Here is a 56,995-nt window from a genome sequence, read left to right as displayed (position 1 = left end):
TACACCATTTTCCGCAAAAGAGCAACCGGGCAGCAGCGCAAAAAAGTTTGCCGAAATCGAAAATTGGGGCTTGCAAATCCTCCAAGGCTGTGCTATAATCTCCTTGTTCCGATTCGGAGGATTAGCTCAGCTGGTTAGAGCACCTGCATCACACGCAGGGGGTCTGGGGTTCGAGTCCCTAATTCTCCACCATACAGTTCGTACTCGAACCCGATTCTCTATGAGAAAGGGTTCGGGTACGTTTTTTGTTTACAGGAGGTTTTGAGAAAGGGCTACTCGGCCCATAAGCCGGAATGTGAAAGGATGAGAAGATGACCTTTTTAGAAACAAATCGGCTCAGACTAAGAAATGTAAGTCCTAAAGATGCGATTCAGATGGTTGATTATCGAAATAACGAGCGATGCTCGAAATATCAACGAGGCCAGACGAAAGATTATAAGGATATTGTTACTTTGATCGAGCGTAATAAAGACAATGCCCTGAATATCGCATCGCCGACTATGATTAGTGTTGCATTAAGAGAAACGGATGTCATGATTGGCGAAATCGTCGTTATGCCTAACGAGGGCACAATTTCTTTAGGGTACACATTTTCTTATAAAGTTCACCGAAACGGTTACGCCTATGAAGCCTTGTCCTCTTTAATTGAGTATTTACACAAGCACTATCCTCAGTGGGATTTTATCTGTTTTACTGAAAGAGAGAACATTCCAAGTATGAGCCTTTTGAAGAAGCTGGGATATACGAATTTGGGTTATCTGCCGTCAAAGAATTCTCAAGTATTTGGAAAGTGGCTTCGCCAGGACACATTAGAAGAAATCACAAGTGCGGTTCGATAACTCCTGGTTTGTCGCAACCTCAACAGCAGGGTTTGGGGCACCGCACGCCCCAACAAGAAGCTGTCCCAAAGGGGCAAGAATTTTCGAGAATTGAAAATTTGTGGCCACGGGACGATTCTTGCTCTCACCGTCAGAATCATCCGCCTTGCACTCGTAGTCATTTTGTGATACAATTATCCCGATAGGAGGTGTCTCGTATGATGCAGACATTCGTTCGCCCTTCCCGGGATCTGCGCAACCATTACGCCGAAATTTCGGAGATGCTCAAAGACCACGACCATGTGATCATCACGAATCATGGCCGTGGAGAATCAGTTCTCATCAGCATTGAGGACTACGCCAAGTACGAGGAGTTTTTGCACCAGCGGTATGTTGCCGAGGCACTTGCCAAGGCAAAGCAGCAGGCGGCAGACCCCGACACGCAGTGGGCAGACCACGAGAGCGTATGGGAGACGCTAGGCAAGCAGTATGACGTATAAAATTAAATATCTGCCCCTTGCTGTGCAAGATTTGAACGAGATCGCCCGGTATCTGTCTGGCTTTTACCCTAAAACGGCCCGCCGCGTACTGAAAGAGCTGCGGGAGAAGATCACAAAATTAGGCGATACTCCAAAAATGTGCGAGGTCTACCGCCTTGACCCTGCTTATCGCAGGATGGTCGTTGACCAGTATCTGGTATTCTACTGCGTCAACGATGAAAACAAGATTGTGGAGATTCACCGTGTGCTGCGAGGTGCTTGGAATCTGCCGCAGTATCTGGAATAAATTCAGGTTCGAGTGCTGTGGACAATGCTCCACCAAACGAAAGCCTCTAACGAAAGTTAGGGGCTTTTTTGTTGCGTCTGCCGCTGTCTCATGTCAGAGCAGGACGGTACAGGACTCGAACAGGGCGGCTCTGACGACGCCAGTCGGCAAAGTAAACGAGCAAAGGCAGGGTATCATCGTGGTGGTGCCCTGCCTTTTGTTTTACAAAATCAAGTTCGCTTTGTGCGAACTTGGTCGCCCCCTATATGGCGGCATGGGGCAATCGCTGCGTACGCAGGAAAAAGGGCAAGCTCTGACATATAGGGGTGTTCTTTCCTTGGCGGGTGTGATATACTCGGCTTAGTTCAACAAATCGGAATTTAGCGAGGTAAAGATATATGCTTCATTTAGAAAAAGTAAATGGTAATAATGTCTGGGATATCCTGAAACTGACGGTATCGGAATCGCAGAAGAACTTCGTTGCCACCAATGAGATCAGCATCATTGAAGCGTATACTGCAATTACGGGAAACGGTCATGCATTCCCGTTTGGTATATATGATGAGGATAAGCCTGTAGGCTTCCTGATGATTGGTTTTGATGTTGATGATTATTGGACGGATGCACCTGAAATTGCAAAGGGAAACTATAATCTGTGGCGTCTTATGATCGATAAGGCATATCAAAACAGAGGGTACGGGAAAGAAGCGGTCAGCCTTGCATTAGAGTTTATAAAATCTATGCCTTGTGGAGAAGCGGAATACTGTTGGCTATCATATGAACCCGATAATGCAGTTGCCCGTCAGATGTATCGCTCTTTCGGTTTCGAAGAAACCGGTGAAATGGACGGCGAAGAACTGATCGCTGTTCTGAGACTGTAATTAACAACTTCCAGTTTGCCATACTCGTTCCTAGCAGGGTTTGGGGCACCGCACGCCCCAACAAGAAGCTGTCCCAAAGGGGGCAGAAAATTTTCAAGAATTGAAAATTTGTGGCCACGGGACAGTTCTTGTCCTCTACGTTTTCCTGAAAGGATTGAAAGAGCTAAGATGATTCAAAAACACGAACTGCCTATTTTAGAGTACGATTCCAACTCGGAAGAAGTCATAAGGCCAAATCATGGTGCAGAACAGCTGAAACTTCCCGAAAAATGCGTCTATGCCTTTCTTGGAGAAGTGGTTGATGATTATGCTTTCGAGGCAGAAGCCACCGTTGCTGAAACTTTTGAAACCATAACCCGGAACTATCCTGTTTACATCGTAAAGCAGGATGGCATGGAATTTTGCCTTTGCGCTGCCCCGCTGGGCGCACCTGCGGCAGCACAACTGATGGACTTCCTCATCTCCTGCGGTTGTAAGAAAATCATTTCGACTGGTTCTTGCGGTGTTCTGACCGATTTGGCCGAAAACGAATTTCTCATTCCGGTAAAGGCGTTACGAGACGAGGGAACCTCTTATCATTATCTTCCGGCATCCCGCTATATAGAGCTTAACAAAAATATCCGGGATGCCATCGAGCATACTCTTCATGTGCAGAACATTCCGTTCCAGGAGTGTGTTACATGGACAACGGATGGTTTTTTTCGAGAAACACGAGATATGGTAGAATATCGCAAATCCGAGGGCTGTTCCACAGTTGAAATGGAGTGTGCTGCATTGGCTGCCTGTGCCCAGAAACGTGGTGCTTCTTTCGGACAGATTCTCTACACTGCCGACTCTCTTGCGAATATTTATGCTCACGATGAGAGAGATTGGGGAAAGGGTTCTTTGCGGAAAGCGCTGGAACTCTGTATTGCTGTGCTGCAAACGATTTGAAGGTTCGGCTGCCGTGGACGGTACAGGACCCGAAAGCACAGCCTGCCGGAGTATCTTCCCCCGCCAGTGCAAGTCCGAACGGTCGTACAACAACAAAGGCAGGGGATCACCATGATGGTGGTATCCTGCCTTTTACGATTGTATCGGATTGCTCGCGCGCCCTGTTCTCGTCCTGTGCCTCTCCCCCCACAAAACAAAAAATCCCCAGACAAATGTCTGAGGATTTTTATGTGGTGGAGCATTCTCCACAGCACTCGAACCCAACACCTCTTCACGGGAGATGGTTTTGGAATCGTCCGTGAAGTTGAAATTGAGCACGACCCGGTCGTCAAAGACGTAGACCGAGTTGACAAAGGTATCAATGATCTGCCGCTGGTGCTCCATGTCTCTCATGTCACCCTTGCGGAATTTTTCAAACCAGAACCGCATCCACTCGCGGGTCAGGACGGGCTTTTTCAGCTCTTCTTCCAGAATGCTGGTGTTCAGAGCTTCTTTCCGGGCTTCCAGTTCGTCCAGCCGCTGCTTGGTGGTCGGGGTCAGGATGCCCTGTTCAATGGCTTCCAGAAGGTTTGCCAGCCGCTTCTCTGTATCCCGGAGCTGGTCTTTCAAAACAGGCAGTCGGGTGTTCTCCTGCTGCTGGGCTTCCATAATCAAATCTATCAGCTGTTCGATGATTTCATCGCTGAAAATCACCTTAATGGCAGTCTCCACCACGAACCGTTCCAACGGCTCTTTGCGGATAGCTTTCAGGTCGCAGTGCGCCTTGCCGTGGCGTTTGGCGTTGCCGCACTTGTAGTAATAGTAGGTGTTTCCCATGTGGCTGGTGCCGCTCTCGCCGCCCATCAGGGTGCCGCACTTGCCGCAGAACAGCTTGGTGGTCAGCAGATAGCTCACATCCTCTTTTGCGGGTCGACCATGGGCAATCCTATTTTGCTCGAAACGCTGCTGCACCCGGTCGAACAAGTCCTCGTCCACGATGGCTGGAATGCCGCCCGGTGTCACGATGTCCTTATATCGGTATTCACCTATGTAACGGCGGTTCCGGAAAATCTGGAAGAAGCTGTTCTTGACAAAAGGCTTGCCGGTACGGGTGCGCAGCCCTCGCTCGTTCAGGGATGCTGCGATTTTCTCGGCAGGCTCGCCGTTGGCGTACCGGGTAAAAATCTCCTGCACAATGGGAGCCGTCTCCGGGTCGATATGGTACAGTCTGTCCTCCTTGCCAATGGTGAAGCCCAGCGGAACGATACCGCCGTTGTACTTGCACTGGAGGGCATTTTCGCGCTCACCGCGCGCTACTTTCAGGGCAAGTTCGGCGGAATAGTATTCCGCCATGCCGATAAGCATACTCTCCACCATAATGCCTTCAGGCCCCTGCGAAATGGGTTCCATGGCAGACACCAGATGGACGCCGTTCTTTTCCAGCTGGTACTTGTAGTTCACGGCATCGAACCGATTCCGGGCAAAGCGGTCGAGCTTCCAGACCAGAACTACATCGAAGATTTTCTTTGCGCTGTCCTTAATCATCCTCTGGAAGTCCGGGCGGTCATCCGTCTTGGCGGAGTAGGCACGGTCGATGTAGGTGCCGACCACGGTGATACCGTTCTTCTCGGCGTAGTCCTTGCAGTCGCGCAGCTGCCCTTCAATGGACGCTTCGCGCTGGCTGTCGGAAGAATAGCGGGCGTAGATTACGGCGGTCATGGTTGCACCTCCTTGGCAGTATGTTCGGGTTGCCTTTATAGTATCGAGTTAAGCGCAGCTTGTCAGCAATCTGCGAGCAGATTGAAATGTGAAAATTACGAAACGCAGCGAAAAAGGGGAGAGAAAAAGGGGAGAGCAAGAATCGTCCCGTGGCCACAAATTTTCAATTCTTGAAAATGTTGTGCCCTTCCGGGACTGCACTTCTGCAACGCTCCCGCGTTTTGAAGTGTTCTTGTTGGGGCGTGCCTGCCCCAGACCCTGCTGGAAACGAGTACAGCAAACTGGAGGTTATCGTTTGTTTTTCATATTGCTAAAAGTAAGAACAACGCAAACAGCTATAACTACTGCTGCGACGATTAAAAGCATATCGTTATGAAAATACAGACTCAATAACAACAAAACCAAATCTATGATTTGCAAAATTGGTAATAATTTTCTCATCTACTTTTCCTCCTCAAATTCTTATTTGTTGAACTAAGCCGAGTATACCATACTCTCCAATGAAAGAACACCCCCGATATAGTGAAATTTTGCCATTTTCCTGCGTACGTGCGTACACGCTCCGCAGGGATTCTAAGGGGCTTGACCCCTTAGCACACAGACTTTGGCACAAAGTCTAGTGTGTTACACCTTGCCAGAGGTGTACAGGCTCTCCCCGGTACGCACGTATGCAGCGATTGCCCCCAATGCGTCATATAGGGTGACGACCAAGTTCGCACAAAGCGAACTTGATTCCTCAAAGCAAAAGGCAGGATACCACCGTCATAGTGATACCCTGCCTTTGCTCGTTTAACGCTCTGTGTAGTCCTTCCGCAGAACTTCCGATAAACAAAAAACGTACCCGAACCCTTTTTCATAAAGAATCGGGTTCGAGTACGAACTGTATGGTGGACGGTACAGGACTCGAACCTGTGACCTCCTGCACGTCAAGCAGATGCTCTACCAGCTGAGCTAACCGTCCATATTGGCTGTGCCGCAATCGGCTTGATTATGTTATCATATTCTCTGCAAAAAAGCAAGTCTTTTTTGAAATTTTCTGCAAACTTTTTTGCAGCAAGGCGGGAGGTGCCGAAATTTCTGCGGCCTGGCGTGGAACTTGGCCGACGCAGGGCGGCAGGGGGAGCCGTTTTACCAAACGCGCTGCGGGACTGCGCAAAAAAGCCCGGCCGGAGGCTATACGGGCAGCGCTCCGGCCGGGCGGAAAACGGAAATGAGAGATCAGGCAGGGAGAGGCTTACAGGGCGAAGTAGCGCTTTGCGTTGTCGAAGCAGATGCCCTTGACGATCTTCTCCAGAGCCTTCTCGTCGTTGGGATACTCGCCATCCTCGACCCACTGGCCGATGATGTTGCACAGGATGCGGCGGAAGTAGTCGTGGCGGGTGTAGCTCAGGAAGCTGCGGCTGTCGGTCAGCATACCGACGAAGTTGCCCAGCAGGCCCAGGCTGGCCAGACGGGTCATCTGCTCTTCCATGCCGATCTTGTGGTCGTTGAACCACCAGGCAGAACCGTGCTGGATCTTGCCCGGAACCTCGCTGTTCTGGAAGCAGCCCAGGATGGTGCCGATCTGTGCGTCATCGCCGGGGTTCAGGCTGTAGATGATGGTCTTGGGGCACTCGTCGGTGTCGTTCAGAGCGCTCAGCAGGCTTGCGATCTCGCCGCCGCAGGTGGCAGTGTTGATCATGTCGAAGCCGGTGTCGGGGCCCAGCAGGCTGTTCATCTTGCGGTTGACGCCGCGCAGGCAGTTGTAGTGGATCTGCATGGCAACGTTCAGGCGGTGATACTGCTTGCCCAGGTGGATCAGGATGTAGGTCTGATACTTCTCAGCCTCTTCCACAGTCACAGCCTCGCCGGCCATGGCCTTCTGGTAGATGGCGTTGACCTCTTCCTTGGTGGCCTCACGATAAGGCACGTAGTCCAGGCCGTGGTCGGTAGCGCGGCAGCCCATCTCGACGAAGAACTCAATGCGCTTGGTCAGAGCATCGCAGACGCAGTCGATGCAGGCCAGCTTCTCCTTGCCGACGACCTCAGCCAGCTTGCCCATGTACTCGACGAAGCCGGGCTTCTGGATGTTGATGGCCTTGTCGGGGCGGAAGGAAGGAGCCACGGTGAACTTGATGGTGGGGTCTTCCTTGATCTTCTTGTGCCACTCCAGATCGTCGATGGGGTCATCGGTGGTGCCGATGAAAGCGACGTTGGACTGCTCGATCAGGCCGCGGACGGTCAGCTTGGGGTCGTGCTGCAGCTTGTCGTTGCACAGGTTCCAGACTTCCTCAGCGGTATCGCCGTTCAGGACGCCTTCATAGCCGAAGAAGTGGTGCAGCTCCAGGTTGGTCCAGTGGTACATCGGGTTGCCGATGGCCATGGGCAGAGCCTCTGCGAACTTCTGGAAGCGCTCGCGGTCGGGCTTGTCCCCGGTGATGTACTCTTCCGGCACACCGTTGGAGCGCATCACGCGCCACTTGTAGTGGTCGCCGAAGTAGCTGCCGTCCGGGTTGCGGCCGCCCAGCCAGACCTGAGCGATGTTGTCGAAGCGGCGGTTCTCGTAGATCTCGCGGGGCGGGATGTGGCAGTGATAGTCGCAGATGGGCATATCCTCTGCATAGTCGTGATACAGATGCTGAGCCGTGGCAGACTGGAGCATGAATTCCTTATCCATAAATGCTTTCATGGGTCGAACTCCTTTTCTGATTCGTTCATCGGATAGATAAAACAGTCGGGTTTGCGCCTGCCTGTGCGGGCAAGCTGCGCCTGCTTTTAGTATACCGAAAAAAGCCGATGTATACAACTGAAAAACTGCCAAATTTTCAGACTTTTCCTTGTGAAAACCGCTGGAAATTATAAAAATGACCTGTTTTTGGGCAAAAATCTAGCAAAAAGTACTTGACTTATTTGTATACAACAGCATAAAATAGAGAAGAGAAGGGGAGGGCACACGGCCCTCTCAGGCGAAGCAAAGCAACCGCAAAGCAAACTTAAAAGGAGAACACAGACATGGAAACTTTGAATTACAAGGTTCTTGAGCAGACGGGCTATCACGGCTACATCCTGAAGGATGCACCGGTCAAGGTCATGCAGTTCGGCGAGGGCAACTTCCTGCGCGCATTCGTGGACTACTTCTATGATATCGCGAACGAAAAAGCAGGCTACAACGGCAAAGTCAAGCTGGTGCAGCCCATCGGCAACTTCCCCCAGATGGCCGACTGGATCAACGAGCAGGAGGGTCTGTACACCCTGTATCTGCGCGGCAGTGAAAAGGGCCAGAAGGTCGATGCCAAGCGTGTGATCTCCTGCGTGTCCGACTGCGTCTGCCCCTATGTGGACAACAAGTGGGACGAAGTGCTGGCTCTGGCCCGTTCGGAAGAGCTGGAGACTGTTGTATCCAACACCACTGAGGCTGGCATCGCCTACACCCAGGGCGACAGCGCATTCGACCAGGTGCCCCCCAACAGCTTCCCCGCAAAGCTGACCCGTGTGCTGTATGAGCGCTACAAGGCGTTCCAGGGCGCTGCCGACAAGGGCCTGGTCATCCTGAGCTGCGAGCTGATCGACAACAACGGCAAAGAGCTGAAGAAGTGCTGCAACAACTACGCCAAGGACTGGAATCTGGAAGCAGAGTTCATCGACTGGATGAACGAGGCCAACACCTTCTGCTCCACTCTGGTGGACCGCATCGTTCCGGGCCGCATCCGTGACCCGAAGGAGCTGGCTGCTCTGGAAGAGGCCAACGGCTACCACGATGCCGTTCTGGACGTCGGCGAAGTCTTCGGCGTCTGGGTCATCGAGGGCCCCGCAGGTCTGGAGGACAAGCTCCCGTTCAAGAAGGCCGGCGTCAACGTCATGGTCGTGCCCGATGTCACCCCGTACAAGAAGCGCAAGGTCCGCATCCTGAACGGTGCCCACACCGGCTTCGTTCTGGGCGCATACCTGGCTGGCTTTGACATCGTGCGTGACTGCATGCACAACGACACCATCCGCGGCTTCATGAACAAGATGCTGCACGAGGAAGTCATCCCCACCCTGCCGCTGGACAAGAAGGATCTGGAAGACTTCGCATCCGCTGTGCAGGACCGCTTCAACAACCCGTTCATCAACCACGAGCTGATGAGCATCTCCCTGAACTCCACCTCCAAGTGGAAGGCCCGCAACATGCCGTCCTTCCTGAGCTACATCGAGGAGCAGAAGCAGCTGCCCAAGTGCCTGACCATGAGCCTGGCCGCTTACATCGCCTTCTACTCCAACGACATCCAGGAGCGCACCGCAGACGGCCTGATCTGCAAGCGCCCGGCCGGCAACACCTATAAGATCCAGGACGACGCATGGGCGCTGGACTTCTACTTCGCACACAAGAACGATACCGCTGCTGAGCTGGTGCATGCAGTCCTGACCAACACCCAGATGTGGGATCAGGACCTGACCAAGATCGAGGGTCTGGAAGCCGCTGTTCTGGCAGATCTGGAGCTGATCCGCACCCAGGGTGCCGAGGCTGCTTACAAGAGCTGCCTGTAAGCTGAAGGAAAACTTCCCCCAAGGGGGAGGGCCTATAAGGAGAGTTATTATGCCGCAGGCAATTCATATCAGCCCCATCGACAATGTTGTGGTCGCGCTGCACCCCATCGCCAAGGGCACACTGGTGGAGGTGGACGGCCTGTCCGTCACCGCGCTGGAAGACATCCCGCAGGGCCACAAGATGGCCGTAAAGCCCATCCGGAATGGCGAGAACGTCATCAAGTACGGCTTCCCCATCGGCCATGCCACCGCAGATGCCGAGCCGGGCACCTGGATGCACACCCACAACGTTCACACCAACCTGTCCGGTGAGGTGGAGTACAGCTACAACCCCGCGCCGGATCTGGCTCCGCTGCCCAAGGTGGCCCCGGAGACCTTTATGGGCTTCCGCCGCAAGGACGGCCGCGCTGCCATCCGCAACGAGATCTGGATCATCCCCACCGTCGGCTGTGTCAACGACATCGCCAAGAAGATGGTCGCCGATAACCAGGACCTCGTCACCGGCAGCATCGAGGGCCTGTACACTTTCACCCATCCGTTTGGCTGCAGCCAGACCGGCCACGACCATGCCCAGACCCGCAAGCTGCTGGCTGCGCTGGTCCGCCACCCGAACGCCGCTGCGGTCCTCGTGCTCCATCTGGGCTGCGAGAACCTGCAGCACGACCAGTTCGTCGAAGAGCTGGGCGAGTATGACCACGACCGTGTCAAGTTCCTGACCTGCCAGGACGTGGACGACGAGTTCGCCGCCGCCCGCAGCATCCTGAAGGAGCTGGCGGCTTACGCCGGTCAGTTCCAGCGCGAGCCCATCCCGGTGAGCGAGCTGGTCGTGGGCATGAAGTGCGGCGGTTCGGACGGCCTGTCCGGTATCACCGCCAACCCCACCATCGGCCGCTTCTCCGATATGCTGGGCCAGCGCGGCGGTTCCACCGTCCTGACCGAGGTGCCGGAAATGTTTGGTGCCGAGGGCTTCCTGATGGACCGCTGCATCAACCACGACGTCTTCGTCAAGGCGGAGAAGATGATCAACGGCTTTAAGGAGTACTTCATCAGCCACAATGAGGTCGTCTACGACAACCCCTCTCCGGGCAACAAGCAGGGCGGCATCACTACGCTGGAAGACAAGAGCTGCGGCTGCGTCCAGAAGGGCGGCACGGCCCCCATCATGGACGTGATCGGCTACGGCGACCCGGTGGTCACCAAGGGCCTGAACATGCTCTACGGCCCTGGCAACGATCTGGTGTCTGCCACGGCCATGACGGCTGCAGGTGCCCACCTGATCCTGTTCTCCACCGGCCGCGGTACGCCGTTCTCGGCTCCGGCTCCCACCCTGAAGATCTCCACCAACACCCCGCTGGCAGAGAAGAAGTCGGGCTGGATCGACTACAACACCGGTGTCATCGCAGACGGCGAAAAGACCATCGACGAGACCGCACAGGGCCTGCTGGATCTGGTCATCCGCGTTGCAAGCGGCGAGCAGACCAAGGCCGAGAAGCACGGCTTCCGCGAGATCTCCATCTTTAAGGACGGCGTCGTGCTGTAACCCTCTCAGTCAAAGTCTTGCGGCTTTGCCAGCTCCCCCAGAGTGGGAGCCATTGGCAGGCCGGTTTCCTCACAACAAGACGCACAGGCCCGGTTTGCCGAAAGGCGGCGGGCCTTGCTGTCTCGATCGAGAGCAGCGCCCGGCTGCTTATAAATCAAACAAAGCGTTCTCGTTCTGCGCAGGCCTGGCCGATATGCCAAAGGCTCTCCCTTTGGGAGAGCTGGCGCGAAGCGCCTGAGAGGGTGGGAATGCGAATCAGGAGGACTTAAAATGAATCAGATCACGACTCAGTATGTTACCGAAGGCGGTGCCTGCTACGAGCAGTACGTCATCACCGACCCCGCTGCCAAGACGACCCTGACCATCACCCCGGAGCGCGGCGGCATGATCACCGGCTTCACGCTGGACGGCGACGAGTACATCTGGACCCGCCGCCCCAACTTCAGCGAGTGCAACCGCCCCCGGTTCGGTGTGCCGGTGCTCTTCCCCAGCTGTGGCAACCCGGACGGCGGCGTCCATCTGTTCGACGGCAAAGCCTACCCCATGGAGTGCCATGGCTTCGCCGACCTGTGCGCCTGGGAAGTGGAGAGCGTCGGCCCCGACGGTGTGACGCTGATCCTGGAGTCCACCCCGCTGACCAAGTTCCTCTACCCGTTTGATTTCACCCTGCTGGTGAACTACGACCTGAACGGCACCACCGCTTCCATCAGCATGACCGTCATCAACGAGGGCGATGTCCCGATGCCATTCAGCTTCGGCTATCACCCCTATTTCACGGCCTCCGCTCTGGAGAATGTGGATTTTGACATCCGGTGCAAGACCTGCTCCGAGAACGCCAAGGGCGAGCAGCCCGCCGCTCCGGAGAAGATCACCCTGACCCGCAAGGAAGGCACCGACAACACCATCCGCCTGATGACGGGCGTGGAGTTCCCGATGAGCTTCACCGACAAGGGCAACGGCCACAAGGTCACGGTGGACGCCGACGACAGCTTCAACAACGGTGTGCTCTGGCAGCAGGACGCGGAGAGCTTCGTCTGCATGGAGCCCTGGAACGGCTGGGCCAACAGCGTCAACGAAGAAGGAAAGCACGAGGTCCTGGAGCCGGATGAGGCCCTGACCAGCGAGTGGACCATTACCATCGAGAAGGTCTAAGGACGCGATGTTCTCTTTTGCGCGACAAAAGAGAACCAGAAAAGCGCCCGCTACTTTCGAAGCGCGGGAGGCACGAATCAAGGGCTGCTCGCCCTTGATAATCCCAAAGCAGAACAAAATCCCCCAGAATCGGGCGGTGTGCCATTCGGCACAAACGCTTTTCCGATTTTGGGGGATTTTTTATTTGCGGCGTTGCCGCAGAAATTACTGCTCCGGAGCAGAGAAAGCGATGGGGGTAGCACCTGCTGCGGCGTCAGCGCTCAGCAGGGAGATGGGAGCGACCTCGTAGCTCAGAGTGTCGAAGCTCTGGGTGGTGCCGTCCTCGGTGGTGAACTCCAGGACGTACTTAGCGGACTGGTCAGCATCCTCCGGCAGGGTCAAAACGACGTTCTCGCCGTCTGCCAGGCCCTCACCGGCCAGGTTCTCGCCCTTGTCCTCAGAGCCGGAAACATACAGGTACAGCTCGGAAACGGTGGAACCGGTGGTGTTGTACACGGTGTACTCAGCGGGCTCGACAGCAGCCTCAGAGCTTGCAGCCTCGGAAGAAGCAGCAACAGAGGAAGCCACGGAAGAGGCGGTGGAAGAAGCAGCGGAAGAGGAAGAGGAAGAACCGCAGGCGGTCATGCCGACGGCCAGTGCCAGAGCAGCAGCGACGACAGCAGCATTTTTCAGTTTCATAGTGATAGATTCTCCTTGTTCAATGTGAAAAGTTCCTTCATGGGACAACTTCGTCTGAAAGTTGCTCACGAGTAACTATTATACCGAAAATGACGAAAAATGCAAGGAAAAATCCTTTACAAAAATGTGAAATCTCAGGGTTTCTCGAAACAAACTGGGCATCACGACAAGAGACACTGACAAAAATTTGAAAAAACTATTGACATTGTTGATATCAAAATGATATTATAATGGCGAAAGATGGAATAGGAGGTGTTTCCATGAGGCGGACAAAACTTTTCGTCTGGGTGCTTGCGGTGGCATTGCTGCTGTGTGCCTGTACGGGCAGGCCGAACCAGAATCTTCCGGACGGACGCAGCGACCTGACGAAATGGGTCGTGAGTGAGCGGCAGGTCGAGATCCCATCCCAAACGGTCGAGCACGGCGAAGATTATGTCATCCAGTGGGAAGACCCCGCCATGGAAGCCCACATCCGCTTCGTGCTCAATAAGCCGGAAGGGGACATCCTGCACAGCGACGTGTGGGAGATTCAGGTGCTGCAGATCAGCGCAAACGGCGTGGATGCCGCATGGACAGAGCCGACCGAGGGTGCCGTTTTCAATACGGCTGACAGCGCAAAGAATGCGTCATATCTGGCTGAGGGCGGAAATCTTGAGAACCTGACCAGCCTGAACGATCTGCGGCATTTCGACAGCCTGCAAGTGTTCTATTATACGGCAAAAGTGCCTTACGACAGTCTGACAGACCTGTCCGGACTGGAAGCCTGCACCGGGCTGAAAGTGCTCTCGCTCTATGGTGCCAAACCCGCAACGCTGGCCCCTCTGGCGGCTCTGACGAAGCTGGAAAGCCTGACTCTTTCCAACTGTGGAACGCTTGATCTAAGCCCCTTGGAGGGCTTGCAGGAGTTGGAGGTGCTGGGCCTGAGTTCGTCGAATGAACTGGCTTCGCTGGAGTCGCTGACGACACTGCCCAAACTGCGGTATCTGAGCATCGGAACCGGCACCACGTACCCCAGCCTGGACCCCTTGACCCGCACACACATTGAGTTCTTGGACATGGGCCTTGGCGTGGGCGACGAGAAGACCTGCAAGGGTCTGGATTACGAGCCGTTGACCCGGATGCCGGACCTGAAGTATCTGGACCTGATGAACCATCTGGACCTCACCGCCGACCTGTGCAAGCGCATCGCCGCCGGTTCGCCCAACCTGCGCGGGCTGGATATCTCCTACACTCCTGCTGCGGACCACAGCAAGGAGCTGCAGGCCCTCGGCATCGAATGGCTGCAGGACCCCACCAACCGAAGCATCAACGAGTTCTGGCGTCGGATGATCTATAAGCTGGGATGATCGCCCGGCATGGCCAGACAAAATACGGGCAATCAAAAAACAAGCCCCCTGTATGACCAAATGATCTGGTCACGCAGGGGGCTTTGAAGTGTTCGCGGAACTTACTTAGGCTGCTTGCCGATGTAGGCGAGGATGCCGCCGTCGGCGTAGAGAATCTGGCCGTTCACGAAGTCGGAAGCGTGGGAAGCCAGGAAGACGCAGGGGCCGACCATGTCTTCGGGGTCGCCCCAGCGGCCTGCGGGGGTCTTGGCGCAGATGAAGGTGTCGAAGGGATGACGGCTGCCGTCCGGCTGGATCTCGCGCAGGGGAGCGGTCTGGGCGGTGGCAATGTAGCCGGGGCCCATGCCGTTGCACTGGATGTTGTACTCGCCGTACTCAGAGGCGATGTTCTTGGTCAGCATCTTCAGGGCACCCTTGGCGGCAGCGTAGGCGGAGACGGTCTCACGGCCCAGCTCGCTCATCATGGAGCAGATGTTGATGATCTTGCCCTCGCGCTTGGCGATCATGTCGGGCAGGACGGCCTTGGAGCAATTGAATGCACCGCCGACGTGCACGTCGATGACGCGCAGGAAATCGGTGTGGCTCATCTCGATCATGGGAACACGCTTCATCAGACCGGCGTTGTTGACCAGAATGTCCACGGGGCCGACCTCTTCCTTGATCTTGGCCACCATGGCGTTGACGGCGGCCTCGTCGGTGACATCGGCCACATAGCCGTGTGCCTCGACACCGGCCTCCTTGTAGGCGGCAATGCCCTTTTCCAGGCTGCCCTCGTTGGAGCAGTTGAAGCAGACGGTAGCGCCGCACTGTGCCATGCCAACGGCAATGGAGAAGCCGATGCCGTGTGCGCCGCCGGTGATGAGGGCGACCTTGCCCTTCAGATCAAATGCAGACAGGTCCATTGATATATTACCTCCGTTTTTTGCAACAAGCCCCGTGCCGGTTGAGCGGTACGGGGCTTGTTGGTATTTTTTTAGCGCAGGTCGGTGGTGGCGATGTTGTCCATGTCGTCAAACTCCATGTTCTCGCCGCCCATCGCCCAGATGAACGTATAATTCGAGGTGCCGACACCGCTGTGGATGCTCCAGGAGGGGCTGATGACAGCGTCCTCGTTGTGCATCACGATGTGACGGGTCTGCGTCGGCTCGCCGCACATGTGGAACACCACCTGCCCCTCAGGCAGTTCAAAGTAGGTGTAGATCTCCATTCGCCGCTCATGGGTGTGGCTGGGCATCGTGTTCCAGTTGGAACCCGGCTCCAGCGCGGTCATGCCCATGCTCAGCTGGCAGGTCTTCAGCACATCCGGGTGGATGAACTGGTTGATGGTGCGCTTGTTGCAGGTCTCGACGCTGCCCAGAGGACGATGGTTCGCATCGGCCATCTTGATGAGGCGGGTCTCGTACGAGCAGTGCGCCGGAGCGGAGACCATGTAGAACTTGGCCGGATGCTCCGGGTCGGCGGAAGCAAAAGTCACTTCCTTGGTGCCCTTGGTGATGTACAGGCAGTCCTTATAGCCCAGCTTGTACTCGACACCGTCGGCCACCACGATGCCGGTGGAATCCTTGCCGATATTGAACATGCCGATCTCGCGGCGTTCGAGGAAATAGTGGGTGCCAAAGTTGGCCCAGACATCAATGCCCTTGTCGATGGACACGGTCTCGTGCACCGGCATACAGCCCAGCGTGACCATGCGGTCCACATGGCTGTACACGGCTACGACCTCATCGGCCTTGTACAGGCCAGTGATGAGCATCTCGTCGCGCATCTCCTCGGTGGTATAGCGCTTGAAATCCTTCTGGTTGCAGGAATAGCGGATATCCATGTCGGACTCCCTCCTGCGATCAGCGCTGGATACGGCCGGAACCGTCGCCGCCAGCCAGCTTCTCGACCTCGGAGACGGTCATCATGTTGTAGTCGCCCTCGATGGAGTGCTTCAGAGCAGAAGCAGCAACTGCGAACTCAACAGCCTCCTGGGTGCTCTTGCCGGTCAGCAGAGCGTAGATCAGGCCGCCGCCGAAGGAGTCGCCGCCGCCAACGCGGTCGATGATGTGCAGGTCATACTTCTTGGAGAAGCAGTACTCGTTGGAAGCAACATCGTACAGCATTGCGCTCCAGCCGTTGTCGAATGCGCTGTGAGACTCACGCAGGGTGATGGCGACCTTCTCGAAGTGGAACTTGTCAGCCAGCTGCTTGGCAACGCTCTTGTAGCCCTCAGCGTTCAGCTTGCCGCCGTAGATGTCGGTAGCCTCAGCCTCGATGCCGAAGACGTCCTTTGCATCCTCCTCGTTGGAGATGCAGACGTCAACATACTGGCACAGGTCGGTCATGGCAGCACGGGCCTGCTCACGGGTCCACAGCTTGCCGCGGTAGTTCAGGTCGCAGCTGATCTTCACGCCGTGTGCCTTTGCAGCCTTGCAGGCCTCGCGGCAGATCTCAACGACGTTCTCGCCCAGAGCCGGGGTGATGCCGGTGAAGTGGAACCAGTCCACGCCCTCGAAGATCTTGTCCCAGTCGAAGTCAGAGGGCTGAGCCAGCTGGATGGCGCTGTTGGCACGGTCGTAGATGCAGACGGAACCACGCTGGGAAGCGCCCTTCTCGTTGTAGTAGATGCCGACACGGTCACCGCCGCGGGTGATCATGCTGGTATCGACGCCGTAGCGGCGCAGGCTGTTGACAGCGGCCTGGCCGATGGCATGTGCGGGCAGCTTGGTGACGAAAGCAGCATCCAGGCCGTAGTTTGCCAGAGAGACTGCAACGTTGGCCTCGCCGCCGCCGAAGCTGAACTCCAGGCTGTTAGCCTGAACGAAGCGCTCATAGTTGAACGGCTGCAGACGGACCATCAGTTCGCCAAAAGTAACGACTTTCATTGTGATATTCTCCTTTTTTGTTGGTTCTTATATCCGCCCGCCGCAGGGAAGACCGGTGCGGCGGAGCATGGCAGAAGGAAATGCTCAGGCCTGAACGAGGTGGAAGGCAAAGCCGCCGATCTCGTCTGCGAAGTAGCAGGCGACGGTCTTGCCGTTCTTGACATTCTTGGAGTCCAGGTCGAACTTCACGCCGCGCTGGGTCAGGTGATAGATGGCGCGGTCCACGTTGTTGCAGCCGATGGCGATGTGGCCATTGGTGCCGCGGCCGGGCTTCTTCATGATCTCGAACTCCTTGTTGCCGACGAAGATGCTGGAGTTGCCGGGAGCGACCTTCATGTTCAGCAGACCGCCGATGAGGTTGGCGACCTTCATGGCCTCTTCCTCGTTGCCAGTGTTGATGCCGACGTGCATCAGCTTCAGACCCAGCATGGTGTCAACGGCTTCCTTGCTCTGTGCGGTGATCTTTGCCCAGTCGCCAGCCTTGATGACGTCGCTCTTGCACATCCAGGTGCCGCCGACGGCGAAGATCTGGTCGTAGCCCAGGTAATCGTTGACGTTCTTGGCGTTGACGCCGCCGGTGCACATCCAGCGGGCACCCTTCAGGGCAGCGCCGATGTTCTTCAGCATGTTCACGCCGCCGTTGGCCTCAGCCGGGAAGAACTTCAGAGCCTCACAGCCCAGGTTCATGGCCTGCTGCATCTCGCCTGCGGAAGCGGTGCCGGGCATCATGATGCCGCCCTTGTCGATGACGTGCTTGCAGACTTCGGGGTCGAAGCCGGGAGCCACGATGAAGGAAGCACCTGCTGCCATTGCGCGGTCTGCCTGCTCGGTGGTCAGGACAGTGCCGGCGCCCAGCAGCATTTCGGGCATCTCATCGTGGATCTTGCGGATGCACTCCTCAGCACATGCGGTGCGGAAGGTGACCTCAGCAGCGGGCAGGCCGCCCTCTGCCAGAGCCTTGCACAGGGGCAGGGCCTCGTCTACGCTGTTGAAAGCGATAACAGGGATAATGCCGATCTGATAGACCTTTTCGACAATGGGATTCATAACGCATTCTCCTTTTAATTTAACTCTGGGGGCGGGGCCTTGGCCCGTTTGGGCACACTCTGCCCCACCATACGCTCGTAATATTAGTATAAACGACAGCGGGGGTTTTGGTAATGCTCAACAAGCACAATGTTTTGCATAAGAGCTTGTATACATTGCACAAAAATGCCGAACGCTCACAGCCCCAGCCGCTCAAACAGCTCGGCCACGCCGTCGTGGTCGCAGTCGTTCGCGCTCACAAAGTCGGCCAGAGCCTGGATGTGGGGCATCCCGTTGGCCATCACAGCGGCAATGCCGGCCTTTTCCAGCATGGCGCGGTCGTTCTCGCTGTCGCCCACGGCCACGGTGGCTTCGTGGGGAATGTGCAGCAGGTCGGCCAGCGCCAGCAGGGCCGTGCCCTTGTCCACCCCCTGCGCCGTAAGCTCGATGTTGTCCGGCGAGCCCTGCACGACCTCGGCCCCGGCAAGGGCCCGGAAGCGGGGGAGGGCGGCCTGCGCCTGCTCCGCTGTATCGAAGAACATGCAGAACTTCTCCACCTCGTGGGCGTGGCGGCTCATCCACTCGGTGAGGTCCCGCACGACCGTGAACCGGCCGTCGTTGGGCTGGCGGGCCTCGGTGGAGCCGCGCCGGGCGTTCCGGCGGGCGAACCGCTCCATGGCGACGGTGTCGCGGTAGGTGCGGCCATCGCAGAAGACGCTCATCGCGCCGGGGTATTCCATATAAAGTGCAAAGGCCTCCCGCGCCAGCTCCACCGGCATGGGCCGCGCGATGAGGGAGACCGGCTCGGTGATGTGGTGTTCGGCAGCATTGCAGTAGCGGCTGTAGACGGCGCGTATGGGGTCGGTGCCCAGGTCCCAGACGGCGGCACCGTTGGAGGTGATGGCATAGCGGATGCCGGTCAGCTGGGCCACGACCGGTGGAAGATTGGACAGCGGCCGCCCGGTGGCGGGCAGGACCACGATGCCGCGGGCGACTGCCTCCGCGATAGCCTGCCGGGTGCGGGGTGTGACCTGCCCCTGATGGTTCAGAAGGGTGCCGTCGAGGTCAAGGGCCACGAGGCGGGGAGAAGTGGTGTTTGACATAAAGGCTCCTTTGGTTCGCTTTTCCTTCGTACGACCTCTTCGTCTCGCATCCGCCCGACCGCTCTCCTGCAAGGAGAGGTGGCATTGCGTAGCAATGACGGAGAGGTTGTATCGAGTAGAACATGATCTTTTTCATTTTAACGTAAAAATTCCATTTGCGCAATACGGCGCATTATGATAAAATAGGTCGTTGCGGAATCAAAATTATAGGAGAAAATACATGAATACACGCTCGCTGCGCTCCCGCCTGAAGCCGCATCTGTGGTTTCAGGCATATTGGGTGGTGTATCTGGTCTGGTTTTTCTGGCTGGACCTGACCATCACCGACCCGAAGTACATCATCCACAGCCCCATCGACGACTTCATCCCCTTCAATGAGTGGTTCGTTTTCCCGTATTGCAGCTGGTTTCTGCTGCTGGCGGCGGTCACAGCGCTGCTCTGGTGGAACGACACGGAAAGCTACGACAAGCTCTGCCTGATGATGTTCTCCGGCATGACCTTCTGCCTCATTCTTTATATGGTACTGCCCAACGGTCTGGATATCCGCCCCACGGCGGAGGCCGTCGGCCGCGACAACATCGCGATGCAGATCATGCAGTTCCTCTGGAAGGCGGATGCCTCGGTCAATGTCTGCCCGTCCATCCACTGCCAGAGTTCCGGCTGCATGGCGCTGGCGTTCTCTCAGAGCAGGCTGGCAAAAGGCCGCCCCGGTCTGAAGGTGCTGGCCTGGGTGTGGGCTGCCCTTATCTGTGCCTCCACCGTCTTCACAAAACAGCATTCCATCCTTGATGTGGTCTGCGGTCTGGCGCTGGTGGCCGTCTGGGTGCCGGTCCTTTATGCTAAAAAGACGAAGAAAACGGCTTGACAAGAAAAAATTGCATTTTATGTCCAAATCCCCTTGACGCATGGTGCGCTTCGGGGGTAAAATAAAACTGGTCTTTCACTAATATATCAAAGAGCGACCGGAATTGTTTTGGTGGATAGAAGGAGAACGTTACGATGGCAGTACGGAGTGCACGGGAGGCTGCATACGAGACCATCCGCAGCCGTATCATTACAATGGAACTCAAGCCCGGCGATGAGCTCAATGACCATGCACTGGCGCAGGAAATGGGCATCAGCCGCACCCCCATGCGGGAGGCGCTGATCATGCTCAACATCGCTCACATGGTCACCATCAAGCCGCAGAGCGGCACCTATGTTGCCCCCATCGACCTGACGCTCATGGAGATGGAGCAGTTTGCGCGCTATACGCTGGAAAAGGAGATCCTGAACCACATCCGCGGGCGGCTGACCGGCGAGCAGGAGCGGGCTTACCGCCTGCTCATTGAGCAGTACCGTGTGCTGGAGAGCGACTCCGGCGCCGAGAACCGCGAGACCCGGATGCTGGAACTTGACAACGCCTTCCACCGCCGCGCGTTCGAGCTGTGCGGCATGGAGGCGCACTTCGACCACATGCTGTCCACCTTCCAGCACATCGAGCGGCTGCGCAAGTTCAGCTTGCAGACCGACGAGAACAAATCCGTCTGCGGGGCCCATACCCGCATTCTGGAGGCCGTCCTCCACGGCAGCGAGGACGATGTCGGCCGCGCCCTGCACGAGCACCTGAACCGCTATAAGCTCTCGGTGGAACAGGCCAGAGCTATCCATCCGGATTACTTTATTGAAGGGTAAACGTCCCGCCTGCTCCGCTGTTTGCAAGCCCGGCGGTGAGAGAAACTGGAAATTGCCGATATTGACAAAAAAATAGCAAGAAAATCGTGTATTTGACGGCCGCAAAAAGGGGAAAATCCTTTGTGTGGTCGTCTTTTTGTCTAAAGTATACAAGAAAAAACTCTGAAAAATGTCAAAACGTCAATTGCCAAGTTGGAACTGATATATTAGAATATATGCAGAGACGTGCCGTAGCGGTTGCTGCGGACGAAAAAGCAAAGCAACATAAGGAGGAAACCCCTATGCCTATGAAAATGGGTTGGCGTTGGTATGGTGAGGGCAACGACCCCATCACGCTGAACGACATCAAGCAGATCCCCGGCGTGACCAGCATCGTCTGGGCACTGCACGACAAGATGCCCGGCGAGATCTGGGAGGTCGATGAGATCCAGAAGGTCGCAGACCAGATCCACGCCTACGGCTTCGATATGGACGTTGTGGAATCGGTCAACGTCCATGACGACATCAAGATCGGCCTGCCGACGCGCGACCAGTATATCGAGAACTACAAGCAGTGCATCCGCAACCTGTCCAAGTTCGGCGTCAAGGTCATCTGCTACAACTTCATGCCCATCTTTGACTGGACCCGTACCGACCTGTTCCACCCCGTCGGCGATGGCTCCACCGCTCTGTTCTATCAGAAGGACATGATCCAGAACGACTACAAGGCCATGGCCGACTATATCCTGGGCTTCACCGAGAAGTACAACATGACCTTCCCCGGCTGGGAGCCGGAGCGTATGGCCAAGCTGGACGAGCTGTTCAAGGCCTATGCCCCCGTCACCAAGGAGAAGCTGTGGGAGAACCTGAAGTACTTCCTGGAGGCTCTCATGCCCACCTGCCGCGAGTGCGACATCAAGATGGCCATCCACATGGACGATCCCCCTTGGGATATCTTCGGCCTGCCCCGCCTGCTGGTGGATGCTGAGAGCATCGACCGCTTCCTGAGCATGGTGGATGACGAGTACAACTGCCTGACCCTGTGCTCCGGCAGCCTGAACGCAAACCCCAACAACAATGTTGCTGAGATCGTCCGCAAGCACTGCGACCGCATCGCATTCGCACACATCCGCAACATCCATCACTTCCCCAACGGCGACTTCTCCGAGGCTGCCCACCGCGATTGCTGCGGTGAGACCGGCATCATCGAGATCCTGCGCGCCTACCATGACGGCGGCTACGAGGGCTACATCCGCCCCGACCACGGCCGTCAGCTGTGGGAGGAAGGCCCCGGCAACTGCCGCCCCGGCTACGGCAAGTATGACCGTGCTCTGGGCATCCAGTATATGCTGGGCGTCTGGGATCTGCTGGACCGTCTGGATGAAGAGAAAAAGAAAGGCTGAGCATCAAAATGAAGCTGTCTGATATCAAAAACGGCAATCTGTCCGCCGAGTGGGCAGAAAAAGGCTACGAGCTGCCCAAGTTCGATGTCGAGGCCGTCAAGGCCAAGACCCATGCAGAGCCGACCTGGGTGCACTTCGGCGCAGGCAACATCTTCCGCGCCTTCCCTGCAGCCGTCCTGAACGACGCCCTGAACAGCGGCAAGTATGACCGCGGTGTCATCGTGGCCGAGAGCTTCGACTATGAGATCATCGACAAGGCTTACCGCCCCTACGATAACCTGAGCCTGCTGGTCTGCCTGAAGTCCACCGGCGAGATCGAGAAGAAGGTCGTGGCCTCCGTGACCGAGAGCCTGAAGGCAGACCCCTCCTTCACCGAGGACTGGGCACGTCTGGTCGAGATCTTCCAGAACCCCAGCCTGCAGATGATCTCCTTCACCATCACCGAGAAGGGCTACGGCGTGGCTCCTGCGGACCTGGAGCGCGGCCTGACCCCCGTTCTGGCCATGGGCAAGGTCACCGCTCTGCTGTATGAGCGCTTCAAGGCCGGCAAGCTGCCCCTGACCGTGCAGAGCATGGACAACTGCTCTCACAACGGCGACAAGGTCAAGAATGCCGTCTTCACCTACGCTTCCAAGTGGGTCGAGCAGGGCCTGGTGCCCGCCGAGTTCCTCGCCTATGTGCAGGACGAGACCAAGGTCACCTTCCCCTGGAGCATGATCGACAAAATCACCCCGCGCCCCGACGCCAAGGTCCAGAAGATGCTGGCCGACGACGGCTTTGAGGACAACTACACCATCGTCACCGAGAAGCACACCTTCACTGCTCCCTTCGTCAACGCCGAGGAGACCCAGTATCTCTGCATCGAGGACCACTACACCAATGGCCGTCCTCCGCTGGAGCTGGGCGGTGTTCTGTACTGCGACCGCGAGACCGTCGATAAGATCGAGAAGATGAAGGTCTGCACTTGCCTGAACCCGCTGCACACCGCCATGTCCATCTATGGCTGCATGCTGGACTACACCCTCATCTCTGCCGAAATGGCCGATGAGGACCTGCGCACATTCATCCAGAAGATCGGCTACATCGAGGCCATGCCCGTCGTCGTCGATCCGGGCGTCCTGAACCCCTACGAGTTCATCGGCGCGGTCATCAACCGCCGCCTGCCCAACCCCTTCATGCCCGACGCACCCCAGCGTATCGTTACCGATACCTCCCAGAAGCTGGCCATCCGCTTCGGCGAGACCATCAAGGCTTACGAGGCCCGCGGCCTGGACAAGAGCAATCTGGTCCTGATCCCGCTGGTGCTGGCTGGCTATGCCCGCTACCTGAAGGGCATCGATGACAACGGCAAGGCTTTTGAGATCTCTCCCGATCCGATGCTGGCCGAGCTGCAGGCCATCGTGGCTCCGCTGGAAGTCAAGGAAGGCGAGCAGGACTTCAGCTGCCTGAAGAACCTGTACAGCCGCGCCGACATCTTCGGTGTGGACCTGTATGCGGTCGGTCTGGGTGAACAGATCGAGGGCATGGTCAAGGAGCTGTACGCTGGCAACGGCGCAGTCCGCAAGACCCTGCACAAGTACGTCGTCGCCCGCTGAGCGCTGACATCCTCTTTTTAAGTTAAGCTATCTTCGCCCCCACGCTGCGTTTTGCTTTGCCGCAGCGTGGGATTTTTTATACCCTCTCAGTCTCGCTTCGCTCGCCAGCTCCCCCGATGGGGGAGCTTTTGTGCTGTATATGTTGCCGCTGCGGCAAAACCTCGCCCTTCGGGAGAGGTGGCAGCGCGTGAGCGCTGACGGAGAGGGTGGAATTTCCGGCAAATGCCTTTACTTATAGCCGATTTTTTGCCATAATAAGAAAAAACGGAACCGGGAGGAAACCAGCATGAAGGTCATGATCTTTGACGTGGGCGGCACCGAAATCAAATACTCGGTCATGGACGATGCGATGAACCGGTACGAGTCCGGCAGCATCCCGACGCCCAGCGACAGCCAGCCGCACTTTCTCGAAACGTTGGCGCAGCTCTACCGCCCCCACAGGGACGAGGTGGACGGCATCGCACTGAGCCTGCCCGGCTTCATCGACGCCGAGCACGGTGTGGTCCGGGGCGGCGGTGCGCCCTCCATCATCTATAACATCGGCACCCCGGTGGGCCCGCGCCTGGCCGAGCTCTGCGGCTGCAAGGTCTGGATCGAAAACGACGGCAAGGCAGCTGCCATTGCCGAGCTGCAGCGCGGTGCGCTGCAGGGGTGCAGCAACGCGGCGGTGTTCGTCATCGGTACCGGCGTGGGCGGCGGTCTGATCGTCAACGGCCAGCTGGTGCGCGGCCGGGACTTCACCGCGGGCGAGTACAGCTTCATGAACACCAACGCCGACGCCTGGAGCGACGGCAAAAAGTCGATGGCCTGCCAGTGCAGCACCTCCGCGCTGCTGGATGCCTACCGGGTGCGCAGGCAGCTGCCTGCCGATGCCCCGATGAACGGCAGGCTCTTCTTTGATGCGGCCAACGCAGGGGAGCCGGAGGCGCTGGAAGTGCTGGAAGCCTTCTGCATGGCGGTGGATGTGCAGATCTACAACCTCAGCGTCCTGCTGGATCTCGAAAAGGTGGCCATCGGCGGCGGCATCAGCGGCCAGCCCCTCCTCATCGAGACCCTCGACCGGGTGTATGAGGAAAAGATCCTGAAGGGCCATCCCTTCGGCGAGGAGCAGGCCCGCAGCCTGCCCCGGCCGGAGATCGTGCCCTGCGCGTTCCACAACGAAGCCAACCAGATCGGTGCGCTGGTCAGCTACCTCAACGCATTTTACCCGCAGAAATAAAGTGCCTAGAGCAGCTGTTTTTCGATGGTTTGTATTTCTAGCTTGAAGCAAAGCGAAAAATGGTGTATTATAATGGGTATTGAATCATGAGCAGTACCGGGCGGTTTGGCCCGGATGAAGGGGGAACTCCACCATGGCTGATAAAAACTTTTTGACCGAGATCATCGACGCCGACCTCGCCGAGGGCAAGGTCAGCGAGATCCATACCCGTTTCCCGCCGGAGCCCAACGGCTACCTGCACATCGGCAGCGCCAAGGCGATCTATATCAACTGGTCCATCGCGAACCAGTACGGCGGCAAATTCAATCTGCGTCTGGACGACACCAACCCCGCCCGCGAAGGCGAGGAGTATGTCAACAGCATCATCGAAGACCTGCACTGGCTGGGTGCCGACCCCAACGGCGGCATCTTCTATGGCAGCGACTACTTCGACAAGTGCTATGAGTACGCCGAGAAGCTCATCCTCGAAGGCAAGGCCTACGTGGACGACCTGACCCGCGACGAGATGCGCGAGTACCGCGGCAATGACGCGGGCAAGCCCTCCCGCCCCTCTCCGTGGCGCGACCGTACCCCGGAGGAGAATCTGGACCTGTTCCGCCGGATGCGCGCCGGGGAGTTCCAGGAGGGCGAAAAGACCCTGCGTGCCAAGATCGACCTGGCCAGCCCCAACATGAATCTGCGCGACCCGGCCATCTACCGCATCAAGTATGCGGAGCACCACCGCCAGGGCAGCAAGTGGTGCATCTACCCGATGTACGACTTCGCCCACCCCATCCAGGACGCCATCGAGGGCATCACCCACAGCATGTGCAGCCTGGAGTTCGAGAACCATCGCCCGCTGTACAACTGGGTCATCGAGAACATCTTCGGGACCGAGTTCCCCAAGCAGCGCGAGTTCGCCCGCCTGAACATGACCAACACCGTCATGAGCAAGCGCTACCTGCGCGAGCTGGTGGAAATGGGCATCGTGGACGGCTGGGATGATCCCCGGATGCCGACCCTGTGCGGTCTGCGCCGCCGCGGCTACACCCCGACTTCCATCTTTACCTTCGTGCGTGAGGCCGGCATCTCCAAGTCGGACAACCTCATCGACATGCGCCAGCTGGAAGCCTGCATCCGCAGTGAGCTGGACCTGACCGCGCAGCGCCGCATTGCCGTGCTGGACCCGGTCAAGCTCATCATCGACAACTACCCGGAAGAGAAGACCGAATACTTCGACATCGCAAACAACCCCAACCGCGAGGCCAACGATGCCACCACCCGCAAGGTGGCGTTCACCCGCGAGCTGTGGATCGAGAACGAGGACTTCGCCGAGGTGCCGCCTCCCAAGTTCAAGCGCCTGACCATCGGCGGCGAGGTCCGCCTGATGGGTGCATATCTCGTCAAGTGCGAGAGCGTCGAGAAGAACCCCGACGGCAGCATTGCCGCCATCCACTGCACTGCTGACATCGAGACCGGCAATGGAAACCCGGCCGACGGCCGCAAGGTCAAGGGCACCATCCACTGGGTGAGCGCCGCCCACGCCGTGGACGCCGAGGTCCGCCTGTACGACAAGCTCTTCACCGAGGCCAACATGAACGCCATCCCGGAGGGCAGCGACTACAAGGACTACCTGAACCCGGAGAGCGTGACCGTGCGCACCCACTGCAAGCTGGAAGAGAGCCTGAAGGACGCCAAGCCCGGCGAAAAGTTCCAGTTCGTCCGCACCGGTTTCTTCACCCCGGATTCCAAGAATCCTGGCGTGTACAACCGTGTCGTGACCCTGCGCGACAGCTTCAAGCCTGCAAAATAAACCAAGACCTGCCAAAGGAGCATACAACAAGATGAAGAAACACATGAGCCGGAGCACCCTCGTGATGGTGCTGCTGGATATCGTTCTGGGTGTGGTGCTGTCGCTGTATATCGCCAACACCGGCACGATGCCTGCCGCAGACAACGCGGCCACCTACACCGACGGCACCTACACGGCCAGCGCCAAAGGCTGCCTGAGCGATGTGGCGGTCACCGTGACCATCACCGGCGGTAAAGTGACGAATGTCGATATTGATGCTTCGGGCGAGACGCCGGAACTGGGCGGCAAGGCGGCGGAAAGCCTGACAGCCAGCCTGAAAGAGGCAGGCAGCACCGCCGGTGTGGATGCCGTGACCGGCAGCACCATGACCAGTGACGCGGTCTTTGCCGCAATGGATGATTGTCTGGCGCAGGCCGCACAGTGATCGCACTCTCCCAACTGCTGCACGGCAACTGCGCGTGCAGCAGTTTTTTTGTGACCCTCTCAGTCTCGCTGCGCTCGCCAGCTCTCCCAAAGGGCGAGCCATTGGCAGTCGGGGGCAAAGATCCGCTTCTGTTGCAAGCTGCTTCGCCGTGTGTTCGCGGGCAGCATGAGGATGCCTATGTACATTGATGTTTTACCATTGTCCGATACCACGGCCCGCCTTGTCCGGGCCTATGGGGAGGCCCCCTGCATCGCCCTGCCGTCGGTGCTGCCGGCCCCGGAGGGCGGCAGCTGGGCTGTCACCGAACTGGGGGACTACTGCTTCTCCGAATCGCCCCGGAACCTGCCCGCCCCGGACGCGGTCTGCCGCTACGCAGTGGGGGAAGACGGCAGCGCCGTCCTGACCAGAGCCTTTGGCCGGGACCGGACCGGGCAGCACCGCCGCTATGACCTCGACTTTGGCGCTGCGCCCGAAGAAGACCTCCACCCCGTCTGCGGGAACTTCCTCGAAGAAGCCGTCCTGCCGGACAGCCTGCGGGTCATCGGGAGCTGCGCGTTCTACAACTGCCGCAGGCTGCGCACCCTGTCCGTGGGGGCGGGGGAGCTGACCGTGGGCAGCGATGTCTTTTTGAACTGCTTCGCACTGGCGGACCTCATCGTCCGGGCCGACCCGGAGCAGGCCACCGGCCTGTTCGCGCTCGTCAACAACATCACCGAGGCCGTACGGGCGCTGTTCTGGTGCCCCGGCGAGGCGGCCCCCCGCGCAGGCCTGTGGTACCCGGCCTACTGGGAGGATGTGGAGGAATCCCCGGCGCATATCCTGCTGCACACCTTTTCCGGTCAGGGATATCATTACCGGCAGTGTTTTCTGGACGGAAAAATCCTCTGCGCAGAATACGACGCTATTTTCCCGGACGGCCACGCCTCCGAGGACAAGGATATCATGGCCATGCTCTGCTTCGACCGTCTGCGCTGGCCCTGGGGCCTGACCGAACAGGCAAAGGCCCCCTACACCGCGTTCCTCAAGGCGAACACGGGCCGGGTCGTGGCCCGGCTGCTGAAGGCGCAGGACCTTGACAGCCTGAAGGCCCTGCTGGCGCTGGATGTGCTGGACGCGGCCGGGTTTGCCGAGGCCGCAGCGCTGGCCGTTCAGGCCGAACAGGCTGCTGCTGCGGCCCTGCTGGCCGATGCTGCCCACAGCAGGCAGGCCGCAAAGCCGAACCGGAAACGCTATGATTTTGACTTTTGAACCCTTTCCCGCAGGGGAAGTGAGGTGAAACGATGCCCAAAGAAACATTTTTCGACCCCCGCAAGCCGTTTGAATCGAAGCGCCCGGAGACCCACGAGGAGTGGCAGGTGCGGATGGGCGGTGAGGTGCTGGCTGTGGTGCGCAGCGGGTTGTATCTGGACTTCCGCTTTCTCGACCTGGCACTTTCGGCGCTGACGCCCACCCCAGATGAGCGGTGCGGCGTGCTGGCCACCGATGGCCGCATCCTCTGCTACCAGCCCAGCGCCCTGCTGCGGCTCTATCAGCAGAATCCGAAGTATCTCAACCGGTTGTATCTTCATACGATATTCCACTGCGTATTCCGACATCTCTGGATGAAAGGGAAGCGCGACCCGCGTCTGTGGAGCCTGGCCTGTGATATCGCGGTGGAAAACGTCATCGACGGGCTGAACCGCAGCAGCGTCAAACGGCCGCTGACCTATGTGCGGCAGAACGCCTATCAGTGCATCGCGGAAGAGGGCAAAGTCGTGGCAGCGGCCCCGGCGTACCGCTGGCTGGTCCGGCAGACGCCCGGTGTGCTGCGCCAGCGGGAGCGGGAGTTCTGCACCGACGACCACCGCCTCTGGCCGAAAGACGCCCCCGAACAGCCCCAGCAGATGTCGACCCCGCTGCCCCAGAAGACCTGGCAGAAGATTGGCGAACGGATGCAGACCGAACTGGAACTGCGCGACAAGGAGGCGGGCGAGGGGGCCGACAACCTGAAGGAACAGGTCAAAGCCGCCAACCGCAGCCGCCGCAGCTACCGGGATTTTCTCCGCCGGTTCTGCGTCACGCGGGAGGAAGTCCACCTCGACCCCGACGAATTCGACCTGAACTTTTACACCTACGGCCTGTCCGTCTATGGGAACCTGCCCCTCATCGAGCCGCTGGAAACGCGGGAGAGCCGAAAGATCGAGGAACTGGCCCTCGTCATCGATACGAGCTATTCCACCTCCGGCGAGCTGGTCCGGGCTTTTCTGGCCGAGACCTACACCCTGCTGAAAGGGCGGGAGAACTTCTTCCACCGGATGAACCTGCACCTCATCCAGGCCGACAACGCCATCCGGCAGGACCTTCTGGTCCGGAACGAGGACGAGCTCATCCATGCGATGAACCACTTCCAGCTGCGGGGCGGCGGCGGAACGGATTTCCGCCCGGCGTTCGAATACGTCAGCCAGCTCTGCGCCGAGAAGAAGTTCTCCAACCTGCGGGGCCTGCTCTACTTCACCGACGGCATGGGCACCTACCCGGCCCGCCGCCCGGCCTATGACACGGCGTTCCTGTTTCTGGGCGACCGTTTCGATGACGCCAATGTCCCGCCCTGGGCCATGAAGGTCGTGCTGGACGAGGAAGAATTTGCAGGCCCGTCTGCCAGAGCCGCGTCGGCCCTTGCCGAGGCGCTGTACGACGAGGACGACCCCTGCCGCGAACTGAACAACACCTGAGGATGTGAGGAACGTTTATGAACATCAAACGAGCCAAAGAAGAGATCGAACACACCGTCAAAGCGTATCTGGCCAAGGATGCGCTGGGCGAATACGCCATCCCGGCCATCCGGCAGCGCCCCATCCTGCTGATGGGCCCTCCGGGCATCGGCAAGACCCAGATCATGGAACAGGCGGCGCGGGAGTGCGGCGTGGCGCTGGTGGCCTATACCATCACCCACCACACCCGCCAGAGCGCGGTGGGCCTGCCCTTCATCCGCCAGCGCCATTATGACGGGAAAGACGTCTCGGTGACGGAATACACCATGAGCGAGATCATCGCCAGCGTCTACGCCAGAATGGAGGCCACCGGCCTGAAGGAGGGCATCCTCTTCATTGATGAGATCAACTGCGTCTCCGAGACGCTGGCCCCCACCATGCTGCAATTTTTGCAGTGCAAGACCTTCGGCAACCAGGCCGTCCCGGCGGGCTGGGTCATCGTGGCGGCAGGCAACCCGCCGGAATATAACAAATCGGTCCGCGATTTCGACCTCGTCACGCTGGATCGTGTCCGCCGGATGGACATCGAGCCGGATCTACAGGTCTGGAAGGACTACGCCCGCGCTGCCCACCTGCACAGCGCGATCCTGAGCTATCTCGATCTCCACCCGCAGAACTTCTATCAGATCAACGCCGATGTGGACGGCACCCAGTTCGTCACCGCCCGCGGCTGGGAGGACCTTTCTAATCTGCTGGATACCTACGAGGCGCTGGGCCTCAAGGCAGACGAGGCACTCATCCGCCAGTACATCCAGCATGAGAAGATCGCGGAGGATTTCTCGGCCTACCTCGACCTCTACTACAAATACCGCGACGACTACGGCGTGGAAGAGATCCTGGCCGGGCAGGCCAGGCCCGCCGTCTTCGCCCGCCTGCTCAACGCGCCCTTCGACGAGCGGCTGAGCCTTGTCAGCCTGCTCCTGTCCGGCCTGAACAACCGGTTCACGGCGTCCCGCCGGGCCGATGCTGCGGCCGATGCCTGCTATGCCTTCCTGCGGGAGGCCAAACAGGGCTTTGCGACCCTGCCCGATGACATCCCGGATGGCCCGGCAACTCTGTTCAACCAGATGATGACCGACTACGACGCCGAGACCCGGCGCCAGCGCGAGGCGGGTCTGCTCAGCCGCGACGCGCTGGCCACCCGGCTCAAGGTCTATGCCGTCCTGCGCCAGTGGGAGGCGGAACTGCGCCGCGCCAAGGCGGCGGGCACACAGGAAGCCTTCGACCTGCTGCGCACCCAGTTCCAGTCGCTCTCCGACGAGCGGGATGCCGCACAGGAGGCGGCAGCCAGCGCACTGGAAGCGGCCTTCGATTTTATGGAGCAGGCCTTTGCCGAGAGCCAGGAGATGGTGGTCTTCGTCACTGAGCTGACGCTGGCCCCTGCCGCCCATGCGTTCATCACCGAGAACGGCTGCCCCCGGTACTTCCAGTACAACAAGGACCTGCTGCTCGACCACCGCAAAGCGGCATTGCAGCAGGAGCTGGCGGCGGAAGAGCGCCGCCACGGGGGAATGTGAGCCATGCTGGAAAGTCTGGTCTTCAGCCTGAACAGCACGATGCCGCTGTTTTTCCTCATGCTGCTGGGCTACCTGCTCCACCGCAGGCAGTTTCTCACCGACGACTTCGTGGCTATGGCCAACAAGTTCGTCTTTCATGTGGCGCTGCCGGTGCAGCTGTTCCGGGACCTTGCCACCATGGACGTCCGCGCCAGCTTCGACGGCCCCTATGTGCTGTTCTGCGCTGCGGTCACCACAGCAAGCATTCTGGTCATCTGGGGGCTGGCCCGGCTCTTTTTGAAGGATAAGCACATCGTGGGGGAGTTCGTGCAGGCGAGCTACCGCTCTTCGGCGGCCATCCTCGGTGCGGCCTTTATCCAGAACATCTACGGTACCTCCGGCCTGTCCGGCCTGATGATCCTGGGCAGTGTGCCGCTGTACAACATCTTTGCGGTCGTCATCCTCACGCTGGAAAGCCCTTCGCAGGACGCCCGGAGCGGCATGGGGGAGAAGCTGGTCAAGAGCCTCAAGGGCATCGTGACCAACCCCATCCTGCTGGGCATCGCGGCGGGCTTTGCGTGGAGCCTGCTCCGCCTGCCCATGCCCGCCATGGCCAACAAGACGCTCTCCAGCCTGGCCGGTATGACCAGCCCGCTGGCCCTGCTTGCCATCGGTGCGGGCTTCAAGGGTCGCGCGGCGCTGGGCTACCTCAAGCCCACGGCCGTTGCAACGGTCATCAAGCTCATCCTCCTGCCGGCCATCTTCCTGCCCGTGGCGGTGCGGCTGGGCTTTGTGGACCAGAAGCTCGTGGCGCTGATGGTCATGCTGGGCAGTGTGACCACCCCGGCGGGCTACGTCATGGCCAAACAGATGGGCCACGAAGGCACCCTGACCGGCAGCGTCTGCGTCACCACCACCTTCTTCAGCGCCCTGACCCTGACCTTCTGGGTCTTCTGGGCGAGGAGCCGGGGTTATATCGTATAAATAAAAAAGAGCTGCTGCAAAACTCCTTCCGGCATCGCATCCGCGATGCCACCTCCTTCTCAGAGGGAGGCTTTACAGCTTGCCGTTGCGCTAAGGCTCCCTCATCGAGGAAGCTGGCGCGGCGAAGCCGTGACTGAGGGAGTAAAACAGCGGCTCACTTTTTTGTATTAAAATAAAAACACAACAAAAAAAGCATCTTGAAAAATTTCAAGATGCTTGGTGGTTGCGGGGGCCGGATTTGAACCAACGACCTTCGGGTTATGAGCCCGACGAGCTACCAGACTGCTCCACCCCGCGCTATTTACTTTTTGCTGTCGGCCTCTCGCTGACTGCTCAAGTATAATACCACAGAGCGGGGAAGATGTCAAGTGTTTTTCGAAAGTTTTTTCGAATCTTCCGGTCGTCACTTCGCTTCAGGCTTGCGGGGCTGCTTTTTGCGGGGGTGGCGGACTTTGTAGAACACCACGCCGCAGATGATACCGATGCCGATGGCGGGCCATGCGCCGATGAGGAAGACGAGAACCGTCTGGACCCCGGCGGTGAAGTTCGACCAGCCGTTCCGGAAGGCGTCGGCCAGTCGGGCACCGAAGCTGCTGCCGGTGGAGGTCAGGGTCTCGACCTCGTTGAGGGTGATGTTCACGGTGCAGTACTGCACCTGATTGGCGTACCAGTTCAGCTGGCTCTGGTAGCTCTCGATCTGGTACTGCACGTCGCTCAGGGAGGACTCGATCTGCAGCAGGTCGGAGAGCGCGTCCGCGCTGGCCTGCAATTCCTGCAAACGGGTGCGCTGGGCGGTCAGATTGTCCAGCCGGGCCTCGATGTCCAGATACTGGGTGGTCACATCGTCGGCGCTCTCGCTCCGGCTGATCACGCTGCCAGCGGCTTCGGCAGATGTCAGGAAGGCGCTGTAAGCGCTCTCCGGCACCCGCAGGGTCAGCGAGAGGGTGCGGGTGTTGTCGGTGCTGTCGGTGTACTCATTGCTGGACTCCATATAGCCGTCCACATCGCTGAGCGTTTCGTTCAACTGCTGCTGGGACCAATCGAAGTCCTGCGTCTCGATGGAAAGATCGGCCGTGTAGACGATCTTAGCGCTGTCCACCGTGCCGGAAGCCGAGTCCTCGCCCTCCACATTGCCGGAGGTCAGCAGGTCGGCGCTGCCGGCACCACGCACGGCGCGTTCGGCGCTGCCGGTGCCGTAGGTGTCTGCACCGCCGTCCAGAGAATAGGTGGCAAGCTCCGGTGCGGCGTCGTAGGCGGCTGCCGTGCTGGGCGCAGACCCGCCGGAGAACAGGGTGACACCGTTCCAACTGCTTTTGCTCAGCGCGGCACCATACAGGCAGACACCGCACAGCGCCACACAGGCGGCCAGCTCCGCTGCCCGTTTGACTGGGAAACGGAGGGGGGCCTTTTTCTTCTTTTCCGGTGCAGGGGCCGGGGTGAGCTGGGGTTTGAGGGTGGTGCCGGATGCGGCCTGCTCGGCCTGCCGGGCCTTCTGCATGGCCAGCAGCTTTTCTTTCAGGTCGTCCGGGGCATGGACGTCATCGACCTCCATCTTGTACTCATACCACCTCATCTTCGATCTCCTCCTTCAGCATCGTATGTAGCTGTGCGCGGGCCCGCCGCAGCCAGCTGAGCACCGTATTGGTGGGAGCCCCCATCATCCGGCCCACTTCCGCAGCCGTGTATCCTTCGTAGTAGTGCAGGTACACGGCGTTGCGGTAGTTTTCCGGCAGGGTGCGCACCGCATCGAGCACACTGCCGTCTTCCATCTGGTCGGGCGCGGGGATATTCTCATCCAGTTCGGTGTCCTTCTGGCGCGCTGCACGGGTCAGGTCCCGGCAGCGGTTGATGGCGACACGCAGCAGCCAGGCCTTGAGGTGCTCCTCACTCTCAAAGCGGCCGTCGTAGTTCAGGAGCTTTTCGAAAACATCCTGCACCACATCTTCGGCGTCCGCCGCGCAGCTGCAATTGTGGTAGGCTGCTCGGTAGACGGCGTCGCTGTATCGCTGCACAGCCAGCGCAAAAACTTCGTCTTTGGTCAACTGTCCCATATCGTCTTACACTCCTTTGAAGCCCCGGTGGCCGGGGTTTGCTGGAAATCGTTGGTTCCAGTGGGACATTCTACCGGATACACGGCTGAGAGGTCCCGATTATTGCATCGCAGAATAAAAAGAGTATAACAAAAATTCAACGTTTGTACAATCGCTGAAGCAACGCAATGCGCCCGGCGAGGAAGGCTTCGGCCTTGGGGTGGGCAAGCCAGTGCTTGTCGCCCGGCTCCCGGCAGAGCCGCTGCTCCAGCGCATGGGGGTCGGTGTCGATGGCCTCCACATCCCGCAGCGTGAGGGTGAGCGTGAGGGCCGCCGCGCAGTCCGGCAGGGGCGGGAGCGGGTCCTCCCAGACGAAGGGCGGCAGCAGCTGCACCGCATACACCGTGCGGGTGCACTCCTCCGTCAGCAGCAGGGCGGCGGGGGTGCCGTCGGGCAGGACGTGAAGGCTGCTGTAAAGCAGCTGCAAAGTCCGGGGTGCCAGCAGGGGCGTGCTGGCCGCGCCGGGCGTTTCGCGCAGGGTGAGGAAGGCTTTGGCCTCGTCGGCGTAGATGCGCCGGGCCGGTGCCTGAAAGTCTGCCCAGAGTGCGGGCAGCGCAAACACGCCCTCGCGGTCCAGCCCATGCTGGAGCAGCAGGTAAAATTCGGTCAGCGGGTGTGCCGGGTCCGGCTGCGGCATCCCGAAATCCGGCCGGGAAAGATGTCCTCCGCCCATGTGATACGCCTCCTTGGAGATTCTGCTTCCAGTATAGTGGGCGGCGGGCCGTTTGGCAAGCGAAATCGCGGATTGTAAACCCTGGCTGAAATTTTGTGTTGACCATTTGCGGCGGGCCGGGGTATACTGGCGAGCGTGACCGACAACAACGACAATATCGACCCGAATATCGGAGGGAAATCATGGAGAAGAAACTGACGACGTATCAAATGGCAGTCACGGCGCTGATGGCAGCTGTGATGTGTGTTCTTGGCCCGCTGACGGTGCCCATCGGAGCCGTCCCCATCTCGCTGGCAAACTTTGTCATCTGCCTGACCGCCTGGCTGCTGGGCCCCAAGTTCGGCACCCTGAGCGTGGCGGTGTATCTGTGCATCGGCCTGATCGGTGTGCCGGTCTTCTCCGGCTACGGCGCAGGCCTGGCCAAGCTCGCCGGCCCCACCGGCGGTTATCTGGTGGGCTACCTGCTGCTGGCGCTCATCGGCGGCCTGTTCATCGAGAAGAGCAACGGCAACCCGGTGGTCTCCGGCATCGGTCTGGTGCTGGGCGACGCGGCCTGCTATGTGCTGGGCACGGCATGGTTCGTGTTCCAGATGCAGTGTGAGCTGGGCTACGCACTCTCGGTGTGCGTCTATCCCTTCATCGCGCTGGACCTCGCCAAGATCGTGGTCTCCTGCGTCGTGGGCGCATTGCTGCGCAAGCGTCTGGTGCAGGCAGGCGTCCTGAAGATGGCCTGATGGTCAAAAGAAACGAGAAAACCCCGGCGTTCTCCGGAGGATCATGAAGCACGAGAGGAAGACCGACCTTCTGCAAGCAGCGGAGGGCCGGTCTTCCTGTTTTTTCTGCTTTTGTTTGACAAGTGCGGCCAATGGTTGTAAGATTAAATTATTTGGTACTTATTAAGTAAAGCAAGATACTTCAGGAGGAACATCGTGGCAGCAACCGTTTTAGAACCGCAGAAGAAAAAGACCCGTTTGATGACGGAGGGCAGCATCTGGAAGAGCATCCTGCTGTTTTCCGTGCCGCTGATCCTGGGCAACCTGCTTCAGCAGCTGTACAACACCGCCGACTCCATCATCGTCGGCAACTTTGTGGGCAGCAATGCGCTGGCAGCCGTCGGCTCCAGCGGCTCGCCCATCTTCCTGCTCATCGGCTTCAGTCAGGGCATCGCAGTGGGTGCGGGCGTCGTGGTGGCGCAGTATCTTGGCGCGAAGGACCGCGAGGATGCGCAGCGGGCCGTGCATACCGCGCTGGCGCTGGCCGTGCTTCTGGGCCTCATCCTGACCATCGGCGGCATCCTCGTCAGCCGTGCCCTGCTTACGGCCATGGATACCCCGGCGGAGGTGCTGGAGGACGCGGTGACCTATATACAGATCTACTTCGGCGGTGTGCTGTTCAGCGTCGTGTACAACATGGCGGCGGGCATCCTGAATGCGGCGGGCAACTCCCAGCGGTCGCTGCTCTATCTGGGCATCGCATCGGGCACGAACATCCTCCTCGACCTCGTGCTCATCGCGGGGCTGCGGATGGGTGTGGCCGGTGCGGCCATCGCCACCGACATCAGCCAGCTGGTTTCCTGTGTGCTGGCGCTGCGCTTTCTGATGCGGGTCCAGGACGACTACCGCGTGACGGCCAGAGAGATCCGGGTGCACGGCAAAATGGCCGTCCGCATCATCAAGGTGGGCCTGCCCACCGGCATCCAGAATATGGTCATCTCGCTGTCCAACATTCTGGTGCAGGCCAGCGTCAACGGCTATGGTGCCGCCGCCATGGCCGGGTTCGCGGCCTATATGAAGGTGGACGGCTTCAACATCCTGCCCATCATGAGCTTCAGCATGGCGGCCACCACCTTCGTGGGGCAGAACTTCGGTGCGGGCAAGCTCGACCGCGTGAAGAAGAGCCTGTGGGTCACGCTGGGCATGGGCGTCATCTACACCATCCTCACCGGTGTGCTGCTGCTGGCCTTCCAGGACCCCATCATGCACCTGTTCACCCACGAAGAGGACGTCGTCGCCTTTGGCTGCACAGCCATGCACTACTTCTGCCCCTTCTACTGGGAGCTGAGTATCCTGCATGGTCTGGCGGGCACCGTGCGCGGCACCGGCAAGACCATTCCGCCCATGGTGGTGCTGCTGGTCTCGCTGTGTGTGTTCCGCATCGGGTGGATCCAGTGGGTGCTGCCCTTCTTTTCCAGCATCGACGGCATCTTCCTGCTGTATCCCGTCTCGTGGGGGCTGGGTGCGTTGATGATGGTGGGTTACGCATGGAAAGCAAACTGGCTGGAAACTTAAAATAATGAGGAAAAATCTTCCACTTCCGCTCAAAAAACGTAAAATTTTTTGTCGGGGGGGGTAACAATTGGTCGGATTTGATTGCTTTTTCCACGAATGTACCGTATAATAAAACCTGAAACGTTTACAAAAAGGTTCCAGTTTTGAGCGGAAAGGGGATGCGTCCGGATGGAAGAGTCGAATCGGCAGAAATGGGAGCGCTATATCCAGAATCTTCGCCGGGTGCGGACCCTCTCCCGCCCGCAGTTCCCGCCGGAAACGGCTCCGGAATTCCTGCTGGAGGCGATTCAGGGCAACGCGGTGCGCTGCTTCGACCTGATGAAGGAGAACAACGCCCTGCTGGGGGAGCTGGTCTACACGCGGGATGCGAAAACGTTGTCCGACAGCGACATCGCCGAGCTGGAAGAGGCGGCGGGCAGGCTGTTCAACTATGCCAACAGCGAGGACTGCGGCGTGGCCTACAAGATCCACGAGCTGCTGCTGAAGGCGGCCCGCTTCCGCGACGATGTCCCCATGATCGTCCGGGAGCTGTACTACAACGGCATCACCCTGCACTATATCAATGTGCGGGATGAGGACCACGACGTCAACCTGCTGTGGCCGCGCATCCATGCTTTCTTTCTGGAGGGGGCCAACTACATTGCCCGGTATGAAGAGCTGGACAAGGAGACCCGGCAGTACATCATCCGGTGTGTGGGCAACATCCGGCTGGAGGTCTCGCGCAAGACGAAAGAGGATTGCCATCGGTATATGGAACTGTTCGACCTGGCGATGGGCATCATCACATCGCCCTATTACCAGGAGCTGGACCCGGACATCCCCTGGGCACGGTTCACCTATTCCATGCACCTGGACCAGATAACCCTGATGGCCTATCTGCGCCATTGCAAGGACCCTGAGGTCGCAGAGCGGGTGCTGCGGTCGGCCTCCTATGTCTACGAGCATCAGAAAAAGAACGCAGGAGAGGAATCCCGCCAGCAGAACTGGCGAGTGAGCTACTTTTACCATGCGGCACTCTACCATGCCGGAAAAGGCACGGCCCGCGCTGTCGTGGAAGATCTGCTGGAGATCATCGGCCAGACCGGCGAACAGGATTATTCGCCGGACGGCATCAATCGCAACCTGACCGGTGCGGCCTATCTCTTTTATTATGAAGCATTTTTGAGCGAGCAGGACCGCGCCGAGCTGGCTGACCGCATTGCAAAGGAGCGGGCGGCGGCCCACCGGTATCTGGACGAGATGCCGGGCAATGAATACCCCCGCGTGGCCAGCGTTGCCATCCGGGAACTCATCACGGCGCAGTCGGATACCAAGGAAATAGACAACCGCAAGATCCTGGAGAGCATTCTCTCCGGCCACAAGCCGACCTATGTGCACTCCACGATGGTGGCGCACCTGACCAGAGTGCTGCTCCGGCGGATGGTAGAGACCAATCCCGCCGCCCTCATCGGCCTGCTGGGCTGCAAGACCGCAGCCGAAGTGCAGGCCCGGAAGCCGGAGCTGCTGCAGACCGCCTATGAATGCGGCCTGTACCACGATGTGGGCAAGAGCGCGGTCATCATGTACATCGACACCAACAGCCGCAGCCTGCTGGAGGAAGAATTCTGCTGCATCCAGAGCCACCCGGTCATTGGCTGCAGTCTGCTGCGGGAGGCCGGGTACGAAGAGCATCTGGCCCCGGCGGCGCTCTATCACCACTGCTTCTACAACGGACAAGGCGGCTACCCCAGAGATGTGCCGCCCTGCCCGCAGGACATCAAGGGCATCGTGGATGTGCTGACCGTGGCGGACTCGCTGGATGCCGCCACCGACAACATCGGGCGCTGCTACAACCGGGCCAAGCCCCTGCGCACACTGGTGGGGGAGCTGCAGGCCCAGAGCGGCACCCGCTATGCACCGGACGTGGTGGCGCTGTTCCGGGACGAGACCTTCTGCAAAGTGCTGGCCCAAAAGCTGGATGCCGAGCGAAAAAAGGTCTATCTGCACGCATACCACGCTGCGGAATAAAAAAACAAGATAAAAACTTCCATTTCTTTCTTCTGTGTGATACAATAACTGGTAAGAGTGCATAGAAAACTGCGAAACCGCACGCTGAGGAGGAAAGGCCAATGGAAAAACTGCGCAATCTCCTGTTTTATGGCGGCGCGATGCCGGATGTCTACCGGAACTGCCGGGACGAGATCCGGAAGGAAAACCTGGAAAAGCTCTTCTTCTTTCTCACCGTGGAGATTGTATTCCTGCTCATAGCGCTGGCGGTGTGCTGCGCCGTCAAATCGCTGGCAGGCGGCTTCATCGCCTACATCATTGCGCTGGCCTGTGCGCTGGTGCTGCTGTGCACGGTGCAGAGCTGCCAGAACAGCAACATCGCCCTTTCCATCTGTGCGGACAGTTTTCTGGGCAGCTGCTATCTGCTGAGCCTCTATCTGGGCTGCTTCGCCTACCCGGATGAACCGGCCATCTGCTTCCATGTCGTTGCGGTGGTGCTGCCCATGCTGTTCACCCGCCCGGCCATCGGGAACATCCTGCGCACGGTGATCTATGAAGCGCTGTTCATCGGCTGTTCTGTGACCTTCAAAGACCCGGCCCTCGTGCCCATGGATGTATTCAATGCCGTCCTGTTCGGGCTGATGGGCTGTGTGCTTTCCACATACTATATCCGCGTCCTGACGGACAATGTCGTTGCGCGCTGCAAGCTGAAGGTCATCGCAGAGACCGACCTGAACACCCAGATCCCCAACCGCAACGCCTACGAGAACCACATGAACGAATATCCGCTGCGCTGCTCCAACACCCTGAGCTGTGTCTATGTGGATGTGAACGGCCTGCACGAGCTGAACAACACCAAGGGCCACAATGCAGGCGACGTCATGCTCAAGACGGTGGCTCAGGAGATGGTCCGGCAGTTCGGCATCAAGGACAGCTATCGCATCGGCGGCGACGAATTCGTGGCCTTTGTGGTGGACGAGCCGCCCCGCACGGTGCGGGAACGGATAAGCCAGCTCGTGGCCAATGTGGAGGCCAACGGCTATTCGGTCGCCGTGGGCTGCGCTACTTGCAGCGCCGGCGGCATCCAGCTCGAAGCCCTCATCAAGCAGGCCGAGAGCCGCATGTACGACGACAAGGAAGAACACTACCGCCGCCGCGGCATCCCGCACGGGTAAAAAAGGATAAAACCCTCTCCGTCATTGCTTCGCAATGCCGGAGAGGGTTTCTCTATGAAAGAGGACGGGAGCCTTTCGTGCACGGTGCGGAAGGCTCCCGTTTTGTATCTCATCCAAAATTCGTCTGGGTTTCTCATAAAAAAAGCCTAACGCTTTTTGGGCAGAATGCGCTATACTGGCCCTATCACAGACCTTGGAGGAGCATTTTATGGAGGAAACAAGGAAAAAGGGTTCCGGCACCACCGACCTGACCGTCGGCCGGCCGCTGACCCGCATTTTGCAGTTCGCCCTGCCGCTGGTGCTGGGAACGCTGTTCCAGCAGCTGTACAGCTTTGTGGACACGATCATCGTGGGACGCTGCATCGGCACCGATGCGCTGGGCGCGGTGGGCACGACCCACTCGCTGAATTTTATGATCGTGGGCTTCGTGCTGGCCACCTGCAACGGCTTCGGCATCCCGGTGGCCGAGAGCTTCGGCGCAAAGGACCGGGATGATCTGCACAAGTACCTGTTCAACGGTGCCGTGCTCTGCGTGGTGATGAGTCTGGTCTTTGCGGTGGGCACGACTCTTGTTGCGGCCCCGCTGCTGAAGCTCATCCACACCCCGGCGGAGCTGCTGGAGAATGCCGTGCACTACATCCGCATCATCTTCCTGGGCATCCCGGCGACGGTGCTGTACAACTATTCGTCCACCGTTCTGCGCAGTCTGGGCGACTCGAAGCATCCGTTCTACTTCCTGCTGGTGTCCAGCTTCCTGAACATTGCGCTGGACGTGCTGTTCATCGTGCCGCTGGGCATGGGCGTCAAGGGCGCGGCCATCGCGACGGTGATCAGCCAGCTCGTCAGCGGCATCCTCTGCACCTGGTGGTTCTTCACCAAAGTGGAGGACATCCACTTCACCAGAGAAAACTGCGTCCTTTCCGGCAGGCACTGCAAGCGGCTGGCCTACATCGGCTTCCCGATGGGTTTTGAGTATTCGGTCTCGGCCATCGGCGCCGTCATCATGCAGGACGCCATCAACCAGCTGGGCAGCGTGGCTGTGGCCGCGCAGACTGCCGGTGAGAAGATCCGCCAGATGTTCACCCTGCCCATGGAGAGCGTCGGCATGGCCATAGCGACTTATGTGGGCCAGAACCACGGTGCGGGCCGCACCGACCGCGTCCGACAGGGCATCCGGGACGGCTGCATCATCCAGGCAGGCTACAGCGCCATCGCATGGGTCGCGGTCTTCCTGGTCAAGCGCTGGGCCGTGGGCCTGGTGCTGGGCGATGCCGAACCGGCCATCTTCAACGGTGCGGTGGAGTACCTGACGGTCATCAGTGTGTTGTTCGTTTTGCTGGGCTTCCTGATGATCTTCCGCTACACGCTGCAGGGCCTCGGCTACAGCGTACAGGCCGTCATCTCCGGCGTGGGCGAGCTCATCGGCCGCGCCCTCGGCGGCTGGCTGGCCGTGCACCAGCTGGGCTACCTCGGCATCTGCATCTCGAACCCCCTCGCCTGGGGCTTTGCCCTGTGCTATTGCGTGTTTATGGTCACACGGGTGCTGAAAAAGGAGAGCCGGGCGGCATAAACCAAAATCAAAAAAGCGCTCCGCGGTTTTGCACTGCGGAGCGCTTTTTTGTGGAAAACTCAGTTGATAAAATTCACAAAGACGGGGCAGAGCACAGCGGTGAGCACACCGGCCACCGCGATGGACAGGCCGCTCATCGCGCCTTCGACTTCGCCCATCTGCAGGGCTTTGCTGGTGCCGACGGCATGGGCCGAGGTGCCGATGCCCACGCCCTTGGCGATGGGGTCGGTGATGTGGAACACCTTGCAGACCGTCTCGGCCAGCAGGTTGCCCGCGATGCCGGTCAGGATGACGATGGCGCCGGTCAGGGCCGCGATGCCGCCCAGCTCAGCGGCGACGTCCATGCTGATGGCAGTGGTGACGGACTTGGGCAGCAGGGTCACATACTGCTCACGGGTCAGGCCCATGGCCACGGCCAGAGCCAGCGCGCTGCCCAGACTGACCAGGGTGCCCACCGAGATGCCCGCGATGATGGCGGCGGCGTTCTCCTTGAGCAGGTCCCACTTTTCATACAGCGGGATGGCCAGGCTGATGGTGGCGGGCAGCAGCAGATAGCTGACCGGCGCGGCGCTGACTTTGTAATCCGCGTAGGAGATGTTCAGCACACTGAGCAGGATGATGACGAAGATGCTGCCCAGCAGCAGCGGGTTGAAGACGGCCTTGCCCGTTACCCGGTTGATGAGGGTGCCCAGTGCAAAGGCCGCCAGCGTGAGCAGAACGCCCCACGCCGAGGACGAGGAAAGAAACTCATTCAGCAGCTGTGTCATTTGCGGCAGCCTCCTTTTTGCTCTGCTTGCGGCGGGTGAGCGCCTGGGTGGTGTGGCCGGATGTCACCAGCACCAGCACCGTGACCGGGATGATGGCGATGACGATGGGCAGCAGCATGCTGCCCATCTCGGCCCACAGCTCCATGACACCGGCCGCGGCGGGCACGAACAGCAGCGGGAAGATGCCGGTCAGGAACAGGCCGACCTCCTTCACATCGTCCAGCTGGACGAGGCCCAGCAGCAGGGCAGCCAGCAGCAGGACCAGGCCGTAGATGCTGGCCGGGATGGGCAGCGGCAGAACAGCGTGGCAGAACTCGCCCAGAAAACAGAACGCAAGGATGCGTGCGAACTGAAACAGATACTTCGTAAAAAATCCCCCTTCATCGCGCCCGCGCAGCCCCTTCGGGACAGCTCTGCCGGAGAATGGGCCTCTGGCAGGGCGGGCCGGTCAAACGAAGCCCGGAAGACGCCGGGCCGCGCGTTTATTTGTGACGGTCAGTGTAACAGTATAGCCCAAAAGCCCCGGCGGCGCAACGGCAATACTTGCTAAGAATTTATGTCGAACCGACAAAAAACTGGATGTTCTGAGGGTTTGGCGGAAAATGAGAAAACCGGCCGGGAATGGAACACTGCCTTTTTCCGAAAAAATTTGTGTAAATGCCCGCCGGAGGGTTGCGCTGGGTGGGGCGTTCATTGTACAATAAACACGTTACCGAAAAATACGACACAGCGGGCGGATGCGCCCCAAAGTGAGGAATCGAAATGAACGGATCGAAAATTCGGGTGCTGGCGCTGGATCTGGACGGCACCCTGACCAATGATGAAAAGATCGTTACCCCCCGCACCCGCGCGGCGCTGGACGCAGCAGCGGCGCAGGGCGTGACCATCGTGCTGGCTTCCGGCCGGCCTACGGCGGGCATCACTCCGCTGGCAAAGGAACTGGGGCTGGACAAAAAGGGCGGCTGCATCCTGGCCTACAACGGCGGAAAGATCGTGGACTGCGCCACCGGTGCGGCCCTGTATCAGAAGCTGCTGGCCCCGGAGTTCGTGCCCCAGCTGTGCCGGTTTGCGGCAGAGCAGGACGTCGCGCTCCTGACCTACGACTCCCGCGGCATCGTCTGTGAGCGCGACCAGGACCCCTGGGCCCGGAAGGAGTGTGTGACCACCAAGCTGGAGATGTACCATGTGGACGATCTGGCTTCCTATGTGGATTACCCCATCTGCAAGATGCTCCTCACCGTGGACCCCGCCCGCCGCGATGCCGTCTGCGCCGCAGGCCGACAGCAGTTTGAGGGCAAGATCGACATCTACCCCTCCAGCCCCTTCTTCATCGAGGCCGTGCCGCTGGGCGTGATGAAGGACGTCAGCCTGGGCGCTCTGCTGGAGCGCATGGGCCTGACCCGCGAGAACCTGATGGCCTGTGGCGACGGTCTGAACGACCGCTCGATGATCGACTTTGCAGGCGTGGGTGTCGCCATGCAGAACGCCGAAGACACCGTGAAGGAGGTCGCCGACTACGTGACCGCCGCCGACAACAACCACGACGGCGTCGCCGAGGCCATTGAGAAATTCATTTTACAGTGAGAGGACAGGACACACGAATGCCGCAGCGCAATCTGGTTTTATTTGATTTGGAATGGAACATCGGCTACCAGCCGTATACGTTCAACTATCATGGGGTGCAGCAGACCTTCCGGGGCGAGATCATCGAGATCGGCGCGGTGAAGATCGACGAAGACGCCAACGTCCTCGATACCTTCTCCATCCATCTGCGCCCCCGCATCTTCCGCAAATTGCAGCACCACATCGCCAAGGTCACCGGCCTGACGCAGGAAGACCTGGACAACGGCGCTCCCATCGTGCAGGGCCTGCGCCGTTTCATGCAGTGGTGCGGCCCGGACGCCGAGTTCGCCGAGTGGGGCATGGACGATGTGCCGGTGCTCAAGCAGAATCTGTTCCTGTGCAATCTGGACGAGAGCCGCCCCACGGTGTGGTACGACCTGCAGCAGGTCTTTCTGCGGGAGCATCCCCGCAAGGAAGGCGAGGGCATGACGCTGGAAAGCGTCGTCACCCGGATGGGCATTCCGATGGACCGCCCCTTCCACGACGCATTGTCCGATACCCTCTACACCGCCGATGTCTGCCGCAAGCTCGACCTGCGGGAGGGGCTGGCCGCCTACCCCAGCGAGGAGCAGGCCCTGCGCCAGAGCCTCTGCCCGAAGCCCGGCGACTACCGGGATTTCCGCGTCTTCCGCGGCTATGTGGAGCCGTACACCTGGCGGATCGACCCCATCATCAGCACGGCCCAGTGCCCGGCCTGCGGAGCCGACCTTGCGTCGGACGAGATCTGGCTGAAAAAGGGCAGCAACAGCTGGTACACGCTGGCCCAGTGCCCCCACTGTGCCGGAACGGCCAGCGAGGCGGGCAAGGGCGTCTTCCAGCGGTACAAGCTGGCCCGGCGGGACGGCCTGCACTGGAGCTTTGCCCGCTGTGTGCAGGTCCCGGATGCCGAGGCGCTGGCCCGCTGGGACAAGCAGCGCACCCAGCAGATCGAGCGGATGAAGGCCCGCGCCGAAAAACAGGCCGGGGAAAAAGCCTGAGACCGATCGTGCAGGAAAACCGCACCCCATTTCGTATAGCAAAGTATAGCGCAGACGAAAAAGCGAAGAAAATGTAGAATTTCTTCATCGCACATTCATAAGTTCTGGATATACTAAGAGAAACGAGAGGGAAGGAACACACGATGGAAAGCACCCTGATCAGCTTTGTGCACCAGCTGGGAACGCTGGAATTCTGGCAGACATTACTGGACGGCTTCGGAGACCTCGGCCCCCTTGCGCCCATCTTTCTGGCAATGGTGGAGTCGTTTTTTCCGCCGCTGCCCCTCATCGCCATCGTGGCGCTGAATGTGGCGGCCCACGGCGGCCTTTTCGGCTTTGTGTACAGCTGGGTGGGCGTCATGCTGGGCGGCACCCTGATGTTCCTGTTCTGGCGGCGGGTGCTCAAACAGTTCTTCTGGAAGTTCGCCAGCCGTTCCCAGAAGCTGGAAAAAGCTGAGCAGTGGGTCAGCCGGTTCGATGTTTCGTCCCTGTTCATGCTGTCGGTGCTTCCGTTCACCCCTTCGTCCTTCATGCACTTTGCCTTCGGCATCTCGGATTTTGACGAAAAACGCTACCTCATCACCATGCTGCTGGGCAAGGGTGTGATGGTGGCCATGATGGCCCTCTTTGGCCAGTCCCTCGTCAGTTCGATGAAGAACCCGGTCTACCTTGTCCTCGCCGTCGTCATCTGGGGCGCGATGTACTGGGGCAGCAAGCGGTTCTGCAAAAAACATGATCTGTAAGAAACGATGAAACGATAAAAACGCTCCCTTGCCGACGGCAAGAGAGCGTTTTTTGTGCAAATGGGTCGTTATCCTTCGTATCCCAAGGTCGCCGCCATAACGGCCTTGATGGTGTGCATCCGGTTCTCGGCCTCGTCGAAGACGATGCTCTGCGGGCCTTCGAAGACCTCGTCGGTGACTTCCATGGCATCGCGGCCGAACTTTTCGCCCATCTCTTTGCCCACGGTGGTCTTGTGGTCGTGGTAGGCGGGCAGGCAGTGCATGAAGACGGCCTGCGGCCCGGCCAGCGCCATCAGCGCGTTGTTGATCTGGTAGGGGGCCAGGTCGTGGATGCGCTCGGCCCAGACCTCGACAGGCTCGCCCATCGAGACCCAGACGTCGGTGTACAGCACATCGGCACCCTGGGCGGCTTTGGCGGGGTCTTCCTCAAAGGTCAGGGTCGCGCCGGTCTCGGCGGCGATGGCCTGGCACTGGGCGATGAGCGCCGGGTCTGGCTGATACTTCTTGGGGGCGCAGGCCGTGAAGTGCAGGCCCATCTTGGCGCAGCCCACCATCAGGCTGTTGCCCATGTTGTAGCGGGCGTCGCCGAAGTAGACGAAATGGATGCCCTTCAGGTGGCCGAAGTGCTCCCGGATGGTGAGGAAGTCGGCCAGAATCTGAGTGGGGTGGAACTCGTTGGTCAGACCGTTCCAGACGGGAACGCCTGCATAATGGGCCAGGTCCTCGACGATCTGCTGGCCATAGCCGCGGTACTCAATGCCGTCGAACATCCGGCCCAGCACACGGGCGGTGTCTGCAATGGACTCTTTTTTGCCGATCTGGCTGCCCGACGGGTCCAGATAGGTGACTTCCATGCCCAGATCGTGGGCGGCCACTTCAAAGCTGCACCGGGTGCGGGTGGAGGTCTTCTCGAAGATCAGGGCGATGTTTTTGCCGCGCAGGGCATCGTGGCGGATGCCGGCTTTCTTTTTGGCCTTGAGGTCAGCGGCCAGATCCAGCAACGCTTCGATCTCGGCGGGGGTGTAATCCAGCAGCTTCAGAAAGTTCCGATTTTTCAGACTCATTGCATATTTCCCTCTCTATTCATAAAAACTTGAATATTTATTCGAAATGATGCTTCTATTATATAGCAGAAGAAACCGCTGGTCAAGGGCTTTGCGCGCTCACAGCTCCAGTTCGATCTTCCGCCCGCTGGGGGTGTAGGAGGTGAGCCGGATACCGGCCTTTTTGAACATGAACCGTGCTGCAACGCTGGAATCGGAGTCGTGGTACTTGTCGCCGTAGTAGACCACCTCCGAGATGCCGGACTGGATGATGGCTTTGGCGCACTCGTTGCAGGGGAAGAGGGTCACATAGACCCGTGCGCCCTTCAGGTTGTTGTGGGCGCTGTTCAGGATGGCATTCAGCTCGGCATGGCAGACGTACATATATTTGGTGTCCAGCGGGTCGCCCTCGCGGTCCCAGGGCATGGCGTCGTCGTCGCAGCCAATGGGCATACCGTTATAGCCCAGTGACAGGATCTTGTTTTCCGGGCTGACGATGCAGGCACCCACCTGGCTGCTGGGGTCCTTGGAGCGCATGGCGGTGAGCAGGGCAATGCCCATAAAATATTCATCCCAGTTGATATAATCGGTGCGTTTCATAAAAACAGCCTCCCTTGCAAGTATGGCTTGTTCCGGTTTGACAGAACGTTGAAAATCGACTATGCTGCAAATGAAAAGGCGCTCGCGGCCGGAGCGCAAGGTAAGGATACCATAAAAAGAAAAGAAGTGCAATCGAAAAAGCACCCGCAGACGCTGAGCCTGCGGGTGCTTTTGGCATGGTTATGAGAAGGTTTGAGAGAGGTTCAACTTACTTGTTGCCCTTGTAATCCAGCGGGAGGCTGGTCCAGCGGGCGCGGAAGTGGAAGGCGGCGTCCTTCGGCTGACGCTGACGGGTGAAGATGCCCTTCTTGTTGCCGTTGGCGCGCATGATGCCCTCGGTGGTCTGGAAGTCTGCAAAGTTCCAGACCAGCTCGCCCTGCACGAAGTCGTAGCTGTCGAAGACGTTGTGGTTCATGTCGAGGTACTCGTTCTGGTACTCCTGGCTCCACATGACGCTGGGCAGCTTGTGCTCGGTGGGCATGGTGTCGGCACCGTACTCGGTGAAGATCATCGGGCGGCCGTTCAGGACCTTGGCCCAGCCGTCCATCTCCTTGCGGAATGCGGCCTCGGCATCCACGATGCCCATGCCGCCCATGACGTACCAGCCGTAGTAGCGGTTCAGGCTGATGAAGTCAGCGAACTGCTGGCCCTTGCTGTTGTGGGGCAGGCTCATCATGACGATGGCGTAGGTGCGGGGGCGCTTCTGCGGGTCAAGCTCGTGTGCCAGATCGAACAGGGTCTTGAAGTAGGCTTCGGTGCCCTCGCTGGTGCACTGGGGCTCGTTCAGGATGCTCCATGCGATGACGGAGGCGTGGTTCTTGTCGCGGTCGATCATGTCGGTCAGCGCGTCCTTGTGGTTTTCCAGCAGCTGAGGCGTGGTGTCCTTCTCGAACCAGCCCACCTTCTTGCCGTTGCCCTGGTTTGCTGCCAGGAAGTTCATGGTGCTCTCCATGAAGCCGACGGCGGGGACTTCGTCGATGATGAGGAAGCCTTCCTCATCGGCCATCTGGTACAGCTCCTCCGCATAGGGGTAGTGGCTGGTGCGGAAGCAGTTGGCACCGATCCACTTCATCAGCTCGTAATCGCGCTTGACGGTGGCCAGGTCGAGGCCGCGGCCGCGGATGTCTGCATCCTCGTGCTTGCCGAAGCCGCGCAGGTAGACGGGCTTGCCGTTCAGCAGGAAGTGGCCGTTCTGGATCTCGAAGGTGCGGATGCCGATCTTCTCGGCGTACTCGTCGACGATGGCGCTGCCGTCGTGGATGCGGATGACGATGTTGTACAGGTAGGCGGCATGGACGTTCCAGAGCTTGGCGTCCTTGACGACCAGAGTACCTTCCTTGCCGGAAGCCTCAGCGACCTTGGTGGTGCCGTCGTACAGCTCCACGGTCACGTCGTGGCTGCCGTTGGTGGTGACGGTGTAATCGACCTCGGCGCCGTCCGCAGTCAGGCGGTGTTTGACGGAATAGTCCAGAACGCGCTCGGCGGGCAGGGCCATCAGCTTGACGGGGCGATGGATGCCGGCATAGTTGTAGAAGTCGAAGTAGGGGGCAGCGACCTTTTTGCCGTTGGACAGGGTAGAGGTGTTGCCGGCGGGCAGCATGTACTCGTTCAGCTCGTTGTTCAGCAGGACGCTCAGCTTGTTGTACTGGTTGTAGCGGACGATGTCGGTGACGACTGCGTCAAAGGGCAGGAAGCCGCCCTCGTGCTGTGCGACCTCGACGCCGTTCACAAAGACGCGGGCGTGGTGGGTGGCAGAGCCGAAGCGGATGGCAATGTCCTTACCGCTCCACTCGCCGGGCACGAAGAAATCGGTCTCGTACCAGAAATCGCCGCAGTACTCGCGGGATTCCTTATCGGTGAAGAAGTCGCAGAAGGAAGCGGGCACGGGCATGGAGATGGACTCCGGCAGGCCGTTTGCCCAGTCTGCATCGACACCCTCGCTCTTGGGGTCGAAGCGGAAGCGCCACATGCCGTCCAGGCTGACGACGCGGCGGGAAGTGGAAGCAACAGGATACAGCAGGGATTTGTTGTTCATTGCAGGAACCTCATTTCTTATCATACTAAAACATTTTGAACTACGAAATAAACCTCTCCGTCATCGCTGCGCGATGCCACCTCCCCTGATAGGGGAGGCCTTGGCAGTCCCCGCAAAGGATACGGTTTCGCCAGAGGCTCTCCGATCAGGAGAGCTGTCGAGCGAATGCGAGACTGAGAGGTTGATACCGCAGCTCATATCTTCTGGTATCCAGTATGACAGATTTTTTGCAAAAGGAATAGAACAAATTTTTTATAAATCCAGACTTTTTTGGGGAATTTTGAACGATTCCGGGGCAGAATACCTATTATAATGCAGGCGATGCCGCGAAAACTGTTAAAATCGACTACGCCAAGGAAAATGTAGTGAAAGAGATTCCACATATTTTATGAAAAAATTGGCAAAGTGCCCAAACAATAATCGTAAAATTTTACGTTTTCACCTAAAAATTCTTCTAACGATGATTGCTAAAGATTTGTCATAATACTGATATACAAGCTGAAATGCAGTGAACCATATTTCGATGTGTTTTGCAACAGCGTTTGGAGAACCGAATCCAAGAATCCATCTATCTAAGGAGAAACCAATGGCAAATGAGATGAAGAAAGCTGCCCCCTTCGGCATGAAGGACAAGGTCGGCTACATGTTCGGTGATTTCGGCAACGACTTCACCTTCCTGCTGTCGTCGAGCTTCCTGATGAAGTTCTACACCGACGTCATGGGCGTCAACGCCGCCATCGTTGGCATGGTGATGATGATCGCCCGTTTTGTGGATGCGTTCACCGATGTGGGCATGGGCCAGATCGTGGACCACTCCAAGCCCACCAAGGACGGCAAGTTCCGCCCCTGGATCAAGCGGATGTGCGGCCCGGTGGCCATCGCTTCCTTCCTGATCTATCAGTCCGGCCTGGCCGGGATGCCCTATGGCTTCAAGGTGGCCTGGCTGTTCATCACCTACATCCTGTGGGGCTCCATCTTCTATACCTCCATCAACATCCCCTATGGCTCCATGGCTTCCGCCGTCTCGGCAGACCCCAAGGACCGCGCGGAGCTGTCCACCTGGCGCACCATCGGTTCCACGCTGGCCAACATGGTCATCGGCGTGGCCACGCCCATGGTCGCCTATGTCGTCGTGGACGGCAAGACGGTGATGTCCGGCTCCCGCATGACCATCATCGCAGGCGTCTTCTCCATCTGCGCCATCCTGTGCTATATCGTCTGCTTCAAGCTGACCCATGAACGTGTCGAGGTCCCCGCAAGCAGCCAGAAGGTGAGCGCTTCCGCCATCTTCAAGAGCATCTTCACCAACCGGGCGCTGCTGGGCATCATCGTGGCGGCCATCTTTGTCCTGCTGAGCCAGCTGACCGTCATGAGCCTGGCCGGTTACGTTTACCCCAACGTGTACGGCAGCGCTGCCGCACAGTCCACTGCCAGCCTGCTGGGCACGGTGGTCATGCTGATCGTCTGCGCACCCTTTGCTTCCAAGCTGGCTGCAAAGTTCGGTAAGAAGGAGCTGGCTGTTGCCTCCAGCATCTGCTCCGCTCTGGTCTGGCTGGTCTGCCTGATCTGGCGTCCGGCCAGCGTCTGGGGCTTTGTGGCCTGCTACATCCTGGCCAATATCGGCATGGGCTTCTTCAACACCATCATCTGGGCTATGATCACCGACGTCATCGACGACGCCGAGGTCCGCAGCGGCATCCGTGAGGACGGCACCATCTACTCGGTCTACTCCTTCGCCCGCAAGCTGGGTCAGGCCTTCTCTTCCGGTCTGGTCGGTGCCCTGCTGGGGATCATCGGCTACACCGAAGCGACTGCGTTTGACCCCGCTGTCACCCGCGGCATCTTCAACATGGCCTGCATCGCCCCCATCATCGGCTTTGTGTGCATCGTGCTGGCGCTGGTCTTCCTCTACCCGCTGAGTAAGAAGAAGGTCGAGGAGAACGTGGCGGCTCTGGCTGCGCGCCGCAACAGCAAGTAATCCTTTGTAAAACATAGAGCGAAGTGCTCTGCCGTCTTGGGATGGCAGGGCACTTTTTCTGCGCTCGGCCACTTGTTTCTTGCAGAAAAATGCTGTATACTGATATATCAAATGAGATGCGATGAAACAGGAAAGGAGACGCCATGCGGGTCGATCCATTACAGGTGCTCACCAAACTGGCGGCAGCACAGAATATCCCCACCCGGCGGGTGACGCCGCCGTTCGACGGACTGGAAGAGTTCGACTACGGCCTGCGCCGCTCGCTGGACCCGCAGTTCGACTGGCAGGAGTTCGGCCGGCTGCTGCTGGAACAGACCCCGGCGCAGACGCTGCTCTTCGTTGAGGGTACCTTTGAGCTGCATTTTGCCCTCTTCCGCATCCCGGACGAGGAGAACACCGTCTTCCTCGTCGGGCCATGGACCTTTGGCCCCCGCAGCGAGAAGGCCCGCAAGTGGGCCCGCCGCTACCTGGGCGAGGCCGGGGAGAATGCCGTGCAGGAATACTACAACGGCGTCAAGCTGCTGCAGGCGAACGATTTTTACATGACCATCCGGGTCCTGGTCGGGATGATGATGGGAGAGGATCTGGTCGTGAAGGAGCTGAAGGAGTTTCTGCCCTTCTGCTTCCACCCGGACGTTCGGTATTTCAACGAGCCGAAGTTCCAGAAGGATATCCCCATCTCCATGCTGGAACAGCGGTACGAATCCGAGAACCGCATCCTTGATGCTGTGTGCCGCGGCGACGACGAAGCCGCCATCGAAGCCATGCACCATCACTCCCGCTTCACCTACGGCGGGCGGTTCGAAGGCTCGCTCTACCAGCAGAAGAACATGATGATCGTCTTCAACACCCTGCTGCGCAAGGCCATCGAGCCCAGCAAGGTGCACCCCTATTATATCGACGCCATCTCCAGCAAGTACGCCCGCATCATTGAGGAGGCCGACGAGATCCCCCAGGAGATGATGTGGCAGATGGTGCGGGATTACTGTGCCTATGTCCGCCGCTACTCGCTGAAGGAGTTCTCGCCCGCCGTCCAGAAGGTGATGAACTACGTCAACCTGAATGTCTCCGAGCCGCTGACACTGAAGAGCCTGGCGGCCATGTGCTTCATCAGCCCGTCGTATCTGTCGGCGCTGTTCAAGCAGGAGACCGGCACCACCCTCATCGACTATATCAACACCCAGCGTGTGAACCGCGCGGCCCAGCTGCTGGAGCAGAACAACCACAGCATCGCCGCCGTGGCCGAAGAAGTGGGCATTCTGGACGTGAATTACTTCACCAAGATCTTCAAAAAGACCCTCGGCGTCACCCCCACCCGTTACCGCCGGGAACATAAAGAAAAATAACTGCGAAACAGCAGAATGAAAAAAAGACCCATTTTGTCCTTTTGATGCGTACAGATTATGCACCGGGGCAAAGTGGGCTTTTTTGCATCGGATAGGATTGTTGCACACCGGAACGATCTCTGTAACTATTTTGAGAGATTTCATGGACTTTTGTATGGAATTTGGACGCATGTTGCAAAATTGAAAGAAATTGTGCTTGATATCAAAAAGAAACTTGTATCCAACAAAAGCAATTGTGAAGGATGCACAAAAGATTTCTTGGATTCTTGTGAACTTGTTCTATTGCGAATGGTCGTGCGGACGGTTATAATACAAACAGAATCACGAAACGTGCGGTGTGCGCACGATTCGATTTTGCTGTGATATGCGAATGAAGGAGAACATTATTATGAAAATGATTTCGCGTCGTGACTTCATGAAGGCTTCCGCTGTTGTGGGTGCCGCTGGCGTTCTGACCGCCTGCGGCGGCTCCTCCAGCTCCACCGCTGCCTCCTCTACTGCTGCTTCCTCTGTGGCTGCTTCTTCTGCAGCCGCTTCTACCGGCAGCGCAAACGTTGGCGTCTGCATCTATCAGTTCGCTGATAACTTCATGACCCTGTACCGCACCGATCTGGAAGAGTACCTGAAGGATATGGGCTATGCCGTCACCATCGTCGATGGCAAGAACGACCAGAATACCCAGACCGAGCAGATCAACACCTTCCTGCAGCAGGGTGTGGACGTTCTGATCATCAACCCCGTCCAGACCACTTCCGCTCAGACCATCGTGGATACCATCTCTCCCTCCGGCACCCCGATCGTCTTCATCAACCGTGAGCCTGACAAGGCCGTTCTGGATTCCTACGCTGGCAAGTGCTGCTACGTTGGTGCAGACGCACGCCAGTCCGGTACTTATCAGGGCGAGCTGATCCTGGAGACCTCTACCCAGGGCGATATCAACGGTGACGGCAAGATCACCTACATCATGTGCAAGGGCGACCCCGAAAACATCGATGCACAGTATCGTACCGAGTACTCCATCAAGGCTCTGACCGACGCCGGCAAGGAAGTCGAGTGCCTGTACGAGTATCTGGACAACTGGGATCAGACCACCGCACAGCAGGACGTTGCAAACGCTCTGGCACAGTACGGCGACAAGATCGAAGTCGTCTTCTGCAACAACGACGCAATGGCTCTGGGCGCTCTGCAGTCCATCGAGCAGGCTGGCCGCAAGGTCGGCGAGGACATCTATCTGGTCGGTGTTGACGCACTGAAGGAAGCTGTCCAGAACGTTGTTGACGGCAAGATGACCGGTACCGTCCTGAACGATGACGTTGGCCAGGCTACCGCCGCTGCCGACGCCACCAAGCTGTTCGTTGAGGGCAAGGATGTCGAAGAGTACTACTGGGTCGACTATGTGAAGGTCACCACCGAGAACGCTTCTCAGTACCTCTGATTCGGAGCTGAGAACCACTCACGGTTGCAAGGTACGCAGTGAGTCCGAGGCTTTCTAAAAGCTAACAAGCGCGTGCGTGCGAGAGATCCTCGGCGCACGCGCTTTCCTTTCGGAACGAACCGTGCCGTGCCTTATTTTGAACGACAAGGAGGCTCTGCGGAATGTCAGAATACCGTCTGGTAATGAAAGGCGTGGTCAAGACCTTCCCCGGCGTCAAAGCGCTGGACCACGCGCAGTTGGAGCTCCGCCCCGGCAAAGTCATGGCCCTGATGGGCGAAAACGGCGCTGGCAAGTCCACTTTGATGAAGTGCATGTTCGGCATTTACAAGATGGACGAAGGCGAGATCGAATACGAAGGACAAAAAGTCACCATCTCCAACCCTCTGGAAGCACTGAACCGCGGCATCGCGATGGTGCACCAGGAGCTGCAGCCCATCCCGGCCCGTACCGTGGCTGAGAACATCTGGCTGGGCCGCTTCCCCACCAAGAAGGCAGGTATCATCACCATAGTGGACCATGCCAAAATGTACGCCGATACCGATGCCCTGCTGAAGAAGCTGAAGCTGGACATCAACTCCCACGCAAAGCTGGGCAGCCTGAGCATCGCACAGATGCAGATGGTGGAGATCGCAAAGGCCGTCTCCGCAAACTGCAAGGTGCTGATTTTGGACGAGCCCACCTCCTCGCTGACCGCGAACGAGGTCGAGTCGCTGTTCCGCATCATGCGCGAGCTGAAGGAGCAGGGCGTTGCGCTGGTCTACATCAGCCATAAGATGGACGAGATCAAGGTCATCGCCGACGAAGTCACCATCATGCGCGATGGCCACTACATCGGCAAGTGGGACGTTGCCAACATGACCAAGGAGCAGATCATCGCCAAGATGGTCGGCCGTGAGCTGTCCAATCTGTTCCCGCCGCTGGAGAACCACCCCTCCGACGAGGTCATGATGAAGGTGGAGGACTTCACCTCCATCCACCCGCGTTCCTTCCGCCATTGCAGCTTCGAGCTGAAGAAGGGCGAGATCCTGGGCGTGGCCGGCCTGGTCGGTGCCCAGCGTACCGAGCTGATGGAGGGCATCTTCGGCCTGCGCGCCCACACCGCCGGTAAGGTGTGGATCAAGGGCGAAGCCGTCGAGATCAAACAGCCCCGCGACGCCATCCGCAAGAGCGTGGCGCTGCTGACGGAGGACCGCCGCGCCACCGGCATCATGGGTGTGCTGAGCGTGGCCGACAACATCTCCATTGCATCGCTGGACGCTCTGCGCAAGGGCCCCATCATGCTGGATGATAAGAAGATCCTCGATCTGGTCGCCACCAACAAGGAAAAGATGGCCATTAAGGTGCCCAGCCCCAAGACCGCCATCAAGAGCCTTTCCGGCGGCAACCAGCAGAAGGTGCTGATCGCCCGCTGGCTGGCCAATAACCCCGATGTGCTGATCCTCGACGAGCCCACCCGCGGCATCGACGTCGGTGCAAAGTACGAAATTTACTGCATCATTGCCGACCTGGCCAAACAGGGCAAGAGCATCATCATGATCTCCTCCGAAATGAGCGAGATCATCGGTATGTCCAACCGTGTCATGGTCATGTGCGATGGCCGCATCACCGGCTTCATCGACGGCAAGGACGCCACCCAGGAGAACATCATGGCGCTGGCGACCCAGTTTGAGACCGCACCGACGACGGCAGCGGCCAATCAGTAAACAAGGAGGCTGTCTATTGTGGAAGCTACCAAGAAATTGAACGGCAAGTCCGTGAAAAAATGGCTGAGTGAAAATGCCATCATCGTCCTGATGCTTGCGGTCTCTCTGATCGTCGGCATCATCCACCCCAACTTCTTCGCAGTCGCAAACCTGATCAACCTGTTCAAGAACGTGTCCATCCGCTACATCATCGCGCTGGGCATCTCCGGCTGTCTGATCACCACCGGCAACGACCTGTCCGCCGGTCGTCTGGCTGGCTTTGCGGCCTGCCTGGCCTGCATCTTTGCGCAGACGGAAGGCGCTGCCGGTAAGTTCTACCCCAATATGCCCACCC

At 58.7% G+C, this 56,995-nt stretch carries 48 protein-coding genes, 3 tRNA genes and 1 pseudogene; 34 read left to right on the top strand and 18 right to left on the bottom strand.

What is annotated here, in order from left to right; all coding sequences use genetic code 11:
- The first annotated feature begins 115 nt into the window (after positions 1-115).
- From J3350_RS06840 to J3350_RS06815, 6 genes are all read left to right on the top strand, one after another.
- Positions 116-192: transfer RNA gene (locus tag J3350_RS06840), tRNA-Val, on the top strand.
- A gap of 119 nt (positions 193-311) precedes the next feature.
- The gene (locus J3350_RS06835; RefSeq protein WP_207686130.1) at positions 312-839 is read left to right on the top strand and encodes a GNAT family N-acetyltransferase; all 528 of its coding nucleotides are present in this window, start codon (positions 312-314) and stop codon (positions 837-839) included.
- A 197-nt stretch (positions 840-1,036) separates the two neighbouring features.
- The gene (locus tag J3350_RS06830) at positions 1,037-1,318 is read left to right on the top strand and encodes a type II toxin-antitoxin system prevent-host-death family antitoxin (RefSeq protein ID WP_207686129.1); all 282 of its coding nucleotides are present in this window, start codon (positions 1,037-1,039) and stop codon (positions 1,316-1,318) included.
- Positions 1,308-1,604: a type II toxin-antitoxin system RelE/ParE family toxin gene (locus J3350_RS06825; RefSeq protein ID WP_207686128.1), complete on the top strand. Its 297-nt coding sequence runs from the start codon at positions 1,308-1,310 to the stop codon at positions 1,602-1,604. The genes J3350_RS06830 and J3350_RS06825 overlap by 11 nt, the downstream gene beginning before the upstream one ends.
- Positions 1,605-1,981: 377 nt before the next feature.
- Positions 1,982-2,464, top strand: coding sequence for a GNAT family N-acetyltransferase (locus J3350_RS06820; RefSeq protein ID WP_005935263.1), 483 nt, complete (start codon positions 1,982-1,984; stop codon positions 2,462-2,464).
- Positions 2,465-2,632: 168 nt separating this feature from the next.
- Positions 2,633-3,397: a nucleoside phosphorylase gene (locus tag J3350_RS06815; protein ID WP_207686127.1), complete on the top strand. Its 765-nt coding sequence runs from the start codon at positions 2,633-2,635 to the stop codon at positions 3,395-3,397.
- Between the two features lie 132 nt (positions 3,398-3,529).
- Here the strand turns inward: J3350_RS06815 and J3350_RS06810 are convergent, their stop codons facing one another.
- The 3 genes from J3350_RS06810 to uxaC form a co-directional block, all read right to left on the bottom strand.
- A complete protein-coding gene (locus J3350_RS06810; RefSeq protein WP_207686126.1) occupies positions 3,530-5,095 on the bottom strand; it encodes a recombinase family protein in 1,566 nt (521 codons plus the stop codon).
- 885 nt (positions 5,096-5,980) lie between these two features.
- Positions 5,981-6,056: transfer RNA gene (locus J3350_RS06805), tRNA-Val, on the bottom strand.
- 273 nt (positions 6,057-6,329) lie between these two features.
- A complete protein-coding gene (gene uxaC / locus J3350_RS06800; RefSeq protein WP_097791484.1) occupies positions 6,330-7,763 on the bottom strand; it encodes a glucuronate isomerase in 1,434 nt (477 codons plus the stop codon).
- A 323-nt stretch (positions 7,764-8,086) separates the two neighbouring features.
- Here uxaC and J3350_RS06795 point away from each other — a divergent pair, with 323 nt between their 5' ends.
- The 3 genes from J3350_RS06795 to J3350_RS06785 all read left to right on the top strand — a co-directional run bounded on the left by J3350_RS06795 (position 8,087) and on the right by J3350_RS06785 (position 12,293).
- A complete protein-coding gene (locus J3350_RS06795; RefSeq protein ID WP_207686125.1) occupies positions 8,087-9,601 on the top strand; it encodes a tagaturonate reductase in 1,515 nt (504 codons plus the stop codon).
- 49 nt (positions 9,602-9,650) lie between these two features.
- Positions 9,651-11,141: a UxaA family hydrolase gene (locus tag J3350_RS06790; protein ID WP_097791482.1), complete on the top strand. Its 1,491-nt coding sequence runs from the start codon at positions 9,651-9,653 to the stop codon at positions 11,139-11,141.
- A gap of 270 nt (positions 11,142-11,411) precedes the next feature.
- On the top strand, positions 11,412-12,293 hold the full coding sequence (locus J3350_RS06785; RefSeq protein WP_207686124.1) for an aldose epimerase: 882 nt from the start codon (positions 11,412-11,414) through the stop codon (positions 12,291-12,293).
- A gap of 204 nt (positions 12,294-12,497) precedes the next feature.
- On the opposite strand, the gene J3350_RS06780 is transcribed toward J3350_RS06785, so the two are convergent.
- Entirely contained in the window at positions 12,498-12,971 is a 474-nt protein-coding gene (locus tag J3350_RS06780; RefSeq protein WP_207686123.1) for a cytochrome C, read from the bottom strand.
- Positions 12,972-13,231: 260 nt separating this feature from the next.
- Between J3350_RS06780 and J3350_RS06775 the strand changes: the two genes are divergently transcribed.
- Entirely contained in the window at positions 13,232-14,317 is a 1,086-nt protein-coding gene (locus J3350_RS06775; RefSeq protein WP_207686122.1) for a hypothetical protein, read from the top strand.
- A gap of 101 nt (positions 14,318-14,418) precedes the next feature.
- Here J3350_RS06775 and J3350_RS06770 read toward each other — a convergent pair whose 3' ends face one another.
- The 5 genes from J3350_RS06770 to J3350_RS06750 form a co-directional block, all read right to left on the bottom strand.
- Positions 14,419-15,219 (bottom strand): gluconate 5-dehydrogenase, encoded by an 801-nt coding sequence (locus J3350_RS06770; protein ID WP_097791478.1) that lies wholly within the window; start codon positions 15,217-15,219, stop codon positions 14,419-14,421.
- 71 nt (positions 15,220-15,290) lie between these two features.
- Positions 15,291-16,139, bottom strand: coding sequence for a 5-dehydro-4-deoxy-D-glucuronate isomerase (kduI, locus tag J3350_RS06765; protein ID WP_097791477.1), 849 nt, complete (start codon positions 16,137-16,139; stop codon positions 15,291-15,293).
- A gap of 19 nt (positions 16,140-16,158) precedes the next feature.
- The gene (locus tag J3350_RS06760) at positions 16,159-17,184 is read right to left on the bottom strand and encodes a sugar kinase (RefSeq protein ID WP_097791476.1); all 1,026 of its coding nucleotides are present in this window, start codon (positions 17,182-17,184) and stop codon (positions 16,159-16,161) included.
- Between the two features lie 84 nt (positions 17,185-17,268).
- Entirely contained in the window at positions 17,269-18,231 is a 963-nt protein-coding gene (gene eda, locus J3350_RS06755; RefSeq protein WP_097791475.1) for a bifunctional 4-hydroxy-2-oxoglutarate aldolase/2-dehydro-3-deoxy-phosphogluconate aldolase, read from the bottom strand.
- Between the two features lie 176 nt (positions 18,232-18,407).
- The gene (locus J3350_RS06750) at positions 18,408-19,313 is read right to left on the bottom strand and encodes an HAD-IIB family hydrolase (protein ID WP_207686121.1); all 906 of its coding nucleotides are present in this window, start codon (positions 19,311-19,313) and stop codon (positions 18,408-18,410) included.
- A gap of 220 nt (positions 19,314-19,533) precedes the next feature.
- Between J3350_RS06750 and J3350_RS06745 the strand changes: the two genes are divergently transcribed.
- From J3350_RS06745 to J3350_RS06695, 11 genes are all read left to right on the top strand, one after another.
- Complete coding sequence (locus J3350_RS06745) at positions 19,534-20,178, top strand: phosphatase PAP2 family protein (protein WP_207686120.1); 645 nt, start codon at positions 19,534-19,536, stop codon at positions 20,176-20,178.
- Positions 20,179-20,312: 134 nt separating this feature from the next.
- Positions 20,313-20,987 (top strand): GntR family transcriptional regulator, encoded by a 675-nt coding sequence (locus J3350_RS06740; protein WP_097791472.1) that lies wholly within the window; start codon positions 20,313-20,315, stop codon positions 20,985-20,987.
- Positions 20,988-21,268: 281 nt separating this feature from the next.
- The gene (gene uxuA / locus J3350_RS06735; protein WP_097791471.1) at positions 21,269-22,369 is read left to right on the top strand and encodes a mannonate dehydratase; all 1,101 of its coding nucleotides are present in this window, start codon (positions 21,269-21,271) and stop codon (positions 22,367-22,369) included.
- An 8-nt stretch (positions 22,370-22,377) separates the two neighbouring features.
- Positions 22,378-23,964 carry a mannitol dehydrogenase family protein gene (locus tag J3350_RS06730; protein WP_207686119.1) on the top strand — a complete coding sequence of 529 codons (1,587 nt, stop codon included), beginning with the start codon at positions 22,378-22,380 and terminating at the stop codon, positions 23,962-23,964.
- 286 nt (positions 23,965-24,250) lie between these two features.
- The gene (locus J3350_RS06725; protein ID WP_207686118.1) at positions 24,251-25,183 is read left to right on the top strand and encodes an ROK family protein; all 933 of its coding nucleotides are present in this window, start codon (positions 24,251-24,253) and stop codon (positions 25,181-25,183) included.
- Between the two features lie 133 nt (positions 25,184-25,316).
- The gene (locus tag J3350_RS06720; protein WP_207686117.1) at positions 25,317-26,975 is read left to right on the top strand and encodes a glutamine--tRNA ligase/YqeY domain fusion protein; all 1,659 of its coding nucleotides are present in this window, start codon (positions 25,317-25,319) and stop codon (positions 26,973-26,975) included.
- Between the two features lie 31 nt (positions 26,976-27,006).
- Positions 27,007-27,399: an FMN-binding protein gene (locus J3350_RS06715; RefSeq protein WP_097791467.1), complete on the top strand. Its 393-nt coding sequence runs from the start codon at positions 27,007-27,009 to the stop codon at positions 27,397-27,399.
- Positions 27,400-27,576: 177 nt separating this feature from the next.
- A complete protein-coding gene (locus J3350_RS06710; RefSeq protein WP_207686116.1) occupies positions 27,577-28,647 on the top strand; it encodes a leucine-rich repeat protein in 1,071 nt (356 codons plus the stop codon).
- A 32-nt stretch (positions 28,648-28,679) separates the two neighbouring features.
- Positions 28,680-30,110, top strand: a complete 1,431-nt coding sequence (locus J3350_RS06705; RefSeq protein WP_207686115.1) for a VWA-like domain-containing protein — start codon at positions 28,680-28,682, stop codon at positions 30,108-30,110.
- 17 nt (positions 30,111-30,127) lie between these two features.
- On the top strand, positions 30,128-31,666 hold the full coding sequence (locus J3350_RS06700) for an ATP-binding protein (RefSeq protein ID WP_207686114.1): 1,539 nt from the start codon (positions 30,128-30,130) through the stop codon (positions 31,664-31,666).
- Between the two features lie 3 nt (positions 31,667-31,669).
- Positions 31,670-32,629: an AEC family transporter gene (locus tag J3350_RS06695; RefSeq protein ID WP_207686113.1), complete on the top strand. Its 960-nt coding sequence runs from the start codon at positions 31,670-31,672 to the stop codon at positions 32,627-32,629.
- 220 nt (positions 32,630-32,849) lie between these two features.
- On the opposite strand, the gene J3350_RS06690 is transcribed toward J3350_RS06695, so the two are convergent.
- The 4 genes from J3350_RS06690 to J3350_RS06675 all read right to left on the bottom strand — a co-directional run bounded on the left by J3350_RS06690 (position 32,850) and on the right by J3350_RS06675 (position 35,392).
- Positions 32,850-32,926, bottom strand: a tRNA-Met gene (locus tag J3350_RS06690).
- A 106-nt stretch (positions 32,927-33,032) separates the two neighbouring features.
- On the bottom strand, positions 33,033-34,202 hold the full coding sequence (locus J3350_RS06685; RefSeq protein ID WP_207686112.1) for a DUF4349 domain-containing protein: 1,170 nt from the start codon (positions 34,200-34,202) through the stop codon (positions 33,033-33,035).
- Positions 34,189-34,680, bottom strand: a complete 492-nt coding sequence (locus tag J3350_RS06680; protein WP_097791462.1) for an RNA polymerase sigma factor — start codon at positions 34,678-34,680, stop codon at positions 34,189-34,191. Before J3350_RS06680 ends, J3350_RS06685 begins: the two co-directional genes overlap by 14 nt.
- Positions 34,681-34,816: 136 nt before the next feature.
- Positions 34,817-35,392, bottom strand: coding sequence for a hypothetical protein (locus J3350_RS06675; protein ID WP_207686111.1), 576 nt, complete (start codon positions 35,390-35,392; stop codon positions 34,817-34,819).
- 182 nt (positions 35,393-35,574) lie between these two features.
- Between J3350_RS06675 and J3350_RS06670 the strand changes: the two genes are divergently transcribed.
- The 5 genes from J3350_RS06670 (at position 35,575) to J3350_RS06650 (ending at position 42,411) form a co-directional block, all read left to right on the top strand.
- On the top strand, positions 35,575-36,126 hold the full coding sequence (locus tag J3350_RS06670) for a biotin transporter BioY (RefSeq protein ID WP_097791460.1): 552 nt from the start codon (positions 35,575-35,577) through the stop codon (positions 36,124-36,126).
- Positions 36,127-36,366: 240 nt separating this feature from the next.
- Positions 36,367-37,680 carry an MATE family efflux transporter gene (locus tag J3350_RS06665; protein ID WP_207686173.1) on the top strand — a complete coding sequence of 438 codons (1,314 nt, stop codon included), beginning with the start codon at positions 36,367-36,369 and terminating at the stop codon, positions 37,678-37,680.
- 168 nt (positions 37,681-37,848) lie between these two features.
- Entirely contained in the window at positions 37,849-39,687 is a 1,839-nt protein-coding gene (locus J3350_RS06660) for an HD-GYP domain-containing protein (RefSeq protein WP_207686110.1), read from the top strand.
- 101 nt (positions 39,688-39,788) lie between these two features.
- Complete coding sequence (locus J3350_RS06655; RefSeq protein WP_207686109.1) at positions 39,789-40,841, top strand: GGDEF domain-containing protein; 1,053 nt, start codon at positions 39,789-39,791, stop codon at positions 40,839-40,841.
- Positions 40,842-41,049: 208 nt separating this feature from the next.
- Positions 41,050-42,411: an MATE family efflux transporter gene (locus J3350_RS06650; protein WP_207686108.1), complete on the top strand. Its 1,362-nt coding sequence runs from the start codon at positions 41,050-41,052 to the stop codon at positions 42,409-42,411.
- 59 nt (positions 42,412-42,470) lie between these two features.
- On the opposite strand, the gene J3350_RS06645 is transcribed toward J3350_RS06650, so the two are convergent.
- A complete protein-coding gene (locus J3350_RS06645; protein WP_097791456.1) occupies positions 42,471-43,178 on the bottom strand; it encodes an LrgB family protein in 708 nt (235 codons plus the stop codon).
- Positions 43,159-43,500 (bottom strand): CidA/LrgA family protein, encoded by a 342-nt coding sequence (locus J3350_RS06640; RefSeq protein ID WP_255535661.1) that lies wholly within the window; start codon positions 43,498-43,500, stop codon positions 43,159-43,161. Before J3350_RS06640 ends, J3350_RS06645 begins: the two co-directional genes overlap by 20 nt.
- A gap of 440 nt (positions 43,501-43,940) precedes the next feature.
- On the opposite strand from J3350_RS06640, the gene J3350_RS06635 reads away from it, so the two are divergent.
- The 3 genes from J3350_RS06635 (at position 43,941) to J3350_RS06625 (ending at position 46,521) form a co-directional block, all read left to right on the top strand.
- Positions 43,941-44,762, top strand: a complete 822-nt coding sequence (locus J3350_RS06635) for a Cof-type HAD-IIB family hydrolase (protein WP_097791455.1) — start codon at positions 43,941-43,943, stop codon at positions 44,760-44,762.
- Positions 44,763-44,779: 17 nt separating this feature from the next.
- The gene (locus J3350_RS06630) at positions 44,780-45,778 is read left to right on the top strand and encodes a 3'-5' exonuclease (RefSeq protein ID WP_207686107.1); all 999 of its coding nucleotides are present in this window, start codon (positions 44,780-44,782) and stop codon (positions 45,776-45,778) included.
- Positions 45,779-45,921: 143 nt separating this feature from the next.
- The gene (locus J3350_RS06625; RefSeq protein ID WP_097791453.1) at positions 45,922-46,521 is read left to right on the top strand and encodes a TVP38/TMEM64 family protein; all 600 of its coding nucleotides are present in this window, start codon (positions 45,922-45,924) and stop codon (positions 46,519-46,521) included.
- A 68-nt stretch (positions 46,522-46,589) separates the two neighbouring features.
- Here J3350_RS06625 and argF read toward each other — a convergent pair whose 3' ends face one another.
- The 3 genes from argF to uidA form a co-directional block, all read right to left on the bottom strand.
- Positions 46,590-47,585 (bottom strand): ornithine carbamoyltransferase, encoded by a 996-nt coding sequence (gene argF, locus J3350_RS06620; protein WP_207686106.1) that lies wholly within the window; start codon positions 47,583-47,585, stop codon positions 46,590-46,592.
- Between the two features lie 99 nt (positions 47,586-47,684).
- Positions 47,685-48,164, bottom strand: a complete 480-nt coding sequence (locus tag J3350_RS06615) for a dCMP deaminase family protein (RefSeq protein ID WP_097791451.1) — start codon at positions 48,162-48,164, stop codon at positions 47,685-47,687.
- Positions 48,165-48,372: 208 nt separating this feature from the next.
- Positions 48,373-50,199, bottom strand: coding sequence for a beta-glucuronidase (gene uidA / locus J3350_RS06610; RefSeq protein WP_207686105.1), 1,827 nt, complete (start codon positions 50,197-50,199; stop codon positions 48,373-48,375).
- A 586-nt stretch (positions 50,200-50,785) separates the two neighbouring features.
- Between uidA and J3350_RS06605 the strand changes: the two genes are divergently transcribed.
- The 5 genes and pseudogenes from J3350_RS06605 to J3350_RS06585 form a co-directional block, all read left to right on the top strand.
- Positions 50,786-52,177 (top strand): MFS transporter, encoded by a 1,392-nt coding sequence (locus tag J3350_RS06605; RefSeq protein WP_207686104.1) that lies wholly within the window; start codon positions 50,786-50,788, stop codon positions 52,175-52,177.
- Between the two features lie 143 nt (positions 52,178-52,320).
- Entirely contained in the window at positions 52,321-53,523 is a 1,203-nt protein-coding gene (locus tag J3350_RS06600; protein WP_097791448.1) for an AraC family transcriptional regulator, read from the top strand.
- Between the two features lie 388 nt (positions 53,524-53,911).
- On the top strand, positions 53,912-54,958 hold the full coding sequence (locus tag J3350_RS06595; RefSeq protein WP_055192329.1) for a substrate-binding domain-containing protein: 1,047 nt from the start codon (positions 53,912-53,914) through the stop codon (positions 54,956-54,958).
- A gap of 161 nt (positions 54,959-55,119) precedes the next feature.
- The gene (locus tag J3350_RS06590) at positions 55,120-56,661 is read left to right on the top strand and encodes a sugar ABC transporter ATP-binding protein (RefSeq protein WP_207686102.1); all 1,542 of its coding nucleotides are present in this window, start codon (positions 55,120-55,122) and stop codon (positions 56,659-56,661) included.
- Between the two features lie 18 nt (positions 56,662-56,679).
- Positions 56,680-56,995 (top strand): annotated as a pseudogene (locus tag J3350_RS06585) (beta-methylgalactoside transporter); the annotation flags it as partial.

The organism is Faecalibacterium sp. Marseille-Q3530, assembly GCF_017377625.1.
GTDB lineage: Bacteria > Bacillota > Clostridia > Oscillospirales > Ruminococcaceae > Faecalibacterium > Faecalibacterium prausnitzii_E.
This window is presented reverse-complemented; position numbering and strand designations above follow the sequence as displayed.

What these genes read in the sequence shown, in the direction of transcription:
- J3350_RS06835 (WP_207686130.1), top strand. Translation starts at nt 312, where the DNA reads ATGACCTTTTTAGAAACAAATCGGCTCAGACTAAGAAATGTAAGTCCT.
- J3350_RS06830 (WP_207686129.1), top strand. Translation starts at nt 1,037, where the DNA reads ATGATGCAGACATTCGTTCGCCCTTCCCGGGATCTGCGCAACCATTAC.
- J3350_RS06825 (WP_207686128.1), top strand. Translation starts at nt 1,308, where the DNA reads ATGACGTATAAAATTAAATATCTGCCCCTTGCTGTGCAAGATTTGAAC.
- J3350_RS06820 (WP_005935263.1), top strand. Translation starts at nt 1,982, where the DNA reads ATGCTTCATTTAGAAAAAGTAAATGGTAATAATGTCTGGGATATCCTG.
- J3350_RS06815 (WP_207686127.1), top strand. Translation starts at nt 2,633, where the DNA reads ATGATTCAAAAACACGAACTGCCTATTTTAGAGTACGATTCCAACTCG.
- J3350_RS06810 (WP_207686126.1), bottom strand. Translation starts at nt 5,095, where the DNA reads ATGACCGCCGTAATCTACGCCCGCTATTCTTCCGACAGCCAGCGCGAA.
- uxaC (WP_097791484.1), bottom strand. Translation starts at nt 7,763, where the DNA reads ATGAAAGCATTTATGGATAAGGAATTCATGCTCCAGTCTGCCACGGCT.
- J3350_RS06795 (WP_207686125.1), top strand. Translation starts at nt 8,087, where the DNA reads ATGGAAACTTTGAATTACAAGGTTCTTGAGCAGACGGGCTATCACGGC.
- J3350_RS06790 (WP_097791482.1), top strand. Translation starts at nt 9,651, where the DNA reads ATGCCGCAGGCAATTCATATCAGCCCCATCGACAATGTTGTGGTCGCG.
- J3350_RS06785 (WP_207686124.1), top strand. Translation starts at nt 11,412, where the DNA reads ATGAATCAGATCACGACTCAGTATGTTACCGAAGGCGGTGCCTGCTAC.
- J3350_RS06780 (WP_207686123.1), bottom strand. Translation starts at nt 12,971, where the DNA reads ATGAAACTGAAAAATGCTGCTGTCGTCGCTGCTGCTCTGGCACTGGCC.
- J3350_RS06775 (WP_207686122.1), top strand. Translation starts at nt 13,232, where the DNA reads ATGAGGCGGACAAAACTTTTCGTCTGGGTGCTTGCGGTGGCATTGCTG.
- J3350_RS06770 (WP_097791478.1), bottom strand. Translation starts at nt 15,219, where the DNA reads ATGGACCTGTCTGCATTTGATCTGAAGGGCAAGGTCGCCCTCATCACC.
- kduI (WP_097791477.1), bottom strand. Translation starts at nt 16,139, where the DNA reads ATGGATATCCGCTATTCCTGCAACCAGAAGGATTTCAAGCGCTATACC.
- J3350_RS06760 (WP_097791476.1), bottom strand. Translation starts at nt 17,184, where the DNA reads ATGAAAGTCGTTACTTTTGGCGAACTGATGGTCCGTCTGCAGCCGTTC.
- eda (WP_097791475.1), bottom strand. Translation starts at nt 18,231, where the DNA reads ATGAATCCCATTGTCGAAAAGGTCTATCAGATCGGCATTATCCCTGTT.
- J3350_RS06750 (WP_207686121.1), bottom strand. Translation starts at nt 19,313, where the DNA reads ATGTCAAACACCACTTCTCCCCGCCTCGTGGCCCTTGACCTCGACGGC.
- J3350_RS06745 (WP_207686120.1), top strand. Translation starts at nt 19,534, where the DNA reads ATGAATACACGCTCGCTGCGCTCCCGCCTGAAGCCGCATCTGTGGTTT.
- J3350_RS06740 (WP_097791472.1), top strand. Translation starts at nt 20,313, where the DNA reads ATGGCAGTACGGAGTGCACGGGAGGCTGCATACGAGACCATCCGCAGC.
- uxuA (WP_097791471.1), top strand. Translation starts at nt 21,269, where the DNA reads ATGCCTATGAAAATGGGTTGGCGTTGGTATGGTGAGGGCAACGACCCC.
- J3350_RS06730 (WP_207686119.1), top strand. Translation starts at nt 22,378, where the DNA reads ATGAAGCTGTCTGATATCAAAAACGGCAATCTGTCCGCCGAGTGGGCA.
- J3350_RS06725 (WP_207686118.1), top strand. Translation starts at nt 24,251, where the DNA reads ATGAAGGTCATGATCTTTGACGTGGGCGGCACCGAAATCAAATACTCG.
- J3350_RS06720 (WP_207686117.1), top strand. Translation starts at nt 25,317, where the DNA reads ATGGCTGATAAAAACTTTTTGACCGAGATCATCGACGCCGACCTCGCC.
- J3350_RS06715 (WP_097791467.1), top strand. Translation starts at nt 27,007, where the DNA reads ATGAAGAAACACATGAGCCGGAGCACCCTCGTGATGGTGCTGCTGGAT.
- J3350_RS06710 (WP_207686116.1), top strand. Translation starts at nt 27,577, where the DNA reads ATGTACATTGATGTTTTACCATTGTCCGATACCACGGCCCGCCTTGTC.
- J3350_RS06705 (WP_207686115.1), top strand. Translation starts at nt 28,680, where the DNA reads ATGCCCAAAGAAACATTTTTCGACCCCCGCAAGCCGTTTGAATCGAAG.
- J3350_RS06700 (WP_207686114.1), top strand. Translation starts at nt 30,128, where the DNA reads ATGAACATCAAACGAGCCAAAGAAGAGATCGAACACACCGTCAAAGCG.
- J3350_RS06695 (WP_207686113.1), top strand. Translation starts at nt 31,670, where the DNA reads ATGCTGGAAAGTCTGGTCTTCAGCCTGAACAGCACGATGCCGCTGTTT.
- J3350_RS06685 (WP_207686112.1), bottom strand. Translation starts at nt 34,202, where the DNA reads ATGAGGTGGTATGAGTACAAGATGGAGGTCGATGACGTCCATGCCCCG.
- J3350_RS06680 (WP_097791462.1), bottom strand. Translation starts at nt 34,680, where the DNA reads ATGGGACAGTTGACCAAAGACGAAGTTTTTGCGCTGGCTGTGCAGCGA.
- J3350_RS06675 (WP_207686111.1), bottom strand. Translation starts at nt 35,392, where the DNA reads ATGGGCGGAGGACATCTTTCCCGGCCGGATTTCGGGATGCCGCAGCCG.
- J3350_RS06670 (WP_097791460.1), top strand. Translation starts at nt 35,575, where the DNA reads ATGGAGAAGAAACTGACGACGTATCAAATGGCAGTCACGGCGCTGATG.
- J3350_RS06665 (WP_207686173.1), top strand. Translation starts at nt 36,367, where the DNA reads ATGACGGAGGGCAGCATCTGGAAGAGCATCCTGCTGTTTTCCGTGCCG.
- J3350_RS06660 (WP_207686110.1), top strand. Translation starts at nt 37,849, where the DNA reads ATGGAAGAGTCGAATCGGCAGAAATGGGAGCGCTATATCCAGAATCTT.
- J3350_RS06655 (WP_207686109.1), top strand. Translation starts at nt 39,789, where the DNA reads ATGGAAAAACTGCGCAATCTCCTGTTTTATGGCGGCGCGATGCCGGAT.
- J3350_RS06650 (WP_207686108.1), top strand. Translation starts at nt 41,050, where the DNA reads ATGGAGGAAACAAGGAAAAAGGGTTCCGGCACCACCGACCTGACCGTC.
- J3350_RS06645 (WP_097791456.1), bottom strand. Translation starts at nt 43,178, where the DNA reads ATGACACAGCTGCTGAATGAGTTTCTTTCCTCGTCCTCGGCGTGGGGC.
- J3350_RS06635 (WP_097791455.1), top strand. Translation starts at nt 43,941, where the DNA reads ATGAACGGATCGAAAATTCGGGTGCTGGCGCTGGATCTGGACGGCACC.
- J3350_RS06630 (WP_207686107.1), top strand. Translation starts at nt 44,780, where the DNA reads ATGCCGCAGCGCAATCTGGTTTTATTTGATTTGGAATGGAACATCGGC.
- J3350_RS06625 (WP_097791453.1), top strand. Translation starts at nt 45,922, where the DNA reads ATGGAAAGCACCCTGATCAGCTTTGTGCACCAGCTGGGAACGCTGGAA.
- argF (WP_207686106.1), bottom strand. Translation starts at nt 47,585, where the DNA reads ATGAGTCTGAAAAATCGGAACTTTCTGAAGCTGCTGGATTACACCCCC.
- J3350_RS06615 (WP_097791451.1), bottom strand. Translation starts at nt 48,164, where the DNA reads ATGAAACGCACCGATTATATCAACTGGGATGAATATTTTATGGGCATT.
- uidA (WP_207686105.1), bottom strand. Translation starts at nt 50,199, where the DNA reads ATGAACAACAAATCCCTGCTGTATCCTGTTGCTTCCACTTCCCGCCGC.
- J3350_RS06605 (WP_207686104.1), top strand. Translation starts at nt 50,786, where the DNA reads ATGGCAAATGAGATGAAGAAAGCTGCCCCCTTCGGCATGAAGGACAAG.
- J3350_RS06600 (WP_097791448.1), top strand. Translation starts at nt 52,321, where the DNA reads ATGCGGGTCGATCCATTACAGGTGCTCACCAAACTGGCGGCAGCACAG.
- J3350_RS06595 (WP_055192329.1), top strand. Translation starts at nt 53,912, where the DNA reads ATGAAAATGATTTCGCGTCGTGACTTCATGAAGGCTTCCGCTGTTGTG.
- J3350_RS06590 (WP_207686102.1), top strand. Translation starts at nt 55,120, where the DNA reads ATGTCAGAATACCGTCTGGTAATGAAAGGCGTGGTCAAGACCTTCCCC.